The sequence below is a fragment of the Chlorobaculum sp. 24CR genome, assembly GCF_004118635.1.
Taxonomy (GTDB): domain Bacteria; phylum Bacteroidota; class Chlorobiia; order Chlorobiales; family Chlorobiaceae; genus Chlorobaculum.
This window is the reverse complement of sequence record NZ_SDGU01000022.1, coordinates 1-53,482: the sequence shown is the minus strand read 5'-3', so window position 1 is coordinate 53,482 and position 53,482 is coordinate 1. Positions and strand designations below refer to the sequence as shown.

The window sequence follows — 53,482 nt, the reverse complement described above, 5'->3', positions numbered from 1 at the left end:
CCTCGACGACGTCAATTTTGACATCTTTGCCGGTGATGCGGGTCAGCTCTTGGGAAAGGTTGTTGATCTCTTCACCCTTGCGGCCAACGACAGCGCCCGGACGAGCGGAATAGATATTGATCTTGATATGCTTGGTCGTGCGCTCGATAACAATTTTCGCAATACCGGCCTTCTCTTTCTTCAGCCTCGCCTGAACATAGTTGCGGATAACCTGATCCTGCTTGATCTTTTCGGCGATAACCGGTCCGTCGTCATACCAGCGGGAAGTCCAGTCCTTGATGATTCCCAGTCTGAATCCGGTTGGATTTACTTTCTGACCCAATGCTATCTCCTTGTTTATTTGGTTACCTTGTTATCAACCTTGTCCACGACGATGGTCAGGTGATTCGAACGCTTGCGGATCCTGTAGGCGCGGCCCATCGGAGCCGGAAGGAGCCTTTTGAGCGAAGGACCTTCATCGACGAAAACCGCCTTGACGAACAGCTCGTTATCGCCAACCCGGTCATCGGGATTGAGCTGCGACCAGTTCGCGACAGCCGATTTGAGCGTAACCATCACGTTACGGGAAGCACTTTTGGTGGAGTTGTGCAGGATGGCCTTCGCCTGATCGACCTGCTTGCCACGAACAAGGCCGGCCACGAGCCGCATTTTGCGAGGCGACGTCGGTGTATGCCGTAAAATTGCTTTAGCTTGCATGATATCTCTTACCTTTCCGCTTGATTCAGTTTACTTTTTCCTGGGTGCCGATCCGCCCTTTTCTGCCTTGCCGCCCGCATGACCGCGGAACAACCTGGTCGGAGCGAATTCGCCAAGTTTGTGACCTACCATGTTTTCGCTGACGTAAACCGGCACATGATTCTTGCCGTTATGAACCGCCACGGTGTGACCGACAAAATCAGGAGAGATCATCGAGCTTCTCGACCAGGTCTTTACCACCTTCTTCTCACCATTGCTGTTCATATCAAGGATCCGCTTTTCCAGCTTGAAGTCGATGAACGGCCCCTTTTTCAGTGATCTTGGCATAATTCTCTCTGCTTGTTGTTTGTTTCCGCTTTGTTACTTGGCTTTCCTGCCGCGAACGATCAGCTTCGTCGAGGCTTTTTTCTTGTTTCTGGTCTTCAGACCTTTTGCAAGCTGACCCCATGGCGACTTCGGATGCTTGCGGCCACCGCCCGACTTGGACTTGCCTTCACCACCGCCCATCGGGTGATCGACCGGGTTCATTGCCATACCGCGGGTCTGGGGACGGATGCCGAGCCAGCGGCTGCGTCCTGCTTTGCCGAGACTGATGTTTTCGTGCTCTGCATTGCCGATAACACCGATGGTCGCGCGGCACTCGATGCGAACTTTCCTGATTTCGCCAGACGGCATCTTCAGGGTTGCGTAGTTGCCTTCGCGAGCGGCAAGCACGGCGTATGCGCCGGCTGACCTTGCCATCTGACCGCCTTTTCCGGCTTTCAGCTCGATATTGTGCACATCGGAACCGATCGGGATGTTCTTCAGCGGCATAGTATTGCCCACCCTGATGTCCACCTTTTCGCCGCTTTCGATGCGGTCGCCGACCTTCAGATTTTTGGGAGCGAGAATATAACGTTTTTCTCCGTCAACATAATGAAGAAGTGCAATCCTCGACGAACGGTTCGGATCATATTCGATTGCCGCGACCTTGGCGGGAACATTGTCCTTGTTGCGCTTGAAATCGATGATTCGGTAGAACCGCTTGTGACCGCCGCCCATGTGGCGGGAGGTGATCCGACCGTTGGTGTTGCGGCCACCGCTTTTCTTGAGCGGCACGAGAAGACTTTTTTCCGGCTCACTCTTGGTGATCTCCTCGAAACTTGCGTATGAAGCGAACCTTGTGCCCGGAGTGTTCGGAGCTAATTTCCTGACTGCCATCGTACTGTTTATCTATCCGGTTGTTAATCTTATTTCTCGCTCTTTTCGGCCGGCTTGGCATAGTAATCAATCGCCTGGCCTTCGCCGAGGGTCACGACCGCTTTCTTCCAGTCGTTCTTCTTTCCGGCGATGAGTCCCTTGCGGGTGTGCTGACGCTTCGACTTGCCAAGGCAGTTGATGGTGCGGATAGATACGACATCGACACCAAACTTCTCTTCGACCGCTTTTTTGATATCGGTTTTATCGGCATCCTTCTTGACCTGGAACACGTACTGGCCTTTCTGCTCGGTGAGTTTGGTGCTCTTTTCGGTCAGCCACGGCCGCAACAACGGGTTTTTCATTGCAATCTTCTCCTTTTTACTGGCAAACGGTAATTACCCTAATGTTTCTTCTATTTTCTGCAGGGCGGCCTTCTGGAAAAGCACGGCCTGGCTGTTGAGAATATCGTAGGTCGAAGCCTGATCGGCGACCTTGACGTTCAGCTTCTGGATGTTCCTGCCGGAGGTGCTCACCACGTTGTCGTGGAACGGCATCATGAGCAGGGTCTTCTTTTCGCCGAGGCCGAGACTCTTGAGCATGTCGGCAACCGGACGGGTCTTGATCGCGTCGAGGCTGAAATCCTCGACGACGACGATCTGGCCTGCCGCAGCCTTGGCGCTCAGCGCCGAACGGCGGGCAAGCTGCTTGACCTTGCGGTTGACCTTCTGCTCGTAGGTCCGCGGCACGGGACCAAAGATCGTGCCACCGCCAACCATTGTTCCCGAACGGGTAGATCCCTGGCGGGCGTTGCCGGTGCCTTTCTGGCGGAACGGCTTCCTGCCGCCGCCGCGAACTTCAGCGCGGGTCTTTGCTTTATGGGTGCCCTGGCGGCGATTGGCAAGAATTGCCTTCACATCCAGGTACATGGCATGTTCAGAAACTTCAACGGCGAAAATATCATCGTTCAGCGTCACCACTTCACCGGTTTCCGACCCTTGTATATTGAGTACTTTTAATTCCATTGCTTTCTGCACTCACCGTTTACTTGGTTGTTGAAACAATCTTGACATAGGAGTTCTTCGGTCCCGGCACCGCGCCCTTGACGACGATGAGATTCGATTCCGGCATGACCTTCACGATCACCAGATTCCTGGTCGTCTTGTTCTCTCCGCCCATTCTTCCAGCCATTCTGGTGCCCTTGAAGGTTCTGGAGGGGTCGGACGAGCCGCCAACCGAACCGGGAGCGCGAAGCCTGTCGGACTGGCCGTGCGTTCTGGAACCGCCGCCGAAGTTGTGGCGCTTGACCACACCGGCAAAACCCTTGCCCTTGGTGACACCGAGCACATCGATCTTGTCGCCCTCCTTGAAGACATCGACAGAAACCGTTGCGCCAGCGGCAAGCTCTTCCGGCATCAGGCTCTTGCTGACTTCAGACAAGATATATCCCGGATTTTTGCCAGCTTTTTTATAGTGGCCCGCGAGCGGCTTGGAGACCTTTTTTTCATCACGCTCGCCGAAGCCGAGCTGATAGGCTTCGTAGCCATCTTGTTCCGTGCTCTTAACCTGAGTCACATAACACGGCCCGGCCTGAATCACCGTGCAGGGAACAGCTTCGCGTTTATCATTGTATAAACGGGTCATGCCGATTTTTTTCCCGAGAATCGCACCCATATCCGATTACCTTTTCTATTTACTTTAAAACACTTTAAGACTTGATTTCCACATCAACGCCACTCGGAAGCTCGAGCTTCATGAGCATATCAATCGTTCTGGGCGTCGGGTTGACGATCTCGATCAACCTCTTGTGCGATGAGAAGGCGAACTGCTCACGGGATTTCTTGTCCACATGAGGTGAACGGTTGACCGTATATACATGAGTTTTCGTGGGCAGCGGAATGGGGCCAAATATGATGGCATCCGTCTGCTTGACCACATCGATAATCTTTAAAGCCCACTTATCAACGAGGCTATGGTCGTACGACTTGAGCTTTATCCTGATCTTTTGCTGAACAGCCACTGGTCTATCCCTGTTTCGATGGTTTCAATAAAAAAGGGGCGAGTGCGATGGCTCGCCCCGGGATAACAATCAATCGATTACTCGACGATCTTGGTTACCGAACCGGCACCGACCGTACGGCCGCCCTCGCGGATAGCGAAGCGAAGGCTCTCTTCCATGGCGATAGGAGCGATCAGCTCGACATCGACGGAGAGATTGTCGCCAGGCATAACCATTTCGACGCCCTCAGGAAGGGTCACCGAGCCGGTCACGTCAGTGGTTCTGAAATAGAACTGCGGGCGGTAGCCGTTGAAGAACGGCGTGTGGCGGCCACCCTCTTCCTTTTTCAGGATGTAAACCTCAGCCTTGAACTTGGTGTGCGGGGTGATGCTGCCAGGCTTGGCGATAACCATGCCGCGCTCGAGTTCGTTCTTGTCAACACCGCGGAGGAGCAAGCCGGCGTTGTCACCTGCCTGACCTTCGTCGAGGAGCTTGTTGAACATTTCGATACCGGTGACGACCGATTTGCGGGTCGGTTTGATACCGACGATCTCGACCTCCTCGCCAACCTTGACGTGGCCCCTCTCGATACGACCGGTACCGACGGTACCGCGACCAGAGATGGAGAATACGTCTTCGACCGGCATCAGGAACGGCTTGTCAACGTCGCGAACCGGCTGCGGAATGTAGCTGTCAACAGCATCCATGAGCTCCATGATCTGCTTCTCGGCTTCCGGATCGCCATCAAGAGCTTTCAGAGCGGAACCCTTGATGATCGGAATATCGTCGCCAGGGAAGCCGTACTCGGTCAGAAGCTCGCGAAGTTCCATTTCGACCAGTTCGAGCAGCTCTTCGTCAGCAATGTCAACCTTATTGAGGAAGACGACCAGCGCAGGCACGTTCACCTGGCGGGCAAGCAGGATGTGCTCGCGGGTCTGGGGCATCGGGCCGTCGGTACCGGCAACAACGAGGATCGCGCCGTCCATCTGGGCAGCACCGGTGATCATGTTTTTGATGTAGTCAGCGTGACCGGGGCAGTCGATGTGCGCATAGTGGCGCGCTTTCGTCTGATACTCGACGTGTGCAGTCGAGATGGTAATACCGCGCTCCCTCTCTTCCGGAGCCTTGTCGATATCGCCAAATTCACGGAAGGCGGCCATACCAGATTTTGCAAGCACCGAAGTGATGGCTGCAGTAAGGGTGGTTTTGCCGTGGTCAACGTGACCGATTGTACCAATATTTACGTGAGGTTTATCCCTCTTGTATGACTCTTTAGCCATAACACTTCTCCCTGTCGGTTATCTGTTTAGTGATGCAGTGATGAAAAACTGTTATTCGGAATCCTTGCCAACCCTCTTTTCCTGCAAAGCTTCCGCGATGCTGCGCGGCACCTCGCGATAGCTCTCGAACTCCATCGAGTAGTTGGCGCGACCCTGGGTCATCGAACGCAGGTCGGTCGAGTAGCCGAACATCGCGGACAGCGGCACCTTGGCGGCGACGAACTGCGCGCCTGCGCGCTGGCCCATGCCTTCGATGTGACCGCGGCGTCCCGAAAGATCGCCCATCACGTCGCCCAGATACTCTTCCGGAGTGATGACCTCGACCTTCATAATCGGTTCGAGCAGCACGGGATTAGCCTTTTTGGCCGCACCCTTGAAGCCGATGGAACCGGCAATCTTGAACGCCATTTCCGAAGAGTCAACATCGTGGTATTTGCCATCAATCAGCGCAACCTTGATATCCTGCATCGGGAAGCCGGCGACAACGCCGTCTTTCATAGCCTGCTGGATACCAGCGTTGACTGCCGGGATGTACTCTTTCGGAATCACGCCGCCCTTGATTTCATCGGCGAACTCGTAGCCTTTGCCCTCTTCGAGCGGCTCGACGCGGAGCACGACCAGACCGAACTGGCCCTTACCGCCGGACTGGCGAACGAACTTTCCTTCGTATTCGACCGAACCGCGAATGGTTTCTCGATAAGCCACCTGCGGCTGACCGACGTTGGCCTCGACCTTGAACTCGCGTTTCAGACGGTCAACCAGAATTTCGAGGTGAAGCTCACCCATGCCCGCAATGAGTGTCTGGCCGGTTTCCTCATCTGTTTTCACCCTGAAGGTCGGATCTTCTTCGGCGAGTTTGGCAAGAGACATGCCAAGCTTGTCGTTGTCCGCCTTGGTTTTCGGCTCGACCGCGATCTCGATAACGGGTTCGGGGAACACCATTTTTTCGAGCACGATCGGCTTGCTTTCGTCGCAGAGCGTATCGCCGGTTCTCACATCTTTGAGACCGACCGCCGCTGCGATATCGCCCGCATACACGGCATCACGCTCTTCGCGCTTGTTGGAGTGCATCTGCAAGACGCGACCAACGCGCTCTTTTTTGCCGGTGATCGAGTTGAGCACATAACTACCTGCGTTGAGCACGCCGGAATAGACTCGGAAGAAGGTCAGCTTGCCGACGAAAGGATCGGTAGCAATCTTGAAGGCCAGAGCAGCAAAAGGCTCTTCATCCTTCGGCTGGCGAATGATATCCGCTTCGGTTCTTGGATCGTGACCATGCACCTCACCGACATCGACCGGCGAAGCGAGATAATCTATAACGGCATCCAGCATAAACTGCACGCCCTTGTTCTTGAACGACGAACCGCAGAGCACTGGAATGATGGTCACGCCGAGCGTCGCCTGACGAAGTACGCCTCGCACCTCATCGGCAGTGATATCTTCACCATTGAGATATTTTTCGAGCAGGGTGTCATCGACCTCGGAGACCGCTTCGAGCATGTTGATGCGCCAGGTGCGAGCCTCGTTTTCGAGATCGTGCGGAATCTCCACCTCGGTGTAGGTGCTGCCATCTTCCTTGTCGTAAATAATCCCCTTCATACGGATCAGATCGACGAAACCAGCGAAGATTTCACCCTGTCCGATCGGAATCTGAATCGGCACCGGATTGGCGCCGAGACGCTCGCGAATCGCCTTCACCGTATCGAAGAAGTCGGCGCCAACGCGATCCATCTTGTTTACATAGGCGATCCTCGGAACGCCGTACTTGTTGGCCTGACGCCAGACCGTTTCGGACTGGGGCTCAACGCCGCCCACGGCGCAGAACAGCGCGACCGCGCCATCGAGCACACGCAGGGAGCGCTCAACCTCGACCGTGAAGTCAACGTGGCCGGGAGTATCAATAATATTGATCCTGTGATTAATGCCGGTGTAGTTGCCAAACTTGGGAGTCCAGAAACAGGTGGTAGCAGCAGAGGTAATCGTGATGCCACGCTCTTTTTCCTGCTCCATCCAGTCCATGGTGGCGCCGCCTTCGTGCACCTCACCCATCTTGTGCAGGCGACCCGTGTAGTAGAGAATCCTCTCCGTGGTCGTGGTCTTGCCCGCATCAATGTGAGCCATGATACCGATATTCCTGACCTTATCTAACGCAACCTGCCTTGCCATAAATCAATCGTTTTTATAATTCCTGCTTTTTACAGACTCAGAACCTGAAGTGAGCGAATGCCTTGTTGGCCTCTGCCATGCGATGAACCTCGTCACGTTTCTTTACTGAGGCACCCTGCTCGTTGGAAGCGTCGAGCAACTCAGCGGCGAGTTTCTCGGCCATCGAACGGCCGCCGCGCCTGGTGGCAAACTGCTTGATCCAACGGAAAGCCAGCGCGGTTCTTCTGGAAGCCGGAACCTCCATCGGAATCTGGTAGGTAGCGCCACCAACCCTCTTGCTGCGAACCTCGACCAGCGGAGCGACATTGCTCATCGCCTTGCGGAAAGTTTCAAGAGCGTCGCCGCCCTCGACTTTGGTCGCGATAATATCAAAAGCGTCATAGACAACCTTGGTCGCAACAACCTTCTTGCCATCGAGCATGACAGAATTGATAAGACGAGCAACCGTCTCGTCGCCATAACGAAAATCGCCGCCGCGCAGTCCGTATCCGGAACCCTTCTTTGCCATTATAATCCGAGTTAAGATTCAGTTTTATTTCTTCTTTGCAGGAGCTGCGCCGGGCTTTGGAACCTTGGCGCCGTACTTGGAACGGCTCTGCTTGCGATCAGCTACGCCCGACGTATCGAGCGAACCGCGAACGATATGATAACGAACGCCAGGAAGATCCTTGACTCTGCCGCCACGGATTAACACAATGGAGTGCTCCTGGAGGTTGTGACCTTCACCGGGGATGTAGGCCGTCACCTCGATCTTGTTGGACAGCCTGACGCGAGCCACCTTGCGAAGCGCGGAGTTCGGCTTTTTAGGGGTAGTCGTGTAAACACGGGTGCAAACACCCCTCTTCTGAGGGCATTTTTCCAGAGCCGGTGAGGCGGTCTTGGACGCCTTCATACTTCTTCCGTGCCTGATAAGCTGCTGAATCGTCGGCATACAATAAACTCTTTTCTAATTCGTTTGAGACTTCCGGTGAAAAATCATTCAGGGAAAACCATAAGGACGACCAAAGTAAAAGAATTACCCCAAAAAACAAAATTTCATCTATCGTTTTTTTGACTTATTCACCTCTTTTCTCCAATTTTGTAATCCTCCGCCCTTCACGGCAGAGCCTGAGCGCGCCTGCCGCTCATTCATCGAGACCCCGAGAAGCCTCACGCTCGAAGCACTGCCGCCATCACCGCCGGTAACGGTGAGGCGAGCACGGCGCAAGACGGCATCGCCCCGAATGGATAGATCGATTGCCAGTCAGTCACCAGGGAACGATGCGGCATAAAAAATCGTAGATTGAGCAGAGGTCAAACGCGGCTGGCAAAAGGCAAATCCGGCCATTCTTTTTGTTGCGGCCCGCTCGTGTCCGGCTGATCCCGCCTCACTGGCGGCTTTAAAATTTCTTGCCGAATGAACAGAAAAAGCTGTTACCAATACCGGAGAACCACCGATTCCGAAAAGCGAGAGATGAAACGATGATTCTATCCAGAGAGGCCGTAACCCTCATCCATACCGACACGCACATCGCCGGAATCCCCGAACCGGAGTTGTTCGAGACGCTTTCTGATGACGAAAAGGCAAGGGCTGAACGCTTCCGTTTCGACAACGACCGGCAAAACTTTGTGCTTCGCCGAGGACTTCTCCGCCGCCTGCTCGGCGAAACCTTCGGCATCGACCCTGCCCTGATCCGGTTCTCCGCCACCCGGGTCGGCAAGCCCTTTATCGTCTATCCTGAAAACGCAGGACTCTACTTCAACCTCTCCCATTCAGGTCGCCAGATTGTCTATGCCTTTTCAAAACACCCGGAAACGGGCATCGATATCGAAAGAATCCGAACGGTGGAGGACATCGACCTGCTGGCCAGAAACTACTTCTCCGCCGAAGAGTACGCAATCATCGTAAACCTGCCCAGCCGCGAAAAAAACAAGGCTTTCGTCCGGATATGGAGCACCAAGGAGGCGCTGATAAAAGCCAGCGGCTGGCCGCTCGAACACGGCCTGGCGGCCTTCGATGTCGCCACGCAGTACCGCATGAACCGTTTCCGGGTGCCCTTCGGAGCCAACCAGAACCTCACCTGCATCACCTCCGTGTTCGACTACATGTGCGGCTTCGCCACCACGCTGGCTATCCAGCTCGACAACAACGAACCGCTGAACCTCCATCGCTACTCGCTGCAAAACGGCGAGTATATCGAACTCTGAGCGCCAGTCCTTTCCAGCATCCGCTCCCCGGCAATTATTGGCAAACAAGCGATCCTTTTCGCCAACAATAAGTCGCAATCATCTCCGAGAAAAGAGATTAGGCTAAAGCCTTGATTTATTTTGTCTAATCCATTAACCACGGACTAAAGTCCGGGGCAACTGCCTGAGCGTTTTAATGGCCGGAGGTAATATTTTCATAACATGACAAAGAGTGGACGATCAAGCAGTTTTTCCACGTTCAGATTGTCCTGAATCAACATCACCTCCCTACCGGTCTGACAGGAGGGCGCATGAGGCGCGATGGCTGAAAAAGAGTTGCGGGGTAACGTACACAAGCCTACGTCGTCCACTGCCTCGCCGCCTCCCGCGTCACCAGCGCTTGCGCTCCGGACTCCCGAAGCAGCGTCTCGACTACCGGCAGGAACTCTTCGATTTTTTCGGTGATCTCCACGATTTCGATCACCATCGGCAGTTCACCGGCGAGTTCGAAGATTTTGGAGGTGTGCACTTTGTGGCGGAGGCCGAACGAGAGCAGGCCGCGAAAGACCGTGGCTCCGGCCATGCCGCGTTCGAGGGCTTCGCTGACGAGCAGTTCGTAGAGCGGTCGGTGGTGCAGTTTTGCCTGCTCGCCGATGAATATCCGCAGCAGTTCCGATTCGGTGAAGTTCATCATGGCCAGAGTTTTGCAAGAAGCGTTCCTGAAAAGAGACAGGCCATGCCGCCCGCCAGGCTCCCCGCGACGTACAGCCCGGCGTAGAGCGCCTGGCCGTCGCGAACGAGTCCGCCGGTTTCGTACATCGCCGTCGAAAAGGTGGTGAATCCGCCGCAGAAGCCGGTCGTCAGGAGCAGGCGCGTTTCAGGCGAGAAGAGCGTGGTCGAGAGCGCCAGCTCGCTGATGAAGCCGATCAGGAACGAGCCGAGCAGGTTGACCGCGAATGTGGCGAAAGGAAAGCCGGTGCCGGAAAAGGGTACCGCGAGCGCCACAAGGTAGCGGGCGACCGATCCGGCGAAACCGCCCGCGCCCACCAGAAGCACCTGTTTCATCGCCACATCAGTGCTCATGCCCGGTCTGCCGATCCTCGATGCGCTTGTGAGCACAGCACATTTCGCCGTGGATGCTCATGAGAATGTTGAAGATGCCGAGGCAAATGATCGTTGGCGCCCAGAGGCCAATAAAGATCGCGACGAGCTGGCTGTTGGCCGCCGTGCCGAAAAGAAAAACGTAGATGGAGAGCAGGATCGACAGGGCCGCGGCCACGAGGTAATACATCGGCTTCATAACGGGTGCTGGTTGGTTGATCGGGTCTGTTCAATGAATGTAACAATTTGCCATCTTTCCATAAATCCCGACGAATCAGCACGCCGTCTGCCGGGCTTTTCCGGCTCTGAGCAGCGCATTCACGAGGAAAACCAGCGCGGCGACAAGGATGATGGTCGCGCCCGAGGCCAGATTGAAAATCCACGAAAGCCACAGCCCGGCAATGCTGAAAAGGCCCGCAAGCAAAATGCCGGTGGCCATCATCCGGTAGAGGCTTTGGCTGAAACTCCGGGCGATGGCGGCGGGAATGGTGAGCAGCGCTATGACCATGACGATGCCGACAATCCGCACCATGATCACCACGGTGAGGGCGATCAGGCAGAGCATCACGAGATCGAGCGCCAAGGTTTTCAGGCCCGATATTCGCGCATATTCTTCGTCGAAGGAGATCGCCACAAACTCTTTGTCGAAGAGCCAGACGACGGCGATGATTAAAAGATCGAGCAGCAGGATGAGTTGCAAATCGGAGTTGGGCACGGTCAGGATGTTGCCGAAAAGATAGCTGAAAAGATTGGGCGCGTAGCCGGGCGTCAGGCCGATGAGAATGACGCCGACCGACATACCCGCCGCCCAGAACGCGCCGATGGCGGTGTCCTCGGCGATCCTGGCCTTTCGCGAAAGCAGCCCGATGCCGATGGCCGCGGCGAGGCTGAAGGGGATGATGCCCGCGAGCGGATTCAGGCCGAGGTAGTAGCTGAGGCCGATGCCGCCGAAGGCCGTGTGGGCGATGCCTCCGCTGATGAAGCCGAGCCTCCGGACGACCACGTAGGCGCCGATGATGCCGCAGGCGACGCTCGACAGAATGGCCGCCAGAAAGGCGTTGCGCATGAACTCGAAGTGCAGGATGTCAGGCATGGCGGTGATCCGGATAGGTTTCGTGGCTGCGAGGAGCGCGATGCTCGACCACATCGACCGGATAGCCGTAGAGGCTGTCGAGGGCCGAACGGCCAAGCGTCGAGCCGGGTTCGTGCATGTCGAGCGTACAGTTCAGGCAGGCGATTCGCGAGACGTGCCGGGCGATGGTGCCGGTGTCGTGCGTGACCAGCACAATGGTGTGGCTCTTTTTGAGCTGGTCGAGCAGGTCGTAGATGGTGGTCTTCATGTCGGGATCGACGCTCGCCGTCGGCTCGTCGAGGAGCAGCAGCTCCGGCTCTCCAGCGAGCGCTCGCGCAATGAGCGCCCGCTGAAGTTCGCCGCCCGAAAGCGCCCCGATGCGCCGCTGGGCGAGCGAGGCGAGGCCGGTGGTTTCGAGCGCTTCGAGCGCCTTTTGGCGATCCTGGCGCCCGTAGCGCTGGAAGAGCTTTTTGCGTGACAGCCGCCCCATCAGCACCACCTCCATCGCGCTGATCGGAAACGAGCGGTCGAAGTCGAGCCGCTGCGGCACGTAGCCGATCCGACCGGCGGCGCAGCCCGGTTCCTTGCCGAACACGGTGACGCTGCCGGAGGTCGGCCTGACGAGGCCGAGCACGACCTTGAGGAGCGTGGTTTTGCCGCCGCCGTTCGGCCCCAGGACGGCGAGGAAGTCCCCCTCGTGCACCGAGAGCGACAGGCCGTCCAGCACCTTCGCGCCGCCAAGATCGACGCAGAGCCGGTCGCAGACGATCAGCGGCTCCGTCATTGCAGGCTCCTTGCGAATGCGGTTGCCGCTTTGCGAAGATTTTCCACGTAGTTCCGCGAAAGGGGATCGACCGTGACGGTCTGTCCGCCAATGTCCCGCGCGATGGCGTCGGCCTGCGCCGAGCTGAACTCCGGCGACACGAACACCGCCCGGATGCCGCCGCGCCGGGCCTCGTCGATCACCCGTTCCATTTGTCGCGGCGTCAGCGTCTTGCCCTCCTCTTCGGCGGCGATCTGCTTCAGCCCGTAGTCGCGGGCGAAGTAGCCCCAGGCCGGGTGGAAGACGAGGAACCGACGGCTCTTCACCCCGGCCAGTCGCTCGCGAATCTCACGGTCGAGCGCCTGCAACTCCTTGTCGAGCGCCGCCGCGTTGGCCGCGAACTGCGCCTTGCCCGCCGGATCGAGTGCCACGAGCGAGCGCTCGACGTTCTTTGCAATGACGCGGGCGTTGGCGGGCGAGAGCCAGAAGTGCGGATCGAGATTGCCGTGCTCGTGGTGATGCCCGTCCGGCTCGACTGCGGCGTCATGCTCCGTCTCGCTCATCGGCAACAGCGTCACCCCCCCGGAGGCGTTGCACACCGCCATGTTTTTGTTGAGCTCGACGAGGCGACCCATCCAGTCAAGCTCGAACTCGACCCCCGATCCCGCCTTCACGAAGAGCGCCGCGCGGCTCACCTCCGCCATCTGCCTCGGCGTCGGCTCGTAGGTGTGCGGATTGCCGCCCGACGGCACCATCACCGACACCGCAACCCGCTCGCCGCCGATTCTTTCAGCGAACCACGCCAGCGGCTCGATGGAGGCGATCACCTGAATCTTGTTGGACGGCGGCTGTTTCGTGGCGCATCCCGGCAGAAAAACAGCGCAGAGCAAGAGCAGCGCGGCAAGGGTTCGGACGCGAGAAAAAGCGCGGGTCTTGCGGCTGGGGCTGATCGTCATACCGGGTCTCCGGATTCGTTGAGCGTGAGGTGGAACCTGTTTCTCCGTAAAGATAGGGTAAGAGAAGAAATCCGGAAAGAGGGGTTTGGCGGGAGGCGCTCCGGATGGCACCCCCCGCCGGAAAATTCAGGGCCGTTTGAACCGGTTCAGGGCGCTGACGATGGCCTTGATCGAGGCGAGGCTGATGTTCGAGTCGATGCCCGAACCGCACACCAGCGCGCCGTCGTCGAACGCGAGCCGGATGTAGGCGATGGCCAAGGCGTCGGAGCTGTGGCCGATAGCGTGCTCGGTATATTCATCGACATGAAAATCGATGCCGGTGTGGCTCACCATGCCGCGCACGAAGGCGTCGAGCGGGCCGTTGCCCTTGGCCTTGAAGCTGAACTCGCCCTGCGGCCCAACCATCGAGGCGCTGATGATCGTGGCCACCTCGTCGTTGCGATCCGGATCTTCGTCGCTCCAGCTAATCGTGCATTTTTTCATGAGATACGGCTCCGCCGAGGCGATATACTCCTTCTGGAACAGCTCGTGAATCTGCTGCGCCGAAAGCTCCTCGCCGGTGCGGTCGGTCACCTCCTGAACGACGACGCCGAAATCGGGCTGCATCCACTTGGGCGCCTGGATGCCGTACTCCTTTTCGAGCAGATAGGCGATGCCGCCCTTGCCCGACTGGCTGTTGATACGGACGATCGCCTCGTAATTGCAGCCCACATCCTCCGGATCGATCGGCAGATAGGGCACGTCCCAGACGCCGTCGGTGGCGCGCTGGTGCGCCTTCATCCCCTTGCTGATGGCGTCCTGGTGCGAGCCGGAGAAGGCGGTGTAAACCAGGTCGCCGGAGTAGGGGTGACGCGGATGCACCGTCATGCGGGTGCAGCGCGAATAGACCTCCTTGACGTGCGGCAGGTTGGAAAAGTCGAGCTTCGGATCGATGCCCTGCGTCATCAGGTTCAGCGCCATGGTGATAATATCCATGTTGCCGCACCGCTCGCCATTGCCGAACAGCGCCCCCTCGATGCGATCCGCGCCAGCCATCACCGCCAGCTCGGAAGTCGCCACCGCCGTGCCCCGGTCGTTGTGGGCGTGCACGCTGAAGAGCACCGCGTCGCGATTCTTGATGTGGCGGCAAAACCACTCGATGCGGTCAGCATAGACGTTCGGCGTCGAAAGCTCGACCGTCGAAGGCAGGTTCAGGATCACCTTATTCTCCGCCGACGCGCCCCACTCGTCCATCACCGCGTGGCACACGTCGAGCGCGTAGTCAAGCTCGGTGCCGGTGAAGCTCTCCGGGCTGTACTCGAAGCGGATGCCCGGATTGCCGCTCGCCTCCTTCAGCTCGCGAACCAGCCGCGTTCCGGCGACGGCGATGGTGATGATCTCCTCCCGGCTCATGCGGAACACTATGTCGCGCTGCTGGCGCGAGGTGGAGTTGTAGAGGTGCACGATGGCGTTCTTCGCGCCCTTGATCGCCTCGAAGGTGCGGCGGATGAGGTGCTCGCGTGACTGGGTCAGCACCTGGATGGTCACGTCGTCGGGGATGAGGTTGTTCTCGATCAGCTTGCGCGCAAAGGCGAACTCCGTGGCCGACGCGGAGGGAAAGCCCACCTCGATCTCCTTGAAGCCAACGGAGACCAGCAGCTTGAAAAACTCCACCTTTTCATCGACGCTCATGGGAATCGGCAACGCCTGGTTGCCGTCGCGAAGATCGACGCTGCTCCAGATCGGCGCTTTGGTGATGGTCTTGTCCGGCCAGGTTCTGTCTTTCAGGCCGACCGTCGGATAGGATGCGTATTTCTTATAATTCATCGTACTCATGAGAGAATCTCCTTTTGATACTCTTGGATAGTAAAGTCACTCTTGGATAGTAAAGTCCCGTAAAGAAAAAAAGCCGCTTACCCTGAGAGGATTGCGGCTTTGAAAATCGGATTCCGTACAAGTCAACGAAACTACAATGCGCTCCCCCTCAGGCAGGTAAGGCCCGTTAGCGATAGCGTAAGAAGAAGCATGTTGTTGACCGTGTTCATACAAGATGAAGTACCGTTATCGGCTGTACGAAAAGTTGGGACAATATAAACAATTCTTTCCCGTCTGCAACGCCCTCGCGCCAGCCGCCTCCGATTGTCCGGATTGTCCGGCTCGGGTGGGTGACTGGCACAAGAACCGCGAGCCTGTGCAGGAGGTTCCCCGCGCCGGGGCAAGCTCGCATCAGCGCGACGGAACCGCCATGAAGCGCAGAACCTCGCGGCCCGCCCGGTCATACATCGTCAACCGGCGACCTCTGACAATAGAGCTGTCGGCCTTGCGCAAGGCCGCGATGAACGCCCGCTCCCGCGCCATCACCACCGGCGCGCACATCATCCTCGACGACGCGATCGCGCCGAAGCGAATGCTGCCCGGCGAGTGAACAAACGAACCGTTGATCTGGTTGCACCCGCCGGAACCGACCATCTTGCGCGACGAATAGAGGATGATGTGCATATCCCGCCGCTGTCCGCGCAGGAACTCCGCCTTCCGCCCATCGATCGCCTCGACCCGCCACCACGTCCCGAACAGCTTCGGAGTGCTCGCCTCCGGCTGCGTTGCATAACGAGAAGAACAGGCGGAGAGCGCGGTGAGAAGGAAGATGAAAAGGTATCGAATCATGATGGGTGCGAATTGGCGGGTGAGCGGAAGATGTGGCTGTGGTGGGTAATATACTCATGGCGGGGAAATACGGAGAAGAGTCTGAACCCGCGAGCGGTCTCAAATCGCCCCGCCGCCAATCAAGCGCTCGATCATCCGGCTACGCTTCCGCTCCTTGACCGTTTTTTCAGCCACATGAGCTTCGACTTTGGACGAATACGCTTTCGTGTACACGATCCGCCAAGGCCGGTAACAGGAAGTAAAGCCTTTCTCAAAGCCGTTGTGATACTCCAGGCGACGGTGCGGATTCGTCGAGATGCCGACGTAATAGCGAGCGACAACCGCCGATTTGAGGATGTAGAGGAAGTATGGGGCCTGTGCTGAATTATCCACGGCTTCCCAGGGGTAACAGTGGCCAGGACGGGTACAAACAAAAAAAGGAAGCGCCGCATACTCAAGCACTTCCTTTTTTAAGCTCCGCGAGTAGGATTCGAACCTACAACCCTTCGGTTAACAGCCGAATGCTCTACCATTGAGCTATCGCGGAATGGGACTCTTCGTTGATCAAAGAGAGTGCAAATATAAGGCTGCGGCTCGAATTTCCAAACCCGCAACAACTTTTTTAATAATTTTTCCGCCCGGCTGGAGGCTTCAGACTTTTCTTTTTCGATTATTATTTTTGTACATTGATGCTCTTTTATGGAAACGAGGTGGTTATGTCCAGAGAAAAAGCGCTGATTGCAATCCGTCTTGCGGGTCTTTCACAAGGGACGCACGAGTTCGATTTCACCTGCAACGCGACTGATTTCAACGATCCGGCGCTCGCGGAAGCAGGCTTTTCAAAAGATGTTTCGGTCAGGGGAAGCGTCGAAAAACTGGATGACGAGATGATCGTCACCTTGAAGACTTCGGCAACCGCCGATCTGACCTGCGACCTGTGCCTTGCGCCAGTCACCACAGTGCTGACCGGTTCGTACCGTATATATTATAGTTACGAACAGCCCGGAGAACCAGACGAAGAGCGCGACGAGGAGTATCGGCTCATCGACCGGAGCGCGGTCTCGCTCGACCTGACCGAGGATGTTCGCGAAACGCTGCTGCTCTCCGTTCCGATGAAAGTCACCTGTACGGACAATCCCGATTGCCGGGTGTTCCATCAGGAAGAACAGATGGAGCCGGGCGAAGTCAATCTGTCCGACACCGATTGGCTGGAGTCGCTCGAAAAACTGAAAAACAAGTATCGTTAATCGTTGATTCTAAATTGATATAGATTATGGCCAACCCGAAAGCCAAGATGTCCAAGTCCAGAAGGGACAAGAGGAGAGCACAGTACAACGCCCGCACCAAGGCCGCCGTCACGGTTCTCTGCCCGAACTGCGGCGAGCCGACCCTTCCGCACCGCGCCTGCCGCCATTGCGGCCACTACAAAGGCCGTCAGGTCACCGGCAAGATTGTCGTCGCCTAAGTAGTTTGAAGTAAACAAGACAGAACCGCCATGTTGACCATTGTCGTGGATGCCATGGGTGGCGACAATGCCCCCGTGTGCGTTGTCGAGGGCGTGATCGATGCCCTCAGGGAAAGCGAAGGCCGCTTTGAAATCCTGCTGATCGGGCAGGAAGAGAAGGTGGCCCCTCTTCTGGAACAGCATGATGCCGGAGCACTCAATCTGCGCTTTATGCACGCGCCAGAGGTCATCACCATGGAGGATGTTCCCGCCACCGCCGTCAAGGCAAAGCAGGAGTCGTCACTTGTCCGCGGCCTGAAGCTCTGCAAAGCCAAAGAAGCCGACGCTTTTGTGAGCGCCGGAAATACCGGTGCGCTGATGGCAGCGTCTCTGTTCGTGCTCGGTCGCCTTCCCGGCGTACTGCGCCCGACCATCTACGCCTACTTCCCGCGCATCGGCGAGGGGCTCACCAACATCGTCGATGTCGGCGCCAACGTGGACTGCAAACCGGAAAATCTGGTGCAGTTCGCCGAAATGCTGACCATCTACCAGCGCTACGCAGCCAAAATCGAACAGCCGGTCGTCGGCCTGCTCAACATCGGAGAGGAGGAGGGCAAAGGCCCCGACTATCTCAAGCAGGCATGGAACCAGTTGCAAGAGGCGCACGAAGAGCAAAAAATCAACTTCATCGGCAACATCGAGGGACACGACATTCTGGCCGGCAAAGCCACCATCGTCGTCTGCGACGGGCTGGTCGGCAACACCATCCTGAAGTTCGGGGAGAGCATTCCGCACTTTCTCGGCTCGCTCTTCAAGCCGGCGCTCGAAAAGCTGGTCATGGCGGGCACGCTCGACCAGGACTCAGCGGCCCTTGCGAGTCAGGCGTTCAAGGGGATTTTCGAACCATTCGATGTCGAAAAGTTCGGCGGCGTGCCGTTCCTCGGCGTCGATGGCATCTCGATTGTCGGCCACGGACGCTCGTCGTCGCGCGCCATCAAGAACATGATCTACATGGCCGAACACATGATCGAGCAGCGCGTCAACGAACGCATCGCGGAAATGCTCGCCTGACGGCGAATGTTCCCATGCAGGCCCTGATGCTCCGGAGCGCCCATCCCCTGCCCCCTGCGACTGACCAAAGAGTCTGGCTCCGTTACAACTTCGCATTTTCCGTTCGCTTATCAAGAGAAACCACACTATGAACGCAGCTATATCGACGACCGCCAAGTACTTGCCCGAAGAGGTGCTCTCCAATCAGGACCTTGAACGCATTCTCGATACCAACGACGAGTGGATCAGAACCCGTACCGGCATCATCGAGCGCAGAATTCTCAGGGACCCCGCAAAGGCTACGTCGTACATGGCGACCGAAGTTGCCCGGCAGTTGCTTGAAAAGCGCGGCATCTGTGCCGAGGAGATCGACCTCATCATCGTGGCGACCATGACGCCCGACATGATCTTTCCCTCGACGGCGTGTCTGGTTCAGGGAAACATCCAGGCCAAAAACGCCTGGGCGTTCGACCTCTCGGCCGCCTGTTCGGGATTTCTCTATGGCCTGAACACCGGCGCGCAGTTCATCGAATCGGGCAACTGCAAAAAGGTGATGGTGATTGGCGCGGACAAGATGTCCTCCATCATCGACTACACCGACCGCTCGACGGCGATTCTGTTCGGCGACGGCGCGGGCGGCGTCATTCTCGAAGCCGCACAAGAGGACGGATACGGCGTACTCGACGCGCGGCTCTACTCCGACGGCGCGAACGGCAAGGATCACCTGCTGATGAAGGGCGGCGGAAGCCTCCATCCGGCGTCGCACGAAACGGTCGATCAGCGGATGCACTTCATCCGCCAGGATGGCAAGCAGGTCTTCAAGGCCGCCGTAACGGCGATGGCCGACGTGGCCGTGGAGATTATGGAGCGCAACGGGCTAACCGCCGACACCATCGACTGGCTGGTGCCGCATCAGGCCAACCAGCGCATCATGCACGCCACCGCCGAGCGCATGGGCCTACCCGGACAGAAGGTGATGATGAACATCCAGAACTACGGCAACACCACTGCGGGCACCATACCGATCTGCCTGGCCGAGCTGGACGAACAAGGCAAACTGCACAAAGGCTCGAACCTCGTGCTGGTGAGCTTCGGAGCGGGATACACCTGGGGCGGCGTTTACGTCCGCTGGCAGTAAGCGCAACCATTCAAAGGAATTACAGAATATGAAAGCATTTGTTTTCCCCGGACAGGGTTCGCAGTACTGCGGCATGGGACGCGATCTGTACGAACGCTTTCCGGAGGCGAAGGCGCTGATGGACAAGGCCGACGAACTGCTCGGCTTTTCGATCACCAATATCATGTTCAACGGCAGCGAGGATGAGCTGAAGCAGACCCGCTACACCCAGCTCGCCATCTTCCTGCACAGCTACGCGGCGGCAACGCTGCTCGGACGCGATGGCGTGGAGATGGCGGCGGGCCACAGCCTCGGCGAATACACCGCGCTCTGCTGCGCGGGCGCGATTTCGTTCGATGATGCCGTCCGGCTCGTGGCCAAACGCGGCGAGCTGATGCAGAACGCCGGGCAGCAGAACCCCGGCACGATGGCCGCGATCATCGGTATGAAGGACGAGGCGCTCGACGAGCTGTTGCAGGAGGCCTCGGCGGCGGGCATCGTGCAGGCAGCGAACTTCAACTCACCCGGCCAGATCGTCATCTCCGGCGACATCGACGCCGTGCGCAAGGCAGTAGAACTCGCCCCGTCGAAGGGCGCGCGGATGGCCAAAGAGCTGGTCGTCTCCGGCGCGTTCCACTCGCCGTTGATGAAGCCCGCCGAAAAGGAGCTTGCCGAAACGCTCGACACCATCGCGATCCGCGACGCCGAGATTCCGGTCTGCATGAACGTGGTGGCCATGCCGGTCACGGCGGCGGCGGAGATCCGCGCGAACCTCATCAGCCAGCTCACCAGCTCGGTGCTCTGGAGCCAGTCAGTGCAGGCAATGGTTGACGCGGGCGTCACCGAATTTGTCGAAGTCGGCCCGCAGAAGGTACTTCAAGGCCTCATCAAAAGGATCAGCAAATCAGCCGTTTGCGCAGGAGTCGATACCGCCGATCAGGTGGATGCCATGCGCAATCCGGCCTGAACCAGGACGATTTAAAAACGAAAGGATAGAAATCATGACCATGTTCACAGGGAAAACCGCCGTCGTCACCGGCGCGGCGCGCGGAATCGGCCAGGCAATCGCCCTCGATCTCGCCGCGAAAGGCGCTGATCTGGTCATCGGCGACGTCAAGGCGGAGTGGCTGTCGGAAACCGAAGAGGCGCTCAAACAGCTCGGAGCAAACGTGACCTGCAAGGAGCTCGACGTCACCAGCACTGATGCTTGCCAGAAGATTTTCAACGAAGTGGCCGAAGAGAATGGCCGCATCGATATTCTGGTCAACAACGCGGGCATCACCCGCGACGGCCTGTTGATGCGCATGAGCGAAGAGGACTGGGATGCCGTGCTGACGGTGAACCTCAAAGGGGTCTTCAACTGCACCAAGGCGGTCACGCGCACCATGATGAAGCAGCGTTCCGGCTCGATCATCAACATCGCCTCGATCATCGGCCTCATGGGCAACGCCGGACAGGCCAACTACGCGGCCTCGAAGGGCGGCGTCATCGCCTTCACCAAGTCGATCGCCAGGGAGATTGCCTCGCGCAACGTTCGCGTCAACGCCATCGCGCCTGGCTTTATTTCATCGAAAATGACCGACGCGCTCTCCGAAGAGGTTCGCCAGAAGATGCTCGATGCCATTCCGCTCGGCGTTTTCGGCACGCCCCAGCACGTAGCCGACGCCGTGGCGTTTCTTGCCAGCGAACAATCGGCCTACATCACCGGGCAGGTGCTGAGCGTCAACGGCGGCATGTACATGTAAAGGGGACCTGTTGAGAATCGACGAGCTGGAGAATGAGCCAGTGGCTTGGCAATCTCGTCGATTCTCCCACCAGCGCGTAACTTTGCCCGACGGATTTTTCTTTTTATATTAATAGACTTGCATTTTTTTATTGTTTCCAATCACAAACCCGGAGAACAGTGCCATGAGCGCAGACGAAATCAGAGATAAAGTGTACGATATCATCGTGAGCAAGATGGGTGTCAACAAGGATCAGATCAAGCAGGAATCGAAGTTTGCCGATGACCTCGGCGCAGATTCGCTCGACACGGTCGAACTCATCATGGAGCTCGAAAACGAATTCGGCGTCCAGATTCCTGACGAAGATGCTGAGAAAATCGGCACCGTGCAGCAGGCCGTTGACTACATCGTCAACAAGAAGTAAGCAAAGGCATTCTCTTCGGGCAGGGCGAGTCCCTGCCTGAAACCAACGTAAATTCTGAACAGATGGGTCTGGAACTCAAAAGAGTCGTTATCACCGGAATCGGTGTCCTGTCGCCAATTGGCCAATCGGCAGAGGATTTCTGGAAAGCCCTCATGGAAGGCAAGAGCGGCGCGGCTCCGATCAGCTATTTCGACACGACCGGGTTTGCCACCACCTTTGCATGCGAGCTCAAGAATTTCAAAGCCGATGAGCACATCGACAGGAAATCCGCTGACCGCATGGATCCATACTGCCAGTACGGCGTCATCACGGCTGAACGCGCCCTGAAAGACTCCGGCCTCGATTTGACCTCCATCGATCCGACCAGGATCGGCGTGGTGCACGGCTCTGGCATTGGCGGCATGACCGTTTACGACCAGCAGTTCCGCCAGTATCTCGAACGCGGCCCCCGCCGGGTCAGCCCGTTCTTCATTCCGATGCTCATTCCCGACATTGCCGCCGGACAGATTTCGATTCGCAACGGCCTGATGGGACCAAACTACGCAACAGCATCCGCCTGCGCGACCTCGCTGCACGCCGTCATGGACGCCGTCATGCTCCTCCAGATGGGCATGGCCGACTACATGGTTTGCGGCGGCTCGGAAGCGCCGATCACGCAAATGAGCGTGGCGGGCTTCAATTCGGCCAAGGCGCTCTCGACCCGCAACGACGCTCCGGCGAAAGCTTCGCGTCCGTATGACGTCGATCGCGACGGCTTCGTCATGGGCGAAGGCGCCGGTTCGATGGTGATCGAAACCTACGAGTCGGCTGTGAAGCGCGGCGCGAAAATCTACGCCGAAATCGTCGGCATGGGCGCATCCGCCGATGCGTACCACCTCACCGCCCCGCACCCCGAGGGCCTCGGCGCTCGCAGCGCAATGACCACCGCCCTGAACATGGCGGGCATCACGCCGGACAAGATCGACTACATCAACACCCACGGCACGGCAACCCCGCTTGGCGACCTTGCCGAGATCAGGGCTATCAAGAAGGTGTTCGGCGATCACGCCCACAAACTCAGCATCAGCTCGACCAAATCGATGACCGGCCACCTTCTCGGCGCGGCGGGCGTCGTCGAATCGATCGCCTGCATCCTGGCGTTGCAGAACCAGACCGCGCCTCCGACCATCAACCTTGACAATATCGATCCGGAGATCGACGTTGACGTGACGCCGAACACGCCAAAAGCGCGATCGATTGAATACGCGCTGAACAACGGTTTCGGATTCGGCGGGCACAACGGCTGCCTGATCTTCAGGAAGGCTCCGGCTGTCTGACGCCGGAAATGGTTCAACGATGGCGTACCTGTGGCAAAAACTGATGTCACTTTCATTGCTTCGTACAAAAGCGTCCGATGATGCCCCCGGCTCTTCGGACGCCAGCCGTTCAGCCCCGCTTCTCGATCTCCAAACAGCAAAGCACCTCGAACGCCTCACCGGGCGCTCTTGCAACCGCCTGATCTACCGCACCGCCATGACGCACCGCTCCGTGCTGCACGACCATCATGGTGCGAATGACAAGCCCGAATCGAACCAGCGCCTTGAATTCCTCGGCGACGCCGTGCTCGACCTGTTGATCTCCGAGCACCTCTTCAAGCTTTATCCGTTAAGCGACGAGGGGCACCTGTCGAGCAACCGCGCCAAGATCGTCAACCGAAAAGCGCTGGCCGCCTTCGCCCGCGACCTGCAACTCGGCGAGCACCTCATCATCGGCGAATCGGCCAACCGGCAAAAAATCCGCGAGAGTGATTCCGCGCTGGCCGACGCCTTTGAGTCGCTCGTCGGCGCGATTTACCTCGACCAGGGCCTCGCCGGAGCCGAGCGATTCATCACGAACCACGTCATCGCCAAAGTCGATCTGAACCAAATCGTTGAAGCGGAGTACAACTACAAAAGCCGCCTGATCGAGTACACCCAGTCCCGCCAGCTTCCACCGCCGCTCTACATGGTCACTGCCGAAGAGGGAGCCGAGCACGAAAAAAACTTCACCATCGAGGTCTCCTGCAACGGCGTCGCGCTTGGCAAGGGAAGCGCACCACGCAAAAAAGACGCCGAACAGCTCGCCGCCAAAGAGGCCATGAAGAGGCTCGACAACGAGGATCCGTTCAGCCCGGCGACTGAATCCTGAACCGCAGAATTCGCCATGTCATTCTATTCAAAGTTCTCGGCATACTACGAGCGGGTCTTTCCGTTCAGAGAGGAGGTCTGGAGCTTTCTGAAAAGATATGCCGGAAGCTCCGGAAATGCGCTGCTCGACGTGGGATGCGGGCCGGGGCACTACTGCGGACGTTTCGCCAGCGAAGGCTTCAGCGCACTCGGCATCGACCTCGACAAAGCGATGATCGCCGAAGCGCAACGCCTCTACCCCGAAGCTGAATTTCGCTGCCTCGACATGCGGCGGGTCGATGAGATTGGAAGGCAATTCGACTGCATCTGGTCAATCGGCAACGTCATGGCCCACCTCCCCGCCGATGAACTCGCCCCGTTCATCTCGAAAATCCACAAGTTGCTCAAGCCGGGCGGCCACTGGATCATGCAGGTCATGAACTGGGACGCGCTCGCAGGATTGACGCACTACGACTTCCCGACGAGAGCCATCGAGGCCGACGGCTCCACAGCCACCTTCCACCGCCGCTATTCCTCGATTACGCCCAAGTCGTTGCAGTTCACCTTCTCGCTCAGGAATGAAGATTTGGTGATGTTCGAAGAGTCGGTGACGCTCTATTCTGTCTGGAAGGATCGCTACCTGTCGTTGCACGAAGAAGCCGGATTTCGATGCGAAGGAATGTATTCGGATTTCAGCGGAACAGCGTTGAAGAGTGTGCCCGGCACGGGGTTGGTGCTGGTGTTTGGGCGGGGGTGAAGGGGAGAATCTTCGGAAAAGCTTTTTTTAAAGACAATTACGAGAGAATACTTTCCCATATCTTGCTGGGATCATTGATCGAAATACTCCGTCCGGCTTCAATGTCCGCTTTCCCCTTGCGGATCGAATCAAGGACTTCCGATTGCTCGAAGTAGGCGTCGTACCCCTCTTTTATTGCAGCGGAATGAGGCGACCGATCGTCGTTCATGATTTTCTGCCTGCTCGTTTTTCCGCAAGCTTCGCTCTCACCTCATCTGTACCGTACACTTCTCCGTCCTCTGCCGCCATCAGCCCTTGCTCGACGGATTCCATAAATTGTTTTCGATAAACCAGCTTATCATACTCCTCAGGCGACAGCAGAACACCGGCGGGCCTGCCGTTCTGGGTAATTTTCAAAAATCTATTATCATTCATAGCAACAACACAATGTCCGTGTGCATTCCCTCTCGCAGAAGCAGCGCTTTAAAATATCCCGCGGGTTGCAGCGAAGCTCTTTATTTGGAAAAACAAAGATATTTTCTTAAATAAAAGAGGTAATTTATTCGCATAAAACGCTCTTACTGCGCAAAAAACTAAAAAGCAAACTTTATTTTTTTTCTAAATAAAAAACGGCAGGAGTGAAAAATGAAATCGGTTGCTGTTAATGTATTTTTTTCTTGTTCATTTTCTGACGAGGATAAAAATGTAAATAATTTTTTTCACTCTATTGCTAAAGCGCTGGAAGTAAATTGTGCTAATGTTGACACGTCACATGCATTAACTCCTCCGGCACAAGCGAAGCAAATGATTAATGACTCGCAGGGTTTGATTGCGATTTGTACGCGTCGCACAAAAAAAGATGATAATGAGTATATTATGCCGACTGCCGTTCAGGAGGAATTGACAATGGCGTTTGCAATGAACTTACCGGTTCTAATGTTTGTTGAAAATGAGGTTTTGATTGATGGGTTTAAGAGCAATTATGGAACTTATAAATTATTTGACAGAACAAAGCTGAAAGATGACGACATGACCTATGCAATCATAAAAGCAATTCACGAGTTCAAACTGATGCTGGTTTCTGATTATAATGTTTTAATAGATCAAGGCGTAGATGAATTTTATGCTGAGTATTTATACCGTTTATTGGAGTTGAAATGTAGTGGAGATGAATATGCTTGGGAATATACCAATACAAAAAAACTAAAATTTTTGAAACCATATAAAAAGGCTCTTAAAACAGCAGCATGGGCTGAGTTTCCTGTTGAAGTTCCAAGTGATGCTGAAGTGGTCAATTGGAAAATAATTGTACATGGTGGTTCTAAAGACTTCCAGATAAAAGAGACTGTTCAAACGCTCACTCCATTATGCTTTGAGGCTTTGATGAAAATAGAGCCACATCCCGAAGTGGATGATTATATAGAATTTTCAGTTATTGCTAAGTCAAAATATTTTAACCCATTATGGCTTGACCAGATTGATCCCAAGAAAAAACATAATATTAATGAAAAGGATTATTATTGTGTTGATGGAACTATCCCTATACAGCGAACCAAAAAGGCAATACTAGAGTTTCGGTTTCCTAGGGAATACGGTATGATACACAACGATATTATTCCTTTTGTAGGGAGCTACACTTCAAATATTGATTACTTAGTACCAAGTGAATTGGAAAGATTTAAACCACGTATTGATAATTTTGCAGGCACTCTTTGCATAAGAATGGAGGTAAACAGCCCTTTGCTACATCATTATTATGGCATTGCATGGAACCCAAAAAATAAAACTAAGGCAATCGCCTGAGTGCTTCTTATAAACTTTTTTACTTTTTAATACATATGCACGATTGATCGTCTTATTGAAAAGCAAGCGAAATGAGTGTTTTTTTGATCTTATGATCCAAGTTTTTCAAATTACGGCCATCTTTCTGACCGCCTCGAACGCTTCGCCAACTGGCTTGTACTCTCCGCGTTCGATACTCGCTGAAGACTGAACCAGCATTTTGAGCAGTGCCAAGCACTCCTGCGTCTGTTCGTATACATGGATGTCCTGCACAATCACTTTGGCTTCGCCATGGTGCGTGATAATCATGGCTTCCCTGTTGCCGTACACATTCTGCAACACTTCCGAAGCGTGCATTTTCAGGTAGCTGATCGGTTTGATAGAGTCGCTGTATTTCATGGGCAACTATAGGGTTTGACCACTATTTAGGCTGAATTATAGTCATTTTCTTACAACCATCCATTATCTTTCCAGAAAAATCTCCCCCCGTCTCCCTCTTCAAACCCGCGCCAAAATGCGTATATTGCAAACCTTCCGGCCTGAGCGATTCGACCGGGAACACCTTTAATCCGTGCATGTTGCGGCGCTTTGCGCTGGCGATGCCATGAACGCCTATCTTAACAAGGCCTGTCCATGAAAGAACAACTGATCTTTGACCTTTCTCGCAGCGGTCGCAAAGGCTACTGCCTCTCGCCGCTCGACATTCCTGAACGCCCGGCGGAGGAACTCGTGCCGTCGCAATTCCTGCGCAAAGCGCCCGCTGAACTTCCGGAGATGCCGGAGAGCGAGGTGGTGCGCCACTTCGTGCGGCTCTCGAACCTCAACTACCACGTTGACAAAAACATGTACCCGCTCGGCAGTTGCACCATGAAGTACAATCCCAAGATCAACGACTACACCTGCGACCTGCCGGGATTCGCCTCGATGCATCCGTTGCAGCCGGAATCGACGTCGCAGGGCGCGTTGCAGCTCATGCACGAGCTGGCCGAGATGCTCAAGGAGATCGCGGGCATGGCGGCGGTCACGCTGCAACCGGCGGCGGGCGCGCATGGCGAGCTGACGGGAATCCTGCTCATCAAGAAGTATCACGAAAAGCTCGGTAACTCGCGCCACAAGCTGCTCGTGGTCGATTCGGCGCACGGCACCAACCCCGCCTCGGCGGCGCTTGGCGGCTACGAGTGCGTGTCGGTCAAGTGCGACGAGTCGGGCTGCACCGACATGGCCGACCTGCGCTCGAAGCTCGATGGCGAGGTGGCGGCGCTGATGCTCACCAATCCGAACACGGTCGGCATTTTCGAGAAGCAGATGCCGGAGATCGAGAAGCTGGTGCACGGCAACGGCAGCCTGCTCTACATGGACGGCGCGAACATGAACGCGCTGCTCGGCATCACCCGCCCCGGCGACATGGGCTTTGACGTGATGCACTACAACCTGCACAAAACCTTCTCCGCACCCCACGGCGGCGGCGGCCCCGGCAGCGGCCCGGTTGGCGTCAGCGAGCGGCTCGCGGAGTTCCTGCCGGTTCCGGTGGTCGAGAAGTACGAGGAGGCGGGCGAGACGCGCTACCGCCTGAACTCCGGCAAGCCGGACACGATTGGCCGCATGATGAATTTTTACGGCAACTTCTCGGTGCTGGTGCGCGCCTATACTTATATCAGGATGCTCGGTGCCGAGGGATTGCGCCGCGTGTCGGAGAACGCCATCATCAACGCAAACTACCTGCTCCAGCGGCTCGTAGGGCACTACGCGCTGCCCTACCCGCGCCCGGTAATGCACGAGTTCTGCCTGTCGGGCGACCGCCAGAAAAAGGAGCACGGCGTCCGCACGCTCGACATCGCCAAGCGGCTGCTCGACTACGGCTACCACGCGCCGACGGTCTATTTCCCGCTCATCGTCAGCGAAGCGCTCATGATCGAGCCGACCGAGACCGAGGCCAAAGAGACGCTCGACGCCTTCGCCGACGCGATGATCTCGATCGCCGAAGAGGCCGCCAACACGCCGGAGCTGATCCTCTCGGCACCGCAGACCACGCCGGTCAAGCGGCTCGACGAAGCGCAGGCCTCGCGCCAGCTCAACATCTGCTGCCCGCTCTGAAGCAGCAGATTGCCGCAAGGTTCAAGGCTGCTCCGGTATTTTGCAGGAGCAGCCTTTTTTATGTGCTCGCGCCCACCCGATCAGTCGGATCTGACGGATCGGTCTGATCCGACTGATCTTTTCAGACTCAGGAATTTGTTTGATAGATTACCCCCTGAAGCACCGAAATTTTCAGCCAGCCCAAATCGAACCATGCGCTTTTTTCATAGACCGTTCATCGCACTTTTTCTCTTTTCGCTCTTTGCCGTCGGGCCTCGGTCAGCAATGGCAAACGGCGTCGATTCGGCGGAAAGCGTTCGTCTGAAACCGTATTCCGCCCAAGCCGTCTTCTCGAACCGGAACCCGTGGATCGAGCGCACGCTGCGCAAAATGACCGTCCGTGAAAAGGTGGGTCAGATGATCGTGGCAAAAGTGGATGCCGTCTATAAAAACGACGACGGGCCGCAATTTCAGCTCATATCGCGGCTGGCCGCCGAGGGAAAAATCGGCGGCATCATGTTCCTGAAAGGCGATGTGCAGAGCGCGGCCCTTTTGGCCAACCGTTTTCAGGAGGTCTCGAACGTGCCGTTGCTGGTCAGCGCCGACATGGAGAAGGGGGTGGCGATGCGGCTGGATGGGGCGACGCAATTCTCACCCGCCATGGCGATCTCCGCGGCTGGCAATCCGGCGCTGGCCCGGCGAATGGCGGAGATCATCGCGCGTGAAGCCCGCGCCGTCGGCATTCAGCAGAACTACGCGCCAACGGTCGATCTGAACAGCAACCCGGCCAATCCGGTCATCAACACCCGCTCGTTCGGCGACCGCATTCCGCTGGTCAACGCCATGTCGGCGGCGATGATCGACGGCCTGCAATCCAACGGCGTCGCGGCCACGGCGAAGCACTTTCCCGGCCACGGCGACGTGACCGTGGACAGCCACCTGGCTCTTCCGGTGCTCGAAGGCGACCGCAGGCGGCTCGAAAACTACGAGCTCAAACCCTTCCGCTCGGCGATTGCGCACGGCGTGCACAGCATCATGGTCGGCCATCTGGCCGTGCCGAGGCTGACCGGAACGATGGAACCGGCCTCGCTCTCAAAAAAGATTGTCACCGGTCTGCTTCGCCGCGAGCTTGGCTTCCAGGGACTCATCGTAACCGACGCGCTCAACATGAAAGCGCTCGAAAACGGCCTGACGCCCGGACAAGTGGCCGTCAGGGCCGTGCAGGCGGGCAACGACATCCTGCTCTTTCCCGAAGATCCGGAGCAGATTTTCGATGCGGTGTGCGCCGCCGTCGAAAAGGGAGAGATTTCCGAACGACAGATCGACCACTCGGTACGCCGGATTCTTCAGATGAAACACTGGCTTGGCCTCGACCGGCAGAAACTCGTCGATCTTTCCCGGCTGAACGAGCGGGTCGGAACTCCGGCAAACAAACGGGTCGCCGAACAGATCGCCGAAGAGTCGCTCACGCTCATCAGGGATCGCAACCGCAGCCTCCCCCTGCGCTTTCCGCAAAACGGGCGGCTGGTCAATATCATTCTCAATGACCGTCCCGGCCAGAAAGTGGGCGGCGAGTTCGCCGATACGCTTCGCTCCAGATACAACGTCACCTCGATGCGCCTCACGCCTCGAAGCAAGCCGGAGTTTTTCCAGCGAGCCTCCAAAGCGGTCTCCAACGCCTCTGCCGTGATTCTGACCACCGGCATCCAGGCGTGGTCGAAATCGGAGCCATCGCGCTTCACCCAACTGCAATTTGATTTCGTCCGCAGCCTGCCGCGCATGGCTCCGGCTGGAACGCCGATTCTCTTCATCTCTTTCGGCACGCCGTACATCCTCGACGCCTTCCCGGAGATCGGCTCGGCCCTGTGCGCTTACAGCGAAACCGACCAGACGGAAGCGGCAATCCTCAAAGCGCTGAATGGTCAACTCGTTCCGAGAGGCTCGCTTCCGGTATCGCTCGAAGGCGCAAGACCTTGATCCGTAAGCGCATATTATTGTAAATTAGGCGCTTCATCCCGAACGCACGGACACAGCGCCTTCGGGATAAGCTTCGATCAACCCAGCTTACGCCCTCCGATCATGGCAAAAACCATACGGGACGAATCGACCGCCAGCGCCTACTGGGCTGCGGTCAACACCTTCTGCGCGCTCGAAGATGTGCACGTCATCGCCGACGCGCCGGTGGGGTGCTACAATCTGACTGGCGTGGCGGTCATGGACTACACCGACGCCATTCCCTACCTCGAAAACCTCACGCCCACCAGCCTCACCGAGCGCGAAATCTCCTCGTCGGGCAGCTCCGAAATTGTGCAGGAGACCATCGACAAGCTGAAGGGTTCCGGCAAGCAGCTCATCCTCATCTCCAGCGCGGAGAGCGAAATGATCGGCAGCGACCACCAGAACATGCTCGCCATGAAGTACCCGTCGGTGCGCTTCTTCGCCTCCGACTCGCTCGGCCAGAACGAGTGGCAGGGGCGCGAGAGAGCGCTGGCATGGCTCTTCGACCAGTTCGACGACGACCAACCGGCGGAAATCGAACCGGGCACGGTGAGCATCATCGGCCCGACCTACGGCTGCTTCAACAGCCCCGCCGATCTCGCCGAACTCAAGCGCCTCGTCACCGGCGCGGGCGGAAGAGTCGCGCACGTCTATCCCTTCGAGTCGAAAGCGGCGGACGTCGCCAGGCTGAAAAACTCGGCGGCAGTTGTGGTGATGTACCGCGAATTCGGCGCGGCGCTCGCCGAAAAGCTCAAGCGCCCGGTGCTCTACGCGCCGTTCGGCATCGAGGAGAGCGACCGCTTCATCGAAGAGATCGGGCGACTTGCCGGAACGCCGGAACAGGCCGCACGGTTCATCGAGGAGGAGAAGCGCACGACGCTCAGGCCGCTCTGGGATTTGTGGCGCGGCCCGCAGTCGGAGTGGTTCCCGACCATCCGCTTCGGCGTCGTGGCGAGCAAGAGCTACGCCGAGGGTATCCGGCGCGTGCTGGCGGACGAGCTGGGGATGCAGTGCCTCTTCAGCCACGACTCGGCCACGGCCAGCAACAACGCGGTGCGCGAAGAGATCAAAGCCACGCAGCCGCAATTCCTCTACGGACGGATGCCCGACAAGATTTACCTCGCCGAACTCGACGCCAAGAGCCGCTTCATCCCGGCAGGCTTCCCCGGCCCCATCGTGCGCCGCGCGCTCGGCACCCCCTTCATGGGCCACAGCGGCGTCATCTGGCTGGTGCAGGAGATCGTCAACGCGCTCTACGACACCCTCTTCAACTTCCTGCCCATCACCCGGCGGCAGCAAGCCGCAGCCCCGGCCAAGCCGCTCAAATGGACCCCCGAAGCCAACGCGATTCTGGACGGCATCGTCAAAAAAGCCCCGTTCATCAGCCAGATATCCTTTGGCCGCGAACTCAAACGCAAAGCCGAAAATCTGGCGGCAAGCCGCGGCGCAGACACCGTAACCCCGGACATTCTGCAACAATTGGGATAAGCTTTCAACAACTCTGCTAATCCACAATTTCTCCCGTAGGGGCGGGCCTCGCGCCCGCCCTCTTGTCCACCCTGTCGACCTTCGCCCATCGCATTTCCATCAGGGCAACCGCAAGGGTTACCCCTACACACGCCCCCCAACCCCCACACATTTCCAAAATTTTTTGCGAAATTATGACGTGTGCGCTCTACGCCAACCAAAGCCCACTGTCATGCGAACGATCAGAATCTTTCTTGCCTCGTCAAACGAGCTGAAGGCCGACCGGGAAGCGTTTGAAATTGAAATCAATCGCAAGAACAAACTCCTGAAAAACAAAGGGGTTTTTCTCGAACTCGTCAACTGGGAAGACCTTTCCGCAAAGATGTCGCTGACGCGCTCGTAGGATGAATACAACAAGCAGATCGAAGCGGCGGATCTGTTCGTGCTGCTTGCCTGGAACAAGGTGGGCAAATACACCGAGGAGGAGTTCGATGTCGCTTACCGCTTGTTCAAGTCCAGCGGAAAGCCGTCGATTTTCACCTGGTTCAAAGAGCCGCCACAAGCCGCCGAGCCAAGCCTCGACCGGTTCAAAAAGAAGCTGGATGGGCTGGGGCACTTTTTCAGCCGATACAACGACGCCGCCGACTTGTGGGTTCAGTTCAACAAGGAGCTTGACCGGCTTGATCTTGCAAGCATGGGAAAAATCGGTGATGCCGCCAGGATTTATGTTGACAACCGGGGCGCGAACATCAAGACTCAGATTAACGACGCGATCATCAACAACCCGACATTTCAGTGAGGCGCATAATGACTGACGTTCACAATCAATCGGATGTTGGCAATCAATTCAACGCCTCGACGCTGAACAATCCGGTTTTCCTCTACGGCGAAAAGAAGATTGCCAAATATCTCGGCATTCTGCCGGTGATTCCGGAGGTTTTCATCGGGCGTGACGAGAAGCTCCAGGAGGTTCACGACGAGCTGTTCGACGGAAACAATCTTTTGTTGCTGGTCAATGGCGAGGGGGGAATCGGCAAAACGACGCTGGCGGCGAAGTATTACCAGCGCTACTTCAGCGACTACGCGCATCTTGGCTGGGTGTTTGCCGAACGAAGTCTCGGCGACGCCATGCTGACGCTTGCCGATCCGCTGAAGGTGGAGTTCGCGCTGACCGACCCCGCCGACGTGCGCCGCGAAAAGCTGCTCCGCGAAATGGCCGGGCTGAAAAAGCCCTGCCTGCTCGTGATCGACAACGCCAACGACATCAAAGACCTTTCGGCGCACTACCTCGAACTGCGCAGGTGCCCGAATTTCCACATTTTGCTGACCACGCGCATCGAATCGTTCGCTCACGCCAAAACCTGCCGCGTCGGCCATCTCGACGAATCGGCGGCGATGCGGCTCTTCACGACGCACTATCCGGGGCACGACCGCGCCGAGGACGATCTGCTGAAAGAGATTCTGCGTGCCGTCGGCTACAACACCCTCGTCATCGAGCTGCTGGCCAAAAACCTCGACACGGTCAATCAGTTCCGCACCGGCTATGCGCTTTCCCGGATGCTCGACGATCTGCGGGGTTCCGGGCTGTTCGGCCTGAGCAAAAGCGAGAAGGTTCGGACAGAGTACAACCCCGGCATGTTCAGATTGAGGGAGGAAAAAGCGGAAACGGTGATTGCCGCCATGTACGACCTTGCGAAACTCGAACCGGGCGAAGAGCAGCTTCTGTGCGTCTTTTCGGTACTGCCCGCCGAACCGATCGCTTTCGCCACGCTTGAAGCGCTGCAACCCGGAAACGATGCACTCGACAGCTCTCTCCGCGATCTCGTCCAAAAAGGGTGGATCGAGTACAACGCCAGCGCAAAACAGTTCAAATGCAGCCCGGTCGTTCAGGCGGTAACACGGTTGCAGGTCGGAGAGCGTCTGGACGAGCAGTGCGAAACGCTGGTCAAAGCGCTGATCGACAAACTTGAGTATGATATGATGGGCCATCTGGTCAATACCGATTACCTGTCAGGCACTTTGTACACACGATTTGCAGAGAGCGTCGTTGAGCATCTTGATAAGCAGGATGAGACAGTTTTGCTCATGGAATATATCGGGAGCTTTCATACAACGACAGGCAACCTGAGCAAAGCGTTGAGATATTATGAAAAATGCAATCAGCTCAGTAAAGCTTTAATGGAATTAACCCCAAAAAAATGGTGGTGCAAGAATGAACTAGCGGTATCGTACTCAAAACTTGGAGATATATACACTACGTTAGACCAACCGGAAAAAGCGTTGAGCTTTTTTGAGCAGTTCAACCTATTGATTAAAGAACTATACGAGTCAAACCGAGCAAATGTAAGCCTCAAAAATGGATTGGCGATCTCGTACGCAAAACTTGGAGAAACTTACTGTTCGCTGGATCAACCGGAAAAAGCGTTGAGTTTTTTTAAGGAGGATGCGACATTGAGTGAAGAGCTGTACGAGTCGAACCAAGCAAATGTGAGCTTCAAGAGCGGTTTAGCGGTATCGTACTCAAAGCTTGGAGATATATACACTACGTTGGGCCAACTGGAAAAAGCATTAAGCTTTTTTAAAGACGAGGCACGATTGTTTGAGGAGCTGTACGAGTCGAACCGAGTAAATGTGGGCTTCAAAAACGGATTGGCGATCTCGTACGAAAAACTGGGAAAGACGTACCTTTCGTTAGATCAATCGGAAAAAGCATTGAGCTTTTTTGAGCAGTTCAACTTATTGATTAAAGAGCTATATGAGTCGAACCAGGCAAATGTAAGCCTCAAAAATGAGCTGGCAGTATCGTATGCAAATTTAGGTGTTTTCAGCGGTGTGCAGCGCGGCGATCTGGCGGAAGCCCGCCACTGGCTGGAGAAGGCTGAGGCGCTCTGGGCGGAATTGGTCAATGACGCTCCTGCGTATGCCGAGTTTCAGAAGAACTGGTCGAATGTCAAAAATATCCTCGCAGCGTTGTAATCGCGCATCGCCAACCAGAGCCCGTCCCAAATGCTGGGAACGCCGAGCGCCTGCTCGGCAATGGAGCCGAAGGCTCCACATCATTCAAGCCTCAAAACCATCCAGATGTCACAAAACAACACCAAGTCGAAGTAAACAAGCAATTGGCACTCCCAAAAGATGCCGAGCAGGCGCTCGGCGCTCCCAGGGGAAGACCCAAACCCCACCCGCCGCATATCCCTCTTGGAATTTTCCAAAACTTTTTGCATTATGCCCGTCTTCTTATCGGTACGGGGAACAGATGCGCCACTGATTTTCAGCACGGCGTCGAGAACAGCCCTCCCGTCCGGCGAATACTGACAAAAAGCGGCTGTCACGATTTTTCCCCCAAACGGGGAGGGGCTGGCGTCAAGACCTTCGCCCCGGCAACATGATTTATGGACTACAAATTCAATGTCTGAAAGAACGGATGACCGTCCACAGGTGATCGTCACCTTGCCTGACGGTTCTGAAAGAAGCTACCCTTCCGGCGTTACCGGCCTCGAAATCGCGGCCTCCATCGGCAAAAAGCTGGCGCAGGCTGCGCTCGCCTTCACCATCGACGGCAGGCCCTGCGACCTCGACACGCCCGTCATGGCGAACGCAAGCGTCTCGATCATCACCTTCGACTCCGCCGAAGGCCGCGAGATTTTCTGGCACAGTTCGAGCCACCTCATGGCCCACGCCATCGAGGAACTCTTCCCCGGAGCGAAGTTCGGCGCTGGCCCGGCCATCGAGCAGGGCTTTTACTACGACATCGCCTGCGAGCACCGCTTCAACGAGGACGACCTCCGCCAGATCGAGGCGAAAATGCTGGAGATCAGCAAGCGCGACCTCGCCATCACCCGCGAGGAGATGCCGCGCGAGCAGGCCATCGAATACTTCTCGAACGAGCGCAAAGACCCGTACAAGGTCGAAATTCTCGAAGACACGCTGAAAAAGGTGCCGACGGTTTCGGTCTATCACCAGGACGGTTTCGCCGACCTGTGCAGCGGTCCGCACCTGCCCTCGACCGGCAAGGTCAAGGCGGTGCTGCTCACCAATATTTCGTCATCGTACTGGCGTGGCGATTCGTCGCGCGAAACGATGCAGCGCATCTACGGCATCACCTTCCCAAGCGACAAGCTGCTCAAGGAGCACGTCGCCCGGCTGGAGGAGGCCCGCAAGCGCGACCACCGTAAGCTCGGCGCGGAACTCGGCCTTTTCATGCTGACCCCGGAGGTCGGCAGCGGCCTGCCGATCTGGCTGCCGAACGGCGCGATCATCCGCAACGAACTCGAAACCTTCCTGAAAGCCGAGCAGCGCAAGCGCGGCTACGTGCCGGTTTACACGCCGCACATCGGCAACATCGAGCTGTACAAGCGTTCGGGCCACTACCCGTACTACAGCGATTCGCAGTTCCCGCCGCTCACCTACAAGGACGAGACGGGCCGCGAGGAGCAGTACCTGCTCAAGCCGATGAACTGCCCGCACCACCACCTGATCTACAGTTCGTCGCTGCGCAGCTACCGCGAACTGCCGATCCGGCTCACCGAGTTCGGCACGGTCTATCGCCACGAGCAGTCCGGCGAGCTGAACGGCCTGGTGCGCGCCCGCGGCTTCACGCAGGACGACTCGCACATCTACTGCCGTCCCGACCAGCTCGTTGACGAAATCTGCAACGCCATCGACCTGACCCGCTTCGTCTTCAACACGCTCGGCTTCGACGAGGTCGAAACCCGCCTGTCGCTGCACGACCCGGAAAACCAGTCGAAGTACGGCGGCACCGCCGAGGTGTGGGAGCAGGCCGAGAAGGATGTGAAGGAGGCCGCCGACCGCATGGGGATCAAATACTTCATCGGCATCGGCGAGGCGAGCTTCTACGGGCCGAAGATCGACTTCATCGTGCGCGACGCGATTGGCCGCAAGTGGCAGCTCGGCACCGTGCAGGTTGACTACGTCATGCCGGAGCGCTTCGATTTGACCTACATCGGCAGCGACGGCCAGAAGCACCGCCCGGTGGTGATTCATCGCGCGCCGTTCGGCTCGATGGAGCGCTTCATCGGCGTCCTGATCGAACACACGGCGGGCAACTTCCCGCTCTGGCTCGCGCCCGTGCAGGCGGTCGTTCTGCCCATCGCCGAGGACGTGCACGACTACGCCCGCGAGGTCTATGCCAAGCTGCACGAAGCGGGCATCCGCGCCGAACTCGATCTGCGCAGCGAAAAGATTGGCAAGAAAATCCGTGAAGCCGAAATATCGAAAATTCCCTGTATGCTGGTCATCGGCAGGAACGAACAGGAGGCTGGAGAGGTCTCCCTCCGCCGCCATCGCAAGGGCGACGAAGGCAGCTTTGGCGTTGACGAGCTGATCGCAAAACTCCGTGAGGAAATAGATCGACGATCCTGATCTGACTATCAACAAAAAAAGATCGAATGAAAAAACAGAAAACATCCGGCAACCAGAAGCCTAAAGTTTCCTACAGGACCAACGAACAGATCCGCGTACCTGAAGTGAGGGTCGTGTTTCCGGAAGGCGGAATGCAGGTGATGAAAACCCAGGACGCCCGGAGGATGGCCGAAGAGCGCGGGATGGACCTTATCGAGGTTCAGCCGAATGCCCAACCGCCCGTTTGCAAGCTTGAGAATTACGGCAAGCTGATCTACAAGATGGCCCAGAAGGACAAGGACCTCAAGAAAAAGCAGAAGCAGACCACGCTCAAGGAGTTGCGCTTCCACCCCAACACCGACAAGCACGACTTCGACTTCAAGACCGCGCACCTCGAAGAGTTTCTCCGCAAGGGCAACCGCGTCCGCGCCACCATCGTGTTTCTTGGCCGTTCGATCATCTATAAAGACAAAGGCTTCGAGCTGGCCAACCGCCTGACCGAAAGGCTCAGCACGGTAGCCACCCGCGACGGCGACCCGAAGTTCGAGGGCAAAAAGCTCTTCGTCTATTTCGAGCCCGACAAGAAGAAGATCGAGCAGTTCGAGAAATGGCGCGCCAAAGAAGCCGCACCGCCACTGCCGCCCTTACCGCCTCAAATCGAAGATATTGAGGACGACGACGACGAATAAAACCACACTGATAAGAAGCGAATTTTATCATTTAAACCGACGATCATGCCTAAAATGAAATCACATCGCGGCGCCTGCAAACGATTCAAGGCCACCGCATCCGGAAAAATCAAACGCGAGCGTATGAACGGCTCCCATAACCTGGAACACAAGAACCGCAAACGCACCCGTCGCCTCCACCAGTCCACGCTGGTCGATGCAACCATGGAGAAGCAGATCAAGAGAATGATCCTCGCCTGAAAAAGTCTATAAACATTAATTCGATACAACGATGCCTAAATCAACCAATTCCGTAGCTTCCAAAGCAAGAAGGAAGAGGATTCTCAATAAAGCCAAAGGATACTGGGGTTCGCGCGGCAACGTGCTGACCGTCGTCAAGCACGCCGTGGACAAGGCCGAGCAGTACGCCTACCGCGACCGCCGCGTCAAGAAAAGAACCTTCCGTTCACTCTGGATCATGCGCATCAACGCCGCCGCCCGCCAGAACGGCGTGTCGTACTCGCGTTTGATGGACGCCATCCACAAAAAGAACATCGAGATCGACCGCAAGGCGCTGGCCGAAATCGCCGTGAAGGACCCGGCAGCGTTCTCGCTGATCGTCAAGACAGCTCTCGATTAATTATTGGTAACGCGGCCTTATGGAGACAAGCATACAGCAACTGCAGCAGGAGATCGACGGATACGAAATCCGCAACCCGAAAGAACTCGAAGCCTTCAAGCTCGAATTCACGGTGCGCAAAGGCAAAATCGCCGGGCTTTTCAGCCAACTCAAAACCGTCGATCCTGCTGACAGGCCGCGCATGGGGCAGTTACTCAACAGCCTCAAACTCTCGGCGGAAGCGCGAGTTGCCGACGCGGAAGCCCGCTTTGCCGAAGATACCGCGGGCGCCGCGCCAGCGCTCGATCTCTCTTTGCCGGGACGCCGCTCGTTCCTCGGCTCGGAGCATCCGGTGCAAAAGGTGCTCGGCGACATGAAGCGCATCTTCACCGCGATGGGCTTCGGCATCGCCACCGGCCCGGAGCTGGAACTCGACGAGTACAACTTCGACCGGCTGAACTTTCCGCCGAACCATCCGGCGCGAGACATGCAGGACACCTTCTTCATCACCCGCGGCCAGCCGGAGGGCGACGTGCTGCTCCGCACCCACACCTCGCCGGTGCAGGTGCGCGTGATGCTCGACCAGAAGCCGCCGATTCGGGTGATCTGCCCCGGCAAGGTCTATCGCAACGAAGCGATCAGCGCCCGGAGCTACTGCGTCTTCCACCAGCTCGAAGGGCTGTACATCGACAAAAACGTGTCGTTCGCCGACCTGAAAGCCACGATTTATTCGTTCGCCCGCCAGATGTTCGGCAGCGACGTAAAGCTCCGGTTCCGCCCGAGCTTTTTCCCCTTCACCGAACCGTCGGCGGAGGTTGACGTCACCTGCTACCTGTGCGGCGGCAAGGGGTGCCGCGTCTGCAAGAAGTCCGGCTGGCTCGAAATCATGGGCTGCGGCATGGTGCACCCGAACGTGATGAAGCACTGCGGCATCGATCCGGAGGAGTGGACCGGCTACGCTTTCGGCATGGGCGTCGATCGCACGGCGCTGTTGCGCTACAAGATCGACGACATCCGGCTCTTCTTCGAGAACGACGTCCGGATGCTCAGCCAGTTCATGGCGTAAGGCAGACGCCTCGGCGCTCGATCTGAAGCAATAAAAAAAGCCTCGTGAATGTGCACTCACGAGGCTTTTTTGTTTCTGGCAAACTCCCGAATCAGACGGGAACCTGGTTTCTCAACGCCAGCGTCCACTCCTCCATCGAGGCGTTGGCCATCGGGTTTGGCGCTTCGAGGAAGCTGATGACGAAGTGCCCGCCCATCTCCGCCACGCCGATAGAGCGGGGCCGAACGGCCAGCATCTTGGGGTTCATCAGCTCTTTTCCGAAACAGAACACCACATTCCTGGCGGCGGTAATCCCCTCGCCTATCTGCCCTTCGGGCAAAAGAGAAGTGTGTGCGTAATGATCGAACTCGCCGATAAGCACCGCGAATGGATGCGATTCGATTTTCTCGCGAAAGTAGGCCACAATATCATCGACGCTACCGAAAGAGGTCTCTTCTTTGTCAAGTTCGAGGATGTAGATGGGATATTTTTCCTGAAGAAGAGTTTGTTTCATGGTGCTCTCCCTGATTGGGTTTGGCTGAATACTGCACAAAGCACGGCTTGATTTGAAGAGATGCCGTCTCTAAAATTAATGGTACGCCAGACTTGAAGATTTTACAACAGAAGAACATAAAAAAAGCCTCATGACGCAGAGGCCATGAGGCGTATTTTGCTCACTATTGCGGGATCATTCAGTGATTGGCGAAGCGATTAGCCCTCGCCGGCGCCTTCGGCTTCGACCTCGATGGAGAGCTTTGCCGAAATATCCATGAACAGCTTCGCGTCGGCCTCGTACTTGCCAAGAGCCTTGATCGGCGCTTCGAGCTGGATTTTGCGACGGTCGATCTCGACACCCTGCGCCTTGAGCGCTTCGGCAATGTCGCCGGCGGTCACGGTGCCGAACAGCTTGCCCGACTCGCCCGATTTGGCCGGCACCTTGAGCGTCATCTGCTCAAGCTTCGTGGCAAGCTCGCGAGCGCTCTTGCGCTGAAGCTCGATTTTGCGCGCCTGCTGCTGTCTCTCGGTTTCAAGCGCCTTGAGGGTCCCTTCGGTAGCCCGGATGGCATATCCCTGCGGGATCAGGTAGTTATTGGCATACCCGTTCTTGACGGTGACCACTTCACCGGCATCGCCCAGGGTTGCCACATCTTTTCTCAAAATTATTTTCACGGTCTGTTTCCTCGTTCTGAAATAATTAAACTTGTGTGGACAAGCATTTACTTGTATTCGTCGGCAACGTAGGGAATGATCGCCAGGAAGCGCGCCCATTTGATCGAATGGGTGAGCAGGCTCTGCTCTTTGGCCGACAGGCCGGTGATGCGGCGGGGAATGATTTTTCCCTGGTCATTGATGAAGCGTTTCAGCTTTCGCTCGTCGCGGTAGTCAAAGAAAACCACCTGGTTTTTCGACACTTTCTTTTTCGATGCCAGAGCATTGCTCAATGATTTGTTGCCCTGAGCTTTGGTTGGTTTCTGTCTCATTGATCTTGTTCAGAATTTTGCTTGCATGATCTTGCGGCTCGCCACCTGCCTGTTTTCAGTCACGGCAGGACGATGCGTCCGTTCTCAGTCGGAAGTGAGGTATTTGTACTCATACATGTGCCCGTCATCATCGATTTGACCATGATGGTTCTCATGCGATTCATCCTCAATAAAGCCCTCCACGTCCTCTTCTCCGTTTTTCTTTCTCTTGTTGAGGAACTGGATCCTCCTGGCCTTGATTTCGACCACGGTTCTCGACGTGCCATCCTGAGCTTTCCAGGTGCGGCTCTGCAATTCGCCATCAACCAGTACCGCCGAGCTTTTCCTCAGATTGTCACGGCAGCTTTCGGCAAGCTTGTTCCAGGCCACCACGCCGACGTAGCAGACATCTTCCTGCCACTGGTGGTTGCTGTCGCGGAAGCGGCGATTGCAGGCGATGGAAAAATTGACGACTGGCGTCCCGCCTGAATTGGTCTGTCTGAAGACCGGATCTTTGGTAAGGTTGCCGGCAATTACGACGCTGTTGATTTCAGGCATCTTCAGTTCCGCCATAGCATCTTCTCCTTTTTGTTCTCAAATGGAATCGTTTCGTCATTCATACAATAAACCGGGCGCGACCTGCTGTCAGCTCTTGGCTGAAGCATCGGCTTCGGGTTCAACCTGGTCTTCCGGGCTGCCAAGCATAACGCTGTACTTCTCGACGCGCTTGCGCATTTCGAGCAAGGGAGAGCTGAGCTGGATGATGAGGAACCGCAGGATAGCCTCTTCGTAACGGAACACGCGCTCGACTTCGGCGATAACCGATGGCTCGGCATCGAACTCGATGTGGGCGTAGTAACCAGTGGCGGATTTGCGGATGAGGTAGGCCATTTTCCGTCTTCCGACTTCCAGGACGTTGTTGATCACGCCGCCTTTGCCGGTGATCGTCGATTTCACCAGCTCCATTGTGGAGGCGATGGCGTCATCCTGAAGGCCGCCGTCAATGATGACGGTGCATTCGTACTGCTTGAGTTTGTTCATAGCGCAATCGTTCTTGAGTGATGTCAAACTGCGCAAATGGCGGAAAACAGGTATTGCGCATCCCTGCCTTCTCGGCTTCATGCCACGCATGAACACCTTTTGCGTTTTAGGACATTCAAGGTACGAATATTAATTCTGTTTTCCAACGACGGAACTGACGTACAATGGCGGCTGCGAGGCCATCGGAATCCGGATCGAAATCGAAGACCGGGGCGCTTGGAAAGTCAAAGCAGGCTTGAGATTGAAGCGCGCGGGAAGCATCGGGTTCAAAGCCGATAGCGATTTCGAGCCGGGCAATGACGACCAACGGGCGACACTTCGGTTTGCTCGATTCAGAGCGCGAGCTCGACCGAAACGGGCGCGTGATCGGAACTTTTCTCGTCGAGATCGACCGAGACGCCGGAAACTTTTGCGGCAAGCGCGTCGGTGAGATAGACGCAGTCGATGCGCCAGCCGAGGTTGCGCTCGCGGGCGAACTTCCAGTTTGGCCACCAGGTGAACAGGTCTTTCTTGTCGGGGTTCAGCTCGCGGACGATGTCGTGCAGGCCGAGTTCGAGATGGGCCGCGATGGCCGAGCGCTCTTCGGGGCGAAGGCCGGTCGCGCCGGGTTTGTTCTGCGAACGGTGCACGTCGATCTCCGTGAGCGCCACGTTCATGTCACCGGCAAGCACCACCTGGCGCCCCTCGGTCATGAGTTTTGCGATAAAGTCTTTCAGGTCGGCAAGATAGCGCAGTTTCACCACGTAGTGCTCCTCGCCACTGCCGCGCGGCACGTAGGTTCCGATCAGCGTGAACTGCGGCGCGTGCAGCACGAGTGTGCGGTTCTCGGCGTCGAACGGCGGCGGCTCGCAGGTGAAGTCGTCGAGGCTGCCGTCGCGGACGAGCAGGCCGACGCCGCTGTACCCTTTTTTGAAGGTCGATCCGTTCCAGAATTTCCGATAACCAGGGAAATCCTTGATGCTTTCGGGAATCTCCTCCTCGCGCGCCTTCACCTCTTCGAGCACGACGATGTCGGGCTTGCGGCTGTCGAGCCACGCCGGGAGCGCCTCCTGCCGGGCGCGGATGCCGTTGATATTCCAGGTGCAGATGTTCATGACGATCTCTTGTTGAGCGTTTCGATGATGCGGCTCGCGATGCGTTCGGGCGCGATTTCGGTCATGCAGCGGAAGTGCCCTTTCGGGCAGGCGCTTCGCCCGATGTGCGAGCAGGGGCGGCAGTCCAGGCCTTTGGTCTCGAACAGCTCGTACTCCGCGCCCCACGGCATGAAGCCGAACGCTTTGACCGACGAACCGAAAATCACGAACAGCTTCTTGCCAAACGCCGAGGCGATGTGCATCAGGCCGGTGTCGTTGCAGAGCACCGCATCGACTCTGGAGAGCAGGGCGGCGGATTGCATGAGCGAGGCCTTTCCGGCGAGCGACAGCACCCGGCTTCGCGCCGCTTCGGGAAGCGCGGCGATGAGCCGCCCGGCCTCCGGCTCATCCTCCTTGCCGCCGAGCAGCAGCACAGGCGCGGGAGTTTGAGCGGCGACGATTTCGATGATCCGGGCGAAGCGTTCGGGCGGGTAGCGCTTCGTGAAGTGGTTCGCCCCGAAGCAGACCGCCAGCACGGGGCCGTCCGCGCCGAGCGCTTCGGCGGCGAAGGCGCGATCTTCCGGCGACGGAGAGAGCGAGCACGGCGCGGTGACTTTCGGCGCGAGACCGCCGAGCGCCTCGCCGTAGCGCTCGACGACGGAGTGGTAGCCATCCGAAACGTTGATCTTGAAGCGCACCAGCAGCACCTTTTTCCAGTTGCGCTTGTGGTAGCGCCTGACCATTCTCGCATCGAGCTTTCGGACGAGGGCGCGGGAGCGGCGGCTATTCTGAAGATCGAGCACCAGATCGTACGACGCTCCGGGCGTGATCGACTCCGGCGTCACCACCGACGCCACGGCGGGATTCGAGGCGACAAGCGGCGCGAAGGGCGCTTTGGTGCAGAAGTCGATTCGCGCCTTCGGCAAAGCGCGATGCAGCTCCGTGAGTACGGGCGTGGTGAGCACGATGTCGCCAATGGCGCTGAGTCGCACGACCAGAACGCGGCGAATGGCGGCGGGTTCCGTCACGACCAGAACTCCCACCACGCCTTGTAGCCCGGCTTTTTGTGCTGATTCGACGCGCCAAGCTCGGCGATGCGCTTTGCGGCGACCTCCTTCATCCGATCCTTACCGGGAGTCTCGCCCTTGCGCTCCCCGATCATCTCGACCGTCTTGCGAAACTCCGGCAGCGCTTCCGCGCCTCGCCCGAGGCCATCGAGCGCCAGCGCGCGGCTATAGACCGCCGAAATCCAGAGCTTGCCCTCGTCCTGGTTCAGCTCGCCGCGCCGGTTGAAGTGGTGCAGCGCCTTGTCGGCGGAAGCGAGCGCCTCGTCGAACGAGCCAAGCCCGGCAAGCGCCTCGGCCAGCCCGGCATGGCAAAAGGCGTCGAACCCGGCGTGATCGAACGCCTCTTCGGGCGGCATGGTGCGGGAAATCTCCATCGCCCTGCGGCAACTGGCCGCCGCCTCGTCATAGTTTGATTCGAGCAACTGACGCTGCGCATCGGAAAGCGCCAGATAAGCCCCGGCAACCTCTTTGAGTGGTTTCATAAGCTGGTAACTAAAATACTACGAATGATGTTTCATGATAAGGAACAAAAACGAACGGGATTGTCATGCTAATGGTTTATTTTATAACTCATTGAGTGTAACAAATTCACTAACATTTCCGGCATCATGAAAGAGATCATGACCTTCAAGGCGGGCAAGTTCGTTTTCTGCGAAGAGTACGACAGGCCCCGCATCGAGAAGCTGCTTGTCGAGGCGTCAATTCTGAACTCCGCCATCAGCGATTTGCCGATTCTGCCGAAATGGTCGTCGCAGATCGATCCGGAGCTTCTGTACAGCTCAGTCGCCGGAACCGCCGCCATCGAAGGAAATGCCCTCAACGCGCAGGAGGTACGGGAACTCGACGAAGGGAAAATACCCGATGCGAGCCACACAGCAAAGGACAGGCTTGAGATTACCAACCTGATCGGCGCGTATCGTCAGCTTGACCTTCAGGCAGCAGAGCCTTCGGGGACGCATGATTTTCCCCTGAGATTAAATTTGATAAAGAGCGTTCTTGCCGAAAGTCACATCCGCGCGTTGCATCAGCAGATCACCAGCGGCCTTCCGTACGAGGACAACATCCCCGGCACGTACCGCAACGGCATGGTCAAGGTCGGCGACAAGGCGCACGGCGGCATCTACACGCCGCCGAAAATTATCGAGGATGTCGAGATGCTCATGCGGGAGTTCATCGACTGGATCAACAATGACGATCTCATCAACGAAAATACGTTTGTCCGGGCTGCGCTGGCACATTATCATTTTTCACTGATCCACCCCTTCTGGGACGGCAATGGGCGAGTTGCCAGGCTTCTTGAAGCATCGCTGCTCCAGTCAGCGGGGATTCGCTATGTGCCCAAGATGCTGTCGAACTACTATTATCGCCATGTTGATGACTATTACCGCGCCTTCTCGGACACCATCAGGGCAGGCAAGGATGTCACGCCGTTCATCGAATTCAACCTGCGCGGCGTGATCGAATCGTTGCAAACCATGAAAACCCGCATCGCTATCCTCATCAGAATGCTGGTCATGAGAGAGCATGTCCACTCACTCGGCAGCAACAAATCGATCTCAAAACGGCAGAATGATTTACTGACACTGCTGCTCGATGACTCGTCGGGCAAACCGTTTACGCTGCACGAGCTTCAACAGGCGATGCCTTACGCGATGCTCTACCGGAAAGTCTCGGAGATGACCGCACGGCGTGACCTGAAAAATCTGCTCGGCCTGAAACTTCTCTCCGTCGATACCGACAATCGTTACAGCCTGAACCTTCGCGGCTTCGATGCGTGACGGCTCACGCGCCCGGCTGCATCAGCGCTTCGAGTTCGGCGGGAATCTGCGGGCGGCCACGGCCGTTGAGCGCCGTGCCGATGATTTTGGCTTTGATCGCGAGTTTCATCTCCGGCAGGCGCAGGATGTCCTGGTAAAAGGCGAACCGTAATGGCGACTCGCGCACCATCGTCAGGCCAACCGTGAAGCGCTCGCCGCTTTGCAGCGGGGACTTGTAGTCGAGTTCGGCGCGGACGACCACGAGGTTGATGCCTCGCTCCGTAAACTCCTTGAAATCGATGCCGACCGTTTTGAGATAGACGTGCCGCGCATGTTCGAGGTAGTTCTGATAGACGCTGTTGTTGACGATGCCCTGCATGTCGCACTCGTAGTCGCGCACCTCCATCTCAAGCGCAAAGGCGTAAGCTTGCTGATTCATCCACCCTCTGATTGTCGTTGATACAAAACTCACCGCTGCTCCAGCGCCGCCGTCAGCGCGGGCAGGAACTCCGCGAGATCCGCGACGACGAGCAGGTCGGCCACGCTGGCGATCGGGGCGTCGCGGTCGGTGTTGATGGCGAGCACGAAGCCGGAGCCTTTCATGCCGGCGAGGTGCTGGATCGCGCCGGAAATCCCGCACGCCACGTAGAGCGATGGCGAAACGCTCTGGCCGCTCGACCCCACCTGCCGCGCCCGTTCGAGCCATCCGGCATCGACCACCGGGCGGCTCGCCCCGACCTCGCCGCCAAGCGCCGAGGCCAGCGCCCTGACCAGCTCGACCTGATCGGCGCCGCCGACGCCGCGCCCGGCGCTGACGATCACCCCGGCGCGGCTGAGATCGATGCCCCGCTCCGGCTCGATGCAGCCGAGGAACTCGATGGCTGAATCCGGCGCGGCCTCGATGGCGATCACGTCAGGACTCCCCGCCATCGGCGCGGCGGCGAACGCGCCCGGCTGGATCGTCAGCACGGCAAAGTCGGTCAGCGGCCTGACCGTGCGACGCATCTTGCCGTTGCAGCTCTCGACCACGTAGCCGCCATCGTCGAGACCGACGACACCAGAAACCTGCGCCGACTGCATGGCGGCAGCAAGTCTCGGAGCCAGATCCCAGCCATACGACGAGTGCAGCAACACCACCGCGTCCGGCTGCTCGCGTTCGATGGCGTCGAGCACCAGCCGCTTGTGCACGTCGGAACTGAACTCGCCACAGGTTTCGAGATCGGCCAGATAGAGCCGCCCGGCGAAGGAGGGTAGAGCGTCCGCCGATCCGGCCAGCACCATCGACACCTCCGCGTCGAGCCGTGCGGCGAATCCCGACAGCTCGGCGGTTTCGGCGGTGAGGCGGTCGTCGCGAACTTCGCCAACAAGCAGCAACTTCATCGCACACCTCCTTTGCCAAGCACGGCCGTTCTGGTTTCGAGAATTTCGAGCACCTGCGCGGCAAGCGTCACGGCGTCGCCGTCGAGAATCACGCCCGCCGCGTTGCGCTCGTGAGGGCGGAAATTCCCGGACGACGCTTTCGGCGGTTCGAGGCCGACCGATTCCGGCGTCAGGACGGTCAGCTTCGCGCGTTTGGATTTCATGATGTTCGGCAGGGTCGGGTAGCGCGGCGAGTTCAGGCCTTGCTGGCAGGTGAGCAGCGCCGGAGCCTTCAGCCGAAGCGTGCAGCTCCGCCCGCCCTCGATTTCGCGCTCGACCGTGATCGCGCCGTCACGCCACTCGAACGCCGTGATGCCGGTCGCGCAAGTCACGCCGAGCCGCTCGGCGACCAGCAGGCCGACCTGCGCCGAGCTGCGATCTTCGGATTGCATTCCGGTAAAGACAAGCTCGAACCCTCGCCCGGCGGCAAACCCGACGATCATCGAGGCGATCTGCCACGGATCGCGCTCCGGCGCTTCCGGGTCGTCGATGTGCACGGCGTCATCGCACCCCATCGAGAGCGCCTTGCGGAGCGTCTCGACCACCCGCGCCGGGCCAACGCAGAGCGCCGTCACCCGCGCCTCGCCACCGAGCCGCTCCTTCAGCCGAACGGCCTCTTCGACCGCGAAGGCGTCGTACTCATTCATCCGCCACGCCAGCCCGACCTCATCGAACCAGCTCCCGGCCTCGTTCGGCTCGAAGCGCCCCTCCATATCGGGCACCTGCTTGATACAGACAAGAATATTCATGATGTCAAAATCACACTCGTTCGTGGAAAGCTGCTCGCAGTCCGGCAATTGAAACGTGCCGGATCGTTATAACCATGAACAACGTACTGAGCGCGTCTCGAACTGGCAACCGAAAACCGGTAAAATTTCTCCCGGAACCGCGAGCATTGAAACGCCTAAAGTGCATTGTGTTGTTTTAAAATATTTTTGCATAAATTCGATTGAGCAATGGCGACGTTTCACCCTACGTAATGGCAGGTCTCGGCGTAGCCGATGCGTCGATCAGCGACGGCAACTGGGGCCCGTCATCGAGTTCCACCGAATTCGCCTGGCAGCTCGGCGCTGGCCTCGGCATCAAGGCGGCCAAAAACACAACGTTTGACTTGGGGTATCGCTACCTCTCGCCCTCCGATGCAAATTTTGACGGAGCCAAGGTGTCGCTTGCCAGCAGCAATATCGTTGCCGGTATCAGGTACGATTTCTGATTCTGACGCTTTAAACATACTCTCGATCAAGGCTCCGGAACCCCCGGAGCCTTTTTTATCGGCCCGCTCAAAGCTTGACCACTTCATCGGATAATCCGACGGTCAGCCTTTCGCCTCCATTTTCCGTGATCACGAAGGTGTTCTCGATGCCGATCGCGCCTTTGCCGACAATGACGAATTTCGGCTCGACGGCCACCACCTGCCCGGCCTGCAACGGCATGGCGAAGCCCTGCGCCAGCACCGGGAGTTCGTCGAGTTCGAGGCCCACGCCGTGGCCAACGAAGCGCGACTGCTCGCCCGGCATTCCCATGAAGTTGCCGCCCAGCCCCGCCGCTTCGGCCATCGCGGCGGCCTGCCGGTAAACCTCCTCGCCAATCGCGCCCGGCACCATCGCCCGGCGCACGGCCTCCTGAATTTCGAGCGAAACCTCGAAGGCACGCTGCAATTCGGCATCGAGCGAGCCGATGACGAACATACGGGTCATATCAACGATGTAACCGTTGAAGACGCCGACGAAATCGACCAGCACCGGCTCGTTCTCCCGGATCACATCGAGCGACGCCCCCTGTGGCGCGGCGCTCGACAGCCCCCGGCCAGTGACGGCTCCGTCGAAAAAGCCGTAGCTCACCGCGCCGCCCGACACCGCCATGCCGCCGAACAACTCCTGGTTGAACGCCCGCATCCGCACGTACCCCTCGTGCCCGATCCGGCGCAACCGGAACTCCACTTCGGCGGCAAGATCGACCTCGCGCATTCCGGCCTTCAGAAAGGTCGGCACCTCTTTGAAGATCGAGACCAGCTTCTCCGCGCTGTGGCGAAGCATTTCGATTTCGGTGGGCGACTTCACCGAGCGCAGCTCGCGCACAATCATGGTGACATCGACGAAACGGCGGCCCGGCAGCACCTTCGCGTACCACGCCTGTTGCGCCACCGGCACGGCGTCGAAGGTCATGCCAACCTTGTCGCCTTCACTGCCGAGGAGCGCCGACAGCTCCTTGCTCGACGGAAAGGGGCGAATGTCGCCGATCAGCCCCTCGGCACGGGCGCGTTCGAGGCTTTTGCGCACCAGCAGCACCGGCTCGCCCTCGGCGGGAACCCAGAGCGCCGAGTTCTGGCGAGTGCCGGTGAAGTAGAAAATATCGACAGGCATCAGGAGCAGCGCCGCCTGCACACCGCTTGCACCGAGACGCGCTTGCAAGCGCTCGATGCGCTCGCCGATTTCGGTTCGTTTCAGCATCATGAAGTGTTTTTACGGTTACGGATTTTCGAGGCTTCGGACGACCACTTCCGCGAGATCGAAGGCCTTGAGAGACTGATGGGCGTCCGAACGCTTGAGGCCATCCTCGAACATGCTCAGGCAGAAGGGACAGGCGGCGACGAGCGTCGATGCGCCGGTTTTTCTCGCCATCCGCAAGCGCTCGTCAACGATCGGCGTCCCCATCCTCTCCTCGGCGAGGATGCGCCCGCCGCCCGCGCCGCAGCAGAACCCCTCGCTGCCCGCCCACTCCATTTCGGCGAGCCTGCCGCCCGCGGCTTCGAGCACAACGCGCGGCGCTTCGGCAATATCGCGGTACCGCGCGAGGTAGCAGGAGTCGTGATACGTGGCGCTGAATGCCGCCGGATTCAGTTTGAGGCGACCCTCGCCGACGAGCCGACGGATGAAGGTCGAATGGTGCTCGACCGGCAGATCGAGTCCGAGTTCGCGGTAGTCCCGCGCGAGGGTGTTGAAGCAGTGCGGGCAGGCCGTGACGATGCGCCTCGCTCCGGAGGCGCAGATGGCGGCGATGTTGCTCTCGGCAACCATGCGGTAGAGATACTCGTTGCCGAGCTTTCGCGCCGGTTCGCCGCAGCACCGCTCCGCCTTGCCAAGCACTGCGACCGTGACGCCCGCCGCCGCGCAAATTTTGATAAAGCTTTCGGCCACCTTGCGGTTGCGAGGATCGAACGAAGCGTAGCAGCCGGTGAAGTAGAGAATCTCCGTTTCGCTTTTTCCATCGGCGACGCTGACCGGCAACCCTTTGGCCCAGTCGCCGCGTGACGAGCGGGCGAGGCCGAACGGATTGCCGTTGATTTCGATGGCGTCGCAGGCGCGGCGAGCCTCGTCGCCGGGGAACTCGCCCGCCATCAGCACGAGGCTGCGGCGCATTTCGATGATCTTGCCGACGTGCTCGATGCTCGCCGGGCAAATCTCCTCGCAGGCTCCGCAGGTGGTGCACGACCAGAGCGCGTCGCGCGAAACCGCCTCGATCAGAGGCTTGCCGTTTTCCTTTTCGGCCACATCCCCGATGTCGGCGATCACCTTCATCGGCGAGAGCGGTTTGCCGGTGAGCCAGGCCGGGCAGCGCTCTTGGCAGCGTCCGCACTTCGTGCAGGCATCGGCGTCGAAGAGGTCTTTCCAGAAGAGATCGCCGACCGCCGACGCACCGAACCGCTCGGCGCTCTCGTCGTCGAGATCGACCGGCGGAAGCGTACCCTTCGGCTTGTTCGGCTCGAAAAAGCTGTTGCCGCTGGTGGTTGCGATGTGGCGCAGCTTCGTCCACGGGATGATGGCGATGAAGCCAAGCGCCAGCAGCATGTGCGCGAGCCACAGCGCCCGGTGCGCGGCCCGCTGCGCCTGGTCGCTCATGGCTGCGAACAGCTCGGCGAAAAGGTAGCCGACCGGAGACCAGAGCGCCAGGCCGGGATTGTCGCGCAGTTCGGTTGCGGCCATGCGAAACCCTTCGACAATGAAACCCGTCACGAGAATCGCCAGAAGCAGCAGATGAACGGCCGCGTCGCCGGGTGTGCGCTCCAGCCCCGGCGGACGGATGACGAAGCGCCGCGCTGCCAGCACACCAAGCGCGACGAGCGCCAACAGACCGGCAAGATCGAGCGTGAGCGAGTAGAGGCGGTAAAAGTCGCCCGAAAGCAGATTGACGTTGAAAAGGGGAGTCAAGAGATCAACCTGAGCCATCACGAGCAGCGTTCCGGCGAAGAGCAGCAGGAAGGCCCAGAAAAAGATCGAGTGCGGCACGCCGCCCTCCGGCACTCTGGCGACTTTGCTCTGGCTGAGGGTATCGGCGAGCAATCGCGACAGTCGCCGAAGCGGATGGTCGACGCGGTCAAGCGGCTTGCCCCGCCGCCAGATGTCGCGCCGCCGCCGGAACCCCAGCGCCATAGCGCCAACGGCGACGAGCGCGACGAGGTACATGACAACGACCGCGCCATGACCGGTATTCCAGTATATTTCGCGAGTTGCGCCCATTGAGCCTCTGAACCGTTCAAAAAAGTTATTGCGCAGTCACGGGCGAAGAGCCGAATCCGTGACTGCACAATATAGTGGTCAATGGCGGAAACAGGAACAAGGGATGTACCCTCGACACGTCCTGGCCTACCGGGATCGTCCCTCGGCAGAAACCGGCGGGTTATCCGTGCCGGAATATGGCCGCAACGCCCGACTCGACCGGCATTCTTTCCGGCGGAAGCACCAGCACCTCGCCGCCTTTGCCAAGCACCGCAATGGCAAGGTCTTCGAAAACATCATGCTCGTTGCCAAGCGCCCCCTTGCTGAACGAAATATCGCCAGCCCGCGCATCGATGCCGCCGGGATAGATTCTCTCCTGATCGAGCATCAGCACCGAAACATTCCCGGCCAAAGCCGCTTCTGTTATATAGAAAGGATTGTCAGAACCGAGGGATTTTGGCAAGGCCTCCTGAAACCTGGCGATGAGATTATCGATTTTCTGCTCCCAGCGAGGTTCCTGCACCTTCCAGGCCATATCGCGGAGTGAATCTTTTTCGAGCATTCGCGGATCAGCGCTGATCCCGTCCTCCAATAAATTCGGATTATGACTGACCAACCGGAACAGGCTCTGATGCTCCGGAAGGGCTGCGAGAATCAGCGGCAGCCCCGATAGTTTGGAATGGTGCTCCTCGATGCCCTGATCGACGGCGCGGAAAAAGCGCTCGTCATCGAGTTCCTCCTCGTCCTTTCTTGACGAGTGCCCGTGACGGATGGCCACGCCGGTTCCGCCATACGAGGCGACCGTCATGTGCGGTGAGGTCGTCTCCGTACCAAGCGCCTCGCTCATTGTTTTGGGCACCTGCAGGTCAAGCTCGATTTCACCCAGCCGGTAGCGGTTGCCTTCATAAAGTTTTATGTCGCTCCTCGTCAGGGCGAGCACCTGAAAACGCTCGGACATCTGGTAAATTCTGATGAGAGGCTTGATGAAAAATACATCCGACACATGCGCCTGCTCGCTAACCGGTTGCTGTAACCTGAACGCCCTGAAATAATCGGGAGACGCAAACACCGCCAAACCATCGAGCGTATGATTCCAGAACTCCCGATCCTCCTGAAGCTCGCGTAATCGATCAATCAGTGGCTCGATCACCCTTTTCCCGACAGACTTTATACCGTCATTCTCAGCTCTGGAAACCAGATTCTTGAACCTGAGCGAATCCTGAACATTCTCGGGATAATACCGCCCGGTCTTCATATAGATCGAGATACAGGGAGAGGCTTGAGGCTTGAGAAGCTCCTCAGGCACAGGCGTCACTTTGTTCAACATAATTCACCTCCATATTACAAATATCTTTGGGCCTCATTAAGGCGCTACCTATATAAAAGCACTTTGCTCTTATAAGCAACATAGAGATATAACTCTAAAAAGAAAAGGAAAGTGCCTGAAAGAATGAGGCGAAAATGCTGAATTGTTATTGATCCGGCTGTTTTGGTTCAGCGTAAATTGGAGAATTCAGCCGTTTGAGTTAGAGTACAAAAACGGAGGAATTCACCATGCGAAAAGTCAGAAAAAACTACAC

65 protein-coding genes and 1 tRNA gene (1 of these 66 cut by a window edge) are annotated in these 53,482 nt (G+C 57.6%); 25 read left to right on the top strand and 41 right to left on the bottom strand.

Annotated elements, in window-relative coordinates:
* The 12 genes from rpsC to rpsL form a co-directional block, all read right to left on the bottom strand.
* Window positions 1–322: the beginning of a 30S ribosomal protein S3 gene (gene rpsC, locus EST62_RS04520; protein ID WP_129050911.1), read on the bottom strand. It extends 443 nt beyond the left edge of the window; the window shows 322 of its 765 coding nt (coding positions 1–322); the start codon lies at window positions 320–322; the stop codon falls past the left edge of the window.
* 14 nt (window positions 323–336) lie between these two features.
* A complete protein-coding gene (gene rplV, locus EST62_RS04515) occupies window positions 337–696 on the bottom strand; it encodes a 50S ribosomal protein L22 (protein ID WP_129050910.1) in 360 nt (119 codons plus the stop codon).
* Between the two features lie 30 nt (window positions 697–726).
* Window positions 727–1,023, bottom strand: a complete 297-nt coding sequence (gene rpsS / locus EST62_RS04510) for a 30S ribosomal protein S19 (RefSeq protein WP_129050909.1) — start codon at window positions 1,021–1,023, stop codon at window positions 727–729.
* Window positions 1,024–1,056: 33 nt separating this feature from the next.
* Complete coding sequence (gene rplB / locus EST62_RS04505; protein WP_129050908.1) at window positions 1,057–1,896, bottom strand: 50S ribosomal protein L2; 840 nt, start codon at window positions 1,894–1,896, stop codon at window positions 1,057–1,059.
* Window positions 1,897–1,925: 29 nt separating this feature from the next.
* Window positions 1,926–2,237, bottom strand: a complete 312-nt coding sequence (gene rplW / locus EST62_RS04500; RefSeq protein ID WP_129050907.1) for a 50S ribosomal protein L23 — start codon at window positions 2,235–2,237, stop codon at window positions 1,926–1,928.
* A gap of 33 nt (window positions 2,238–2,270) precedes the next feature.
* A complete protein-coding gene (gene rplD, locus EST62_RS04495; protein ID WP_129050906.1) occupies window positions 2,271–2,897 on the bottom strand; it encodes a 50S ribosomal protein L4 in 627 nt (208 codons plus the stop codon).
* A gap of 19 nt (window positions 2,898–2,916) precedes the next feature.
* Window positions 2,917–3,546, bottom strand: a complete 630-nt coding sequence (rplC, locus tag EST62_RS04490; RefSeq protein WP_129050905.1) for a 50S ribosomal protein L3 — start codon at window positions 3,544–3,546, stop codon at window positions 2,917–2,919.
* Between the two features lie 34 nt (window positions 3,547–3,580).
* Window positions 3,581–3,892 (bottom strand): 30S ribosomal protein S10, encoded by a 312-nt coding sequence (gene rpsJ, locus EST62_RS04485; protein WP_129050904.1) that lies wholly within the window; start codon window positions 3,890–3,892, stop codon window positions 3,581–3,583.
* A 77-nt stretch (window positions 3,893–3,969) separates the two neighbouring features.
* Complete coding sequence (tuf, locus tag EST62_RS04480; protein WP_129050903.1) at window positions 3,970–5,151, bottom strand: elongation factor Tu; 1,182 nt, start codon at window positions 5,149–5,151, stop codon at window positions 3,970–3,972.
* A 51-nt stretch (window positions 5,152–5,202) separates the two neighbouring features.
* The gene (fusA, locus tag EST62_RS04475; RefSeq protein ID WP_129050902.1) at window positions 5,203–7,317 is read right to left on the bottom strand and encodes an elongation factor G; all 2,115 of its coding nucleotides are present in this window, start codon (window positions 7,315–7,317) and stop codon (window positions 5,203–5,205) included.
* Between the two features lie 37 nt (window positions 7,318–7,354).
* Entirely contained in the window at window positions 7,355–7,825 is a 471-nt protein-coding gene (gene rpsG, locus EST62_RS04470) for a 30S ribosomal protein S7 (protein WP_129050901.1), read from the bottom strand.
* A gap of 24 nt (window positions 7,826–7,849) precedes the next feature.
* A complete protein-coding gene (gene rpsL / locus EST62_RS04465; RefSeq protein ID WP_069811012.1) occupies window positions 7,850–8,248 on the bottom strand; it encodes a 30S ribosomal protein S12 in 399 nt (132 codons plus the stop codon).
* Window positions 8,249–8,778: 530 nt separating this feature from the next.
* Between rpsL and EST62_RS04460 the strand changes: the two genes are divergently transcribed.
* Window positions 8,779–9,504 (top strand): 4'-phosphopantetheinyl transferase superfamily protein, encoded by a 726-nt coding sequence (locus tag EST62_RS04460; RefSeq protein ID WP_129050900.1) that lies wholly within the window; start codon window positions 8,779–8,781, stop codon window positions 9,502–9,504.
* Between the two features lie 337 nt (window positions 9,505–9,841).
* Here EST62_RS04460 and EST62_RS04455 read toward each other — a convergent pair whose 3' ends face one another.
* The 10 genes from EST62_RS04455 to EST62_RS04410 form a co-directional block, all read right to left on the bottom strand.
* The gene (locus tag EST62_RS04455) at window positions 9,842–10,177 is read right to left on the bottom strand and encodes a DUF190 domain-containing protein (protein ID WP_167599179.1); all 336 of its coding nucleotides are present in this window, start codon (window positions 10,175–10,177) and stop codon (window positions 9,842–9,844) included.
* Window positions 10,174–10,566, bottom strand: coding sequence for a fluoride efflux transporter CrcB (gene crcB, locus EST62_RS04450; protein WP_371414674.1), 393 nt, complete (start codon window positions 10,564–10,566; stop codon window positions 10,174–10,176). Before crcB ends, EST62_RS04455 begins: the two co-directional genes overlap by 4 nt.
* Window positions 10,556–10,783, bottom strand: a complete 228-nt coding sequence (locus EST62_RS04445) for a hypothetical protein (RefSeq protein ID WP_129050899.1) — start codon at window positions 10,781–10,783, stop codon at window positions 10,556–10,558. Before EST62_RS04445 ends, crcB begins: the two co-directional genes overlap by 11 nt.
* 75 nt (window positions 10,784–10,858) lie before the next feature.
* Window positions 10,859–11,677 carry a metal ABC transporter permease gene (locus EST62_RS04440; RefSeq protein WP_167599178.1) on the bottom strand — a complete coding sequence of 273 codons (819 nt, stop codon included), beginning with the start codon at window positions 11,675–11,677 and terminating at the stop codon, window positions 10,859–10,861.
* Entirely contained in the window at window positions 11,670–12,440 is a 771-nt protein-coding gene (locus EST62_RS04435) for a metal ABC transporter ATP-binding protein (protein ID WP_129050897.1), read from the bottom strand. The genes EST62_RS04440 and EST62_RS04435 overlap by 8 nt, the downstream gene beginning before the upstream one ends.
* Window positions 12,437–13,375, bottom strand: a complete 939-nt coding sequence (locus EST62_RS04430; protein ID WP_129050896.1) for a metal ABC transporter solute-binding protein, Zn/Mn family — start codon at window positions 13,373–13,375, stop codon at window positions 12,437–12,439. Before EST62_RS04430 ends, EST62_RS04435 begins: the two co-directional genes overlap by 4 nt.
* A gap of 126 nt (window positions 13,376–13,501) precedes the next feature.
* Window positions 13,502–15,190, bottom strand: a complete 1,689-nt coding sequence (gene leuA, locus EST62_RS04425) for a 2-isopropylmalate synthase (RefSeq protein WP_129050895.1) — start codon at window positions 15,188–15,190, stop codon at window positions 13,502–13,504.
* Between the two features lie 390 nt (window positions 15,191–15,580).
* Window positions 15,581–16,018 (bottom strand): META domain-containing protein, encoded by a 438-nt coding sequence (locus EST62_RS04420; RefSeq protein WP_129050894.1) that lies wholly within the window; start codon window positions 16,016–16,018, stop codon window positions 15,581–15,583.
* Window positions 16,019–16,117: 99 nt separating this feature from the next.
* Window positions 16,118–16,390, bottom strand: a complete 273-nt coding sequence (locus EST62_RS04415) for a GIY-YIG nuclease family protein (RefSeq protein WP_129050893.1) — start codon at window positions 16,388–16,390, stop codon at window positions 16,118–16,120.
* A gap of 82 nt (window positions 16,391–16,472) precedes the next feature.
* A tRNA-Asn gene (locus EST62_RS04410) sits at window positions 16,473–16,544 on the bottom strand.
* A 169-nt stretch (window positions 16,545–16,713) separates the two neighbouring features.
* Here EST62_RS04410 and EST62_RS04405 point away from each other — a divergent pair.
* The 10 genes from EST62_RS04405 (at window position 16,714) to EST62_RS04360 (ending at window position 24,657) form a co-directional block, all read left to right on the top strand.
* A complete protein-coding gene (locus EST62_RS04405; RefSeq protein ID WP_245153462.1) occupies window positions 16,714–17,244 on the top strand; it encodes a DUF177 domain-containing protein in 531 nt (176 codons plus the stop codon).
* Between the two features lie 26 nt (window positions 17,245–17,270).
* Entirely contained in the window at window positions 17,271–17,462 is a 192-nt protein-coding gene (rpmF, locus tag EST62_RS04400) for a 50S ribosomal protein L32 (protein WP_129050892.1), read from the top strand.
* Window positions 17,463–17,492: 30 nt separating this feature from the next.
* A complete protein-coding gene (gene plsX / locus EST62_RS04395; RefSeq protein WP_129050891.1) occupies window positions 17,493–18,512 on the top strand; it encodes a phosphate acyltransferase PlsX in 1,020 nt (339 codons plus the stop codon).
* Between the two features lie 127 nt (window positions 18,513–18,639).
* On the top strand, window positions 18,640–19,629 hold the full coding sequence (locus tag EST62_RS04390) for a beta-ketoacyl-ACP synthase III (RefSeq protein WP_129050890.1): 990 nt from the start codon (window positions 18,640–18,642) through the stop codon (window positions 19,627–19,629).
* A 28-nt stretch (window positions 19,630–19,657) separates the two neighbouring features.
* Entirely contained in the window at window positions 19,658–20,575 is a 918-nt protein-coding gene (gene fabD, locus EST62_RS04385; protein WP_129050889.1) for an ACP S-malonyltransferase, read from the top strand.
* Window positions 20,576–20,615: 40 nt separating this feature from the next.
* Complete coding sequence (gene fabG, locus EST62_RS04380) at window positions 20,616–21,353, top strand: 3-oxoacyl-[acyl-carrier-protein] reductase (protein WP_129050955.1); 738 nt, start codon at window positions 20,616–20,618, stop codon at window positions 21,351–21,353.
* A gap of 163 nt (window positions 21,354–21,516) precedes the next feature.
* The gene (gene acpP, locus EST62_RS04375; RefSeq protein ID WP_129050888.1) at window positions 21,517–21,756 is read left to right on the top strand and encodes an acyl carrier protein; all 240 of its coding nucleotides are present in this window, start codon (window positions 21,517–21,519) and stop codon (window positions 21,754–21,756) included.
* A 62-nt stretch (window positions 21,757–21,818) separates the two neighbouring features.
* Window positions 21,819–23,072: a beta-ketoacyl-ACP synthase II gene (gene fabF / locus EST62_RS04370; protein ID WP_129050887.1), complete on the top strand. Its 1,254-nt coding sequence runs from the start codon at window positions 21,819–21,821 to the stop codon at window positions 23,070–23,072.
* A gap of 43 nt (window positions 23,073–23,115) precedes the next feature.
* The gene (gene rnc, locus EST62_RS04365) at window positions 23,116–23,922 is read left to right on the top strand and encodes a ribonuclease III (protein ID WP_129050954.1); all 807 of its coding nucleotides are present in this window, start codon (window positions 23,116–23,118) and stop codon (window positions 23,920–23,922) included.
* 15 nt (window positions 23,923–23,937) lie between these two features.
* Window positions 23,938–24,657: a bifunctional 2-polyprenyl-6-hydroxyphenol methylase/3-demethylubiquinol 3-O-methyltransferase UbiG gene (locus EST62_RS04360; RefSeq protein WP_129050886.1), complete on the top strand. Its 720-nt coding sequence runs from the start codon at window positions 23,938–23,940 to the stop codon at window positions 24,655–24,657.
* Window positions 24,658–24,694: 37 nt separating this feature from the next.
* Here EST62_RS04360 and EST62_RS13410 read toward each other — a convergent pair whose 3' ends face one another.
* Both EST62_RS13410 and EST62_RS04355 read right to left on the bottom strand, forming a co-directional pair.
* Entirely contained in the window at window positions 24,695–24,865 is a 171-nt protein-coding gene (locus tag EST62_RS13410) for a hypothetical protein (RefSeq protein ID WP_167599176.1), read from the bottom strand.
* Complete coding sequence (locus EST62_RS04355) at window positions 24,862–25,071, bottom strand: type II toxin-antitoxin system prevent-host-death family antitoxin (protein WP_129050885.1); 210 nt, start codon at window positions 25,069–25,071, stop codon at window positions 24,862–24,864. The genes EST62_RS13410 and EST62_RS04355 overlap by 4 nt, the downstream gene beginning before the upstream one ends.
* Window positions 25,072–25,281: 210 nt before the next feature.
* Here EST62_RS04355 and EST62_RS04350 point away from each other — a divergent pair, with 210 nt between their 5' ends.
* Window positions 25,282–26,439, top strand: coding sequence for a hypothetical protein (locus EST62_RS04350; RefSeq protein WP_129050884.1), 1,158 nt, complete (start codon window positions 25,282–25,284; stop codon window positions 26,437–26,439).
* A 105-nt stretch (window positions 26,440–26,544) separates the two neighbouring features.
* Here the strand turns inward: EST62_RS04350 and EST62_RS04345 are convergent, their stop codons facing one another.
* Window positions 26,545–26,817, bottom strand: a complete 273-nt coding sequence (locus EST62_RS04345) for a type II toxin-antitoxin system Phd/YefM family antitoxin (protein ID WP_129050883.1) — start codon at window positions 26,815–26,817, stop codon at window positions 26,545–26,547.
* 234 nt (window positions 26,818–27,051) lie between these two features.
* Between EST62_RS04345 and gcvPB the strand changes: the two genes are divergently transcribed.
* The 6 genes from gcvPB to EST62_RS04320 all read left to right on the top strand — a co-directional run bounded on the left by gcvPB (window position 27,052) and on the right by EST62_RS04320 (window position 34,932).
* Window positions 27,052–28,512: an aminomethyl-transferring glycine dehydrogenase subunit GcvPB gene (gene gcvPB / locus EST62_RS04340; protein ID WP_129050882.1), complete on the top strand. Its 1,461-nt coding sequence runs from the start codon at window positions 27,052–27,054 to the stop codon at window positions 28,510–28,512.
* Between the two features lie 192 nt (window positions 28,513–28,704).
* Window positions 28,705–30,468: a glycoside hydrolase family 3 protein gene (locus tag EST62_RS04335; RefSeq protein WP_245153461.1), complete on the top strand. Its 1,764-nt coding sequence runs from the start codon at window positions 28,705–28,707 to the stop codon at window positions 30,466–30,468.
* Between the two features lie 102 nt (window positions 30,469–30,570).
* Window positions 30,571–31,977 carry a chlorophyllide a reductase subunit Z gene (gene bchZ, locus EST62_RS04330; RefSeq protein WP_129050881.1) on the top strand — a complete coding sequence of 469 codons (1,407 nt, stop codon included), beginning with the start codon at window positions 30,571–30,573 and terminating at the stop codon, window positions 31,975–31,977.
* A 211-nt stretch (window positions 31,978–32,188) separates the two neighbouring features.
* Window positions 32,189–32,359: a hypothetical protein gene (locus tag EST62_RS13405; protein WP_167599175.1), complete on the top strand. Its 171-nt coding sequence runs from the start codon at window positions 32,189–32,191 to the stop codon at window positions 32,357–32,359.
* Between the two features lie 39 nt (window positions 32,360–32,398).
* Entirely contained in the window at window positions 32,399–32,755 is a 357-nt protein-coding gene (locus EST62_RS04325; RefSeq protein WP_129050880.1) for a hypothetical protein, read from the top strand.
* Window positions 32,756–32,880: 125 nt separating this feature from the next.
* A complete protein-coding gene (locus EST62_RS04320) occupies window positions 32,881–34,932 on the top strand; it encodes a tetratricopeptide repeat protein (RefSeq protein ID WP_245153460.1) in 2,052 nt (683 codons plus the stop codon).
* A gap of 80 nt (window positions 34,933–35,012) precedes the next feature.
* Here EST62_RS04320 and EST62_RS04315 read toward each other — a convergent pair whose 3' ends face one another.
* Window positions 35,013–35,288 (bottom strand): hypothetical protein, encoded by a 276-nt coding sequence (locus tag EST62_RS04315; RefSeq protein WP_129050878.1) that lies wholly within the window; start codon window positions 35,286–35,288, stop codon window positions 35,013–35,015.
* Window positions 35,289–35,364: 76 nt separating this feature from the next.
* On the opposite strand from EST62_RS04315, the gene thrS reads away from it, so the two are divergent.
* From thrS to pheS, 5 genes are read left to right on the top strand one after another with little or no spacing between them, the layout of a single operon-like run.
* The gene (thrS, locus tag EST62_RS04310; RefSeq protein ID WP_129050877.1) at window positions 35,365–37,338 is read left to right on the top strand and encodes a threonine--tRNA ligase; all 1,974 of its coding nucleotides are present in this window, start codon (window positions 35,365–35,367) and stop codon (window positions 37,336–37,338) included.
* A 26-nt stretch (window positions 37,339–37,364) separates the two neighbouring features.
* Window positions 37,365–38,006, top strand: coding sequence for a translation initiation factor IF-3 (infC, locus tag EST62_RS04305; RefSeq protein ID WP_129050876.1), 642 nt, complete (start codon window positions 37,365–37,367; stop codon window positions 38,004–38,006).
* A 45-nt stretch (window positions 38,007–38,051) separates the two neighbouring features.
* Entirely contained in the window at window positions 38,052–38,246 is a 195-nt protein-coding gene (rpmI, locus tag EST62_RS04300) for a 50S ribosomal protein L35 (RefSeq protein ID WP_129050875.1), read from the top strand.
* Between the two features lie 31 nt (window positions 38,247–38,277).
* Window positions 38,278–38,625 carry a 50S ribosomal protein L20 gene (gene rplT / locus EST62_RS04295; protein WP_129050874.1) on the top strand — a complete coding sequence of 116 codons (348 nt, stop codon included), beginning with the start codon at window positions 38,278–38,280 and terminating at the stop codon, window positions 38,623–38,625.
* A gap of 19 nt (window positions 38,626–38,644) precedes the next feature.
* Window positions 38,645–39,670, top strand: coding sequence for a phenylalanine--tRNA ligase subunit alpha (gene pheS / locus EST62_RS04290; RefSeq protein ID WP_129050873.1), 1,026 nt, complete (start codon window positions 38,645–38,647; stop codon window positions 39,668–39,670).
* A 91-nt stretch (window positions 39,671–39,761) separates the two neighbouring features.
* On the opposite strand, the gene EST62_RS04285 is transcribed toward pheS, so the two are convergent.
* The 9 genes from EST62_RS04285 to EST62_RS04245 all read right to left on the bottom strand — a co-directional run bounded on the left by EST62_RS04285 (window position 39,762) and on the right by EST62_RS04245 (window position 44,772).
* Window positions 39,762–40,163, bottom strand: a complete 402-nt coding sequence (locus EST62_RS04285; protein ID WP_129050872.1) for a DUF6858 family protein — start codon at window positions 40,161–40,163, stop codon at window positions 39,762–39,764.
* Window positions 40,164–40,360: 197 nt separating this feature from the next.
* Window positions 40,361–40,819, bottom strand: a complete 459-nt coding sequence (rplI, locus tag EST62_RS04280) for a 50S ribosomal protein L9 (RefSeq protein ID WP_129050871.1) — start codon at window positions 40,817–40,819, stop codon at window positions 40,361–40,363.
* A 47-nt stretch (window positions 40,820–40,866) separates the two neighbouring features.
* Window positions 40,867–41,130 carry a 30S ribosomal protein S18 gene (rpsR, locus tag EST62_RS04275; RefSeq protein WP_129050870.1) on the bottom strand — a complete coding sequence of 88 codons (264 nt, stop codon included), beginning with the start codon at window positions 41,128–41,130 and terminating at the stop codon, window positions 40,867–40,869.
* A gap of 84 nt (window positions 41,131–41,214) precedes the next feature.
* Complete coding sequence (locus EST62_RS04270) at window positions 41,215–41,682, bottom strand: single-stranded DNA-binding protein (RefSeq protein ID WP_167599174.1); 468 nt, start codon at window positions 41,680–41,682, stop codon at window positions 41,215–41,217.
* A 72-nt stretch (window positions 41,683–41,754) separates the two neighbouring features.
* Window positions 41,755–42,150, bottom strand: coding sequence for a 30S ribosomal protein S6 (gene rpsF, locus EST62_RS04265; protein ID WP_129050869.1), 396 nt, complete (start codon window positions 42,148–42,150; stop codon window positions 41,755–41,757).
* Between the two features lie 115 nt (window positions 42,151–42,265).
* Window positions 42,266–42,457, bottom strand: coding sequence for a hypothetical protein (locus tag EST62_RS04260; RefSeq protein ID WP_129050868.1), 192 nt, complete (start codon window positions 42,455–42,457; stop codon window positions 42,266–42,268).
* A 25-nt stretch (window positions 42,458–42,482) separates the two neighbouring features.
* Window positions 42,483–43,244: an exodeoxyribonuclease III gene (locus EST62_RS04255; RefSeq protein WP_129050867.1), complete on the bottom strand. Its 762-nt coding sequence runs from the start codon at window positions 43,242–43,244 to the stop codon at window positions 42,483–42,485.
* The gene (locus EST62_RS04250; protein ID WP_129050866.1) at window positions 43,241–44,269 is read right to left on the bottom strand and encodes a glycosyltransferase family 9 protein; all 1,029 of its coding nucleotides are present in this window, start codon (window positions 44,267–44,269) and stop codon (window positions 43,241–43,243) included. Before EST62_RS04250 ends, EST62_RS04255 begins: the two co-directional genes overlap by 4 nt.
* Window positions 44,248–44,772, bottom strand: a complete 525-nt coding sequence (locus EST62_RS04245) for a tetratricopeptide repeat protein (protein WP_129050865.1) — start codon at window positions 44,770–44,772, stop codon at window positions 44,248–44,250. Before EST62_RS04245 ends, EST62_RS04250 begins: the two co-directional genes overlap by 22 nt.
* Before the next feature lie 126 nt (window positions 44,773–44,898).
* Here EST62_RS04245 and EST62_RS04240 point away from each other — a divergent pair, with 126 nt between their 5' ends.
* Entirely contained in the window at window positions 44,899–46,068 is a 1,170-nt protein-coding gene (locus EST62_RS04240) for a Fic family protein (RefSeq protein WP_129050864.1), read from the top strand.
* A 4-nt stretch (window positions 46,069–46,072) separates the two neighbouring features.
* On the opposite strand, the gene EST62_RS04235 is transcribed toward EST62_RS04240, so the two are convergent.
* From EST62_RS04235 to EST62_RS04225, 3 genes are read right to left on the bottom strand one after another with little or no spacing between them, the layout of a single operon-like run.
* Window positions 46,073–46,486 carry a thioesterase family protein gene (locus EST62_RS04235; protein ID WP_129050863.1) on the bottom strand — a complete coding sequence of 138 codons (414 nt, stop codon included), beginning with the start codon at window positions 46,484–46,486 and terminating at the stop codon, window positions 46,073–46,075.
* 29 nt (window positions 46,487–46,515) lie between these two features.
* Entirely contained in the window at window positions 46,516–47,427 is a 912-nt protein-coding gene (locus tag EST62_RS04230) for an electron transfer flavoprotein subunit alpha/FixB family protein (RefSeq protein WP_129050862.1), read from the bottom strand.
* Window positions 47,424–48,215 (bottom strand): electron transfer flavoprotein subunit beta/FixA family protein, encoded by a 792-nt coding sequence (locus tag EST62_RS04225; protein WP_129050861.1) that lies wholly within the window; start codon window positions 48,213–48,215, stop codon window positions 47,424–47,426. Before EST62_RS04225 ends, EST62_RS04230 begins: the two co-directional genes overlap by 4 nt.
* Before the next feature lie 200 nt (window positions 48,216–48,415).
* On the opposite strand from EST62_RS04225, the gene EST62_RS04220 reads away from it, so the two are divergent.
* Window positions 48,416–48,679, top strand: a complete 264-nt coding sequence (locus tag EST62_RS04220; RefSeq protein WP_256372356.1) for an outer membrane protein — start codon at window positions 48,416–48,418, stop codon at window positions 48,677–48,679.
* A 67-nt stretch (window positions 48,680–48,746) separates the two neighbouring features.
* Here the strand turns inward: EST62_RS04220 and EST62_RS04215 are convergent, their stop codons facing one another.
* The 3 genes from EST62_RS04215 to EST62_RS04205 form a co-directional block, all read right to left on the bottom strand.
* Window positions 48,747–49,916 carry a Xaa-Pro peptidase family protein gene (locus EST62_RS04215; protein ID WP_167599182.1) on the bottom strand — a complete coding sequence of 390 codons (1,170 nt, stop codon included), beginning with the start codon at window positions 49,914–49,916 and terminating at the stop codon, window positions 48,747–48,749.
* 18 nt (window positions 49,917–49,934) lie between these two features.
* Window positions 49,935–51,923, bottom strand: coding sequence for a (Fe-S)-binding protein (locus EST62_RS04210; RefSeq protein WP_129050860.1), 1,989 nt, complete (start codon window positions 51,921–51,923; stop codon window positions 49,935–49,937).
* Window positions 51,924–52,083: 160 nt separating this feature from the next.
* On the bottom strand, window positions 52,084–53,229 hold the full coding sequence (locus EST62_RS04205) for a hypothetical protein (protein ID WP_129050859.1): 1,146 nt from the start codon (window positions 53,227–53,229) through the stop codon (window positions 52,084–52,086).
* Window positions 53,230–53,482 lie beyond the last annotated feature (253 nt).

What these genes read in the sequence shown, in the direction of transcription:
- rplV (WP_129050910.1), bottom strand. Translation starts at nt 696, where the DNA reads ATGCAAGCTAAAGCAATTTTACGGCATACACCGACGTCGCCTCGCAAA.
- rpsS (WP_129050909.1), bottom strand. Translation starts at nt 1,023, where the DNA reads ATGCCAAGATCACTGAAAAAGGGGCCGTTCATCGACTTCAAGCTGGAA.
- rplB (WP_129050908.1), bottom strand. Translation starts at nt 1,896, where the DNA reads ATGGCAGTCAGGAAATTAGCTCCGAACACTCCGGGCACAAGGTTCGCT.
- rplW (WP_129050907.1), bottom strand. Translation starts at nt 2,237, where the DNA reads ATGAAAAACCCGTTGTTGCGGCCGTGGCTGACCGAAAAGAGCACCAAA.
- rplD (WP_129050906.1), bottom strand. Translation starts at nt 2,897, where the DNA reads ATGGAATTAAAAGTACTCAATATACAAGGGTCGGAAACCGGTGAAGTG.
- rplC (WP_129050905.1), bottom strand. Translation starts at nt 3,546, where the DNA reads ATGGGTGCGATTCTCGGGAAAAAAATCGGCATGACCCGTTTATACAAT.
- tuf (WP_129050903.1), bottom strand. Translation starts at nt 5,151, where the DNA reads ATGGCTAAAGAGTCATACAAGAGGGATAAACCTCACGTAAATATTGGT.
- fusA (WP_129050902.1), bottom strand. Translation starts at nt 7,317, where the DNA reads ATGGCAAGGCAGGTTGCGTTAGATAAGGTCAGGAATATCGGTATCATG.
- rpsG (WP_129050901.1), bottom strand. Translation starts at nt 7,825, where the DNA reads ATGGCAAAGAAGGGTTCCGGATACGGACTGCGCGGCGGCGATTTTCGT.
- rpsL (WP_069811012.1), bottom strand. Translation starts at nt 8,248, where the DNA reads ATGCCGACGATTCAGCAGCTTATCAGGCACGGAAGAAGTATGAAGGCG.
- EST62_RS04460 (WP_129050900.1), top strand. Translation starts at nt 8,779, where the DNA reads ATGATTCTATCCAGAGAGGCCGTAACCCTCATCCATACCGACACGCAC.
- EST62_RS04455 (WP_167599179.1), bottom strand. Translation starts at nt 10,177, where the DNA reads ATGATGAACTTCACCGAATCGGAACTGCTGCGGATATTCATCGGCGAG.
- crcB (WP_371414674.1), bottom strand. Translation starts at nt 10,566, where the DNA reads ATGAGCACTGATGTGGCGATGAAACAGGTGCTTCTGGTGGGCGCGGGC.
- EST62_RS04445 (WP_129050899.1), bottom strand. Translation starts at nt 10,783, where the DNA reads ATGAAGCCGATGTATTACCTCGTGGCCGCGGCCCTGTCGATCCTGCTC.
- EST62_RS04440 (WP_167599178.1), bottom strand. Translation starts at nt 11,677, where the DNA reads ATGCCTGACATCCTGCACTTCGAGTTCATGCGCAACGCCTTTCTGGCG.
- EST62_RS04435 (WP_129050897.1), bottom strand. Translation starts at nt 12,440, where the DNA reads ATGACGGAGCCGCTGATCGTCTGCGACCGGCTCTGCGTCGATCTTGGC.
- EST62_RS04430 (WP_129050896.1), bottom strand. Translation starts at nt 13,375, where the DNA reads ATGACGATCAGCCCCAGCCGCAAGACCCGCGCTTTTTCTCGCGTCCGA.
- leuA (WP_129050895.1), bottom strand. Translation starts at nt 15,190, where the DNA reads ATGAGTACGATGAATTATAAGAAATACGCATCCTATCCGACGGTCGGC.
- EST62_RS04420 (WP_129050894.1), bottom strand. Translation starts at nt 16,018, where the DNA reads ATGATTCGATACCTTTTCATCTTCCTTCTCACCGCGCTCTCCGCCTGT.
- EST62_RS04405 (WP_245153462.1), top strand. Translation starts at nt 16,714, where the DNA reads ATGTCCAGAGAAAAAGCGCTGATTGCAATCCGTCTTGCGGGTCTTTCA.
- rpmF (WP_129050892.1), top strand. Translation starts at nt 17,271, where the DNA reads ATGGCCAACCCGAAAGCCAAGATGTCCAAGTCCAGAAGGGACAAGAGG.
- plsX (WP_129050891.1), top strand. Translation starts at nt 17,493, where the DNA reads ATGTTGACCATTGTCGTGGATGCCATGGGTGGCGACAATGCCCCCGTG.
- EST62_RS04390 (WP_129050890.1), top strand. Translation starts at nt 18,640, where the DNA reads ATGAACGCAGCTATATCGACGACCGCCAAGTACTTGCCCGAAGAGGTG.
- fabD (WP_129050889.1), top strand. Translation starts at nt 19,658, where the DNA reads ATGAAAGCATTTGTTTTCCCCGGACAGGGTTCGCAGTACTGCGGCATG.
- fabG (WP_129050955.1), top strand. Translation starts at nt 20,616, where the DNA reads ATGTTCACAGGGAAAACCGCCGTCGTCACCGGCGCGGCGCGCGGAATC.
- acpP (WP_129050888.1), top strand. Translation starts at nt 21,517, where the DNA reads ATGAGCGCAGACGAAATCAGAGATAAAGTGTACGATATCATCGTGAGC.
- fabF (WP_129050887.1), top strand. Translation starts at nt 21,819, where the DNA reads ATGGGTCTGGAACTCAAAAGAGTCGTTATCACCGGAATCGGTGTCCTG.
- rnc (WP_129050954.1), top strand. Translation starts at nt 23,116, where the DNA reads ATGTCACTTTCATTGCTTCGTACAAAAGCGTCCGATGATGCCCCCGGC.
- EST62_RS04360 (WP_129050886.1), top strand. Translation starts at nt 23,938, where the DNA reads ATGTCATTCTATTCAAAGTTCTCGGCATACTACGAGCGGGTCTTTCCG.
- EST62_RS13410 (WP_167599176.1), bottom strand. Translation starts at nt 24,865, where the DNA reads ATGAACGACGATCGGTCGCCTCATTCCGCTGCAATAAAAGAGGGGTAC.
- EST62_RS04355 (WP_129050885.1), bottom strand. Translation starts at nt 25,071, where the DNA reads ATGAATGATAATAGATTTTTGAAAATTACCCAGAACGGCAGGCCCGCC.
- EST62_RS04350 (WP_129050884.1), top strand. Translation starts at nt 25,282, where the DNA reads ATGAAATCGGTTGCTGTTAATGTATTTTTTTCTTGTTCATTTTCTGAC.
- EST62_RS04345 (WP_129050883.1), bottom strand. Translation starts at nt 26,817, where the DNA reads ATGAAATACAGCGACTCTATCAAACCGATCAGCTACCTGAAAATGCAC.
- gcvPB (WP_129050882.1), top strand. Translation starts at nt 27,052, where the DNA reads ATGAAAGAACAACTGATCTTTGACCTTTCTCGCAGCGGTCGCAAAGGC.
- EST62_RS04335 (WP_245153461.1), top strand. Translation starts at nt 28,705, where the DNA reads ATGCGCTTTTTTCATAGACCGTTCATCGCACTTTTTCTCTTTTCGCTC.
- bchZ (WP_129050881.1), top strand. Translation starts at nt 30,571, where the DNA reads ATGGCAAAAACCATACGGGACGAATCGACCGCCAGCGCCTACTGGGCT.
- EST62_RS13405 (WP_167599175.1), top strand. Translation starts at nt 32,189, where the DNA reads ATGCGAACGATCAGAATCTTTCTTGCCTCGTCAAACGAGCTGAAGGCC.
- thrS (WP_129050877.1), top strand. Translation starts at nt 35,365, where the DNA reads ATGTCTGAAAGAACGGATGACCGTCCACAGGTGATCGTCACCTTGCCT.
- infC (WP_129050876.1), top strand. Translation starts at nt 37,365, where the DNA reads ATGAAAAAACAGAAAACATCCGGCAACCAGAAGCCTAAAGTTTCCTAC.
- rpmI (WP_129050875.1), top strand. Translation starts at nt 38,052, where the DNA reads ATGCCTAAAATGAAATCACATCGCGGCGCCTGCAAACGATTCAAGGCC.
- rplT (WP_129050874.1), top strand. Translation starts at nt 38,278, where the DNA reads ATGCCTAAATCAACCAATTCCGTAGCTTCCAAAGCAAGAAGGAAGAGG.
- pheS (WP_129050873.1), top strand. Translation starts at nt 38,645, where the DNA reads ATGGAGACAAGCATACAGCAACTGCAGCAGGAGATCGACGGATACGAA.
- EST62_RS04285 (WP_129050872.1), bottom strand. Translation starts at nt 40,163, where the DNA reads ATGAAACAAACTCTTCTTCAGGAAAAATATCCCATCTACATCCTCGAA.
- rpsR (WP_129050870.1), bottom strand. Translation starts at nt 41,130, where the DNA reads ATGAGACAGAAACCAACCAAAGCTCAGGGCAACAAATCATTGAGCAAT.
- EST62_RS04270 (WP_167599174.1), bottom strand. Translation starts at nt 41,682, where the DNA reads ATGGCGGAACTGAAGATGCCTGAAATCAACAGCGTCGTAATTGCCGGC.
- rpsF (WP_129050869.1), bottom strand. Translation starts at nt 42,150, where the DNA reads ATGAACAAACTCAAGCAGTACGAATGCACCGTCATCATTGACGGCGGC.
- EST62_RS04255 (WP_129050867.1), bottom strand. Translation starts at nt 43,244, where the DNA reads ATGAACATCTGCACCTGGAATATCAACGGCATCCGCGCCCGGCAGGAG.
- EST62_RS04245 (WP_129050865.1), bottom strand. Translation starts at nt 44,772, where the DNA reads ATGAAACCACTCAAAGAGGTTGCCGGGGCTTATCTGGCGCTTTCCGAT.
- EST62_RS04240 (WP_129050864.1), top strand. Translation starts at nt 44,899, where the DNA reads ATGAAAGAGATCATGACCTTCAAGGCGGGCAAGTTCGTTTTCTGCGAA.
- EST62_RS04235 (WP_129050863.1), bottom strand. Translation starts at nt 46,486, where the DNA reads ATGAATCAGCAAGCTTACGCCTTTGCGCTTGAGATGGAGGTGCGCGAC.
- EST62_RS04230 (WP_129050862.1), bottom strand. Translation starts at nt 47,427, where the DNA reads ATGAAGTTGCTGCTTGTTGGCGAAGTTCGCGACGACCGCCTCACCGCC.
- EST62_RS04225 (WP_129050861.1), bottom strand. Translation starts at nt 48,215, where the DNA reads ATGAATATTCTTGTCTGTATCAAGCAGGTGCCCGATATGGAGGGGCGC.
- EST62_RS04215 (WP_167599182.1), bottom strand. Translation starts at nt 49,916, where the DNA reads ATGCTGAAACGAACCGAAATCGGCGAGCGCATCGAGCGCTTGCAAGCG.
- EST62_RS04210 (WP_129050860.1), bottom strand. Translation starts at nt 51,923, where the DNA reads ATGGGCGCAACTCGCGAAATATACTGGAATACCGGTCATGGCGCGGTC.
- EST62_RS04205 (WP_129050859.1), bottom strand. Translation starts at nt 53,229, where the DNA reads ATGTTGAACAAAGTGACGCCTGTGCCTGAGGAGCTTCTCAAGCCTCAA.